This is a genomic window from Roseicyclus salinarum, from assembly GCF_029624655.1.
GTDB lineage: Bacteria > Pseudomonadota > Alphaproteobacteria > Rhodobacterales > Rhodobacteraceae > Roseibacterium > Roseibacterium salinarum.
Window position 1 is genome coordinate 55,515 of sequence record NZ_JARRSA010000009.1, and the last position, 54,940, is coordinate 110,454.

The 54,940-nt window shown below is 69.2% G+C and carries 56 protein-coding genes and 1 tRNA gene (1 of these 57 running past the window's edge); 21 read left to right on the top strand and 36 right to left on the bottom strand.

The features are described 5' to 3' along the window. Window positions 1-181: 181 nt before the first annotated feature. The 4 genes from P6F26_RS08060 to pdxH form a co-directional block, all read right to left on the bottom strand. A tRNA-Pro gene (locus P6F26_RS08060) sits at window positions 182-258 on the bottom strand. 69 nt (window positions 259-327) lie between these two features. Next, complete coding sequence (locus tag P6F26_RS08065) at window positions 328-846, bottom strand: DUF192 domain-containing protein (RefSeq protein WP_278028155.1); 519 nt, start codon at window positions 844-846, stop codon at window positions 328-330. Continuing rightward, entirely contained in the window at window positions 828-1,346 is a 519-nt protein-coding gene (locus P6F26_RS08070; RefSeq protein ID WP_278028156.1) for a cold-shock protein, read from the bottom strand. Before P6F26_RS08070 ends, P6F26_RS08065 begins: the two co-directional genes overlap by 19 nt. Window positions 1,347-1,515: 169 nt before the next feature. Continuing rightward, entirely contained in the window at window positions 1,516-2,136 is a 621-nt protein-coding gene (gene pdxH / locus P6F26_RS08075; RefSeq protein WP_278028157.1) for a pyridoxamine 5'-phosphate oxidase, read from the bottom strand. Window positions 2,137-2,281: 145 nt separating this feature from the next. Between pdxH and fabI the strand changes: the two genes are divergently transcribed. Beyond that, window positions 2,282-3,094, top strand: a complete 813-nt coding sequence (gene fabI / locus P6F26_RS08080; protein WP_278028158.1) for an enoyl-ACP reductase FabI — start codon at window positions 2,282-2,284, stop codon at window positions 3,092-3,094. Between the two features lie 4 nt (window positions 3,095-3,098). Then, a complete protein-coding gene (gene gpt / locus P6F26_RS08085; protein WP_278028159.1) occupies window positions 3,099-3,605 on the top strand; it encodes a xanthine phosphoribosyltransferase in 507 nt (168 codons plus the stop codon). Here the strand turns inward: gpt and aroB are convergent, their stop codons facing one another. Then, window positions 3,606-4,736 (bottom strand): 3-dehydroquinate synthase, encoded by a 1,131-nt coding sequence (gene aroB, locus P6F26_RS08090; RefSeq protein WP_278028160.1) that lies wholly within the window; start codon window positions 4,734-4,736, stop codon window positions 3,606-3,608. Then, the gene (locus tag P6F26_RS08095; RefSeq protein ID WP_278028161.1) at window positions 4,729-5,304 is read right to left on the bottom strand and encodes a shikimate kinase; all 576 of its coding nucleotides are present in this window, start codon (window positions 5,302-5,304) and stop codon (window positions 4,729-4,731) included. Before P6F26_RS08095 ends, aroB begins: the two co-directional genes overlap by 8 nt. Window positions 5,305-5,512: 208 nt before the next feature. Here P6F26_RS08095 and P6F26_RS08100 point away from each other — a divergent pair, with 208 nt between their 5' ends. The 6 genes from P6F26_RS08100 to P6F26_RS08125 all read left to right on the top strand — a co-directional run bounded on the left by P6F26_RS08100 (window position 5,513) and on the right by P6F26_RS08125 (window position 12,670). After that, window positions 5,513-5,647 carry a hypothetical protein gene (locus P6F26_RS08100; RefSeq protein ID WP_278028162.1) on the top strand — a complete coding sequence of 45 codons (135 nt, stop codon included), beginning with the start codon at window positions 5,513-5,515 and terminating at the stop codon, window positions 5,645-5,647. Next, window positions 5,640-7,196 (top strand): hypothetical protein, encoded by a 1,557-nt coding sequence (locus P6F26_RS08105; protein WP_278028163.1) that lies wholly within the window; start codon window positions 5,640-5,642, stop codon window positions 7,194-7,196. The genes P6F26_RS08100 and P6F26_RS08105 overlap by 8 nt, the downstream gene beginning before the upstream one ends. Before the next feature lie 2 nt (window positions 7,197-7,198). Continuing rightward, window positions 7,199-8,143 (top strand): site-specific tyrosine recombinase XerD, encoded by a 945-nt coding sequence (locus P6F26_RS08110; RefSeq protein ID WP_278028164.1) that lies wholly within the window; start codon window positions 7,199-7,201, stop codon window positions 8,141-8,143. Window positions 8,144-8,204: 61 nt separating this feature from the next. Then, window positions 8,205-9,536, top strand: coding sequence for an HlyC/CorC family transporter (locus P6F26_RS08115; protein WP_278028165.1), 1,332 nt, complete (start codon window positions 8,205-8,207; stop codon window positions 9,534-9,536). Between the two features lie 123 nt (window positions 9,537-9,659). After that, complete coding sequence (locus P6F26_RS08120; protein ID WP_278028166.1) at window positions 9,660-12,074, top strand: GcvT family protein; 2,415 nt, start codon at window positions 9,660-9,662, stop codon at window positions 12,072-12,074. After that, entirely contained in the window at window positions 12,074-12,670 is a 597-nt protein-coding gene (locus P6F26_RS08125) for a nucleotidyltransferase family protein (protein WP_278028167.1), read from the top strand. Before P6F26_RS08120 ends, P6F26_RS08125 begins: the two co-directional genes overlap by 1 nt. Before the next feature lie 74 nt (window positions 12,671-12,744). On the opposite strand, the gene P6F26_RS08130 is transcribed toward P6F26_RS08125, so the two are convergent. From P6F26_RS08130 to P6F26_RS08145, 4 genes are all read right to left on the bottom strand, one after another. Then, window positions 12,745-15,906 carry a Hint domain-containing protein gene (locus P6F26_RS08130; protein ID WP_278028168.1) on the bottom strand — a complete coding sequence of 1,054 codons (3,162 nt, stop codon included), beginning with the start codon at window positions 15,904-15,906 and terminating at the stop codon, window positions 12,745-12,747. Between the two features lie 596 nt (window positions 15,907-16,502). Next, complete coding sequence (locus P6F26_RS08135) at window positions 16,503-18,218, bottom strand: sensor domain-containing diguanylate cyclase (protein WP_278028169.1); 1,716 nt, start codon at window positions 18,216-18,218, stop codon at window positions 16,503-16,505. A gap of 111 nt (window positions 18,219-18,329) precedes the next feature. Beyond that, on the bottom strand, window positions 18,330-19,853 hold the full coding sequence (locus P6F26_RS08140) for a chemotaxis protein CheW (RefSeq protein WP_278028170.1): 1,524 nt from the start codon (window positions 19,851-19,853) through the stop codon (window positions 18,330-18,332). After that, window positions 19,850-22,657: a methyl-accepting chemotaxis protein gene (locus P6F26_RS08145; protein WP_278028171.1), complete on the bottom strand. Its 2,808-nt coding sequence runs from the start codon at window positions 22,655-22,657 to the stop codon at window positions 19,850-19,852. The genes P6F26_RS08140 and P6F26_RS08145 overlap by 4 nt, the downstream gene beginning before the upstream one ends. 173 nt (window positions 22,658-22,830) lie before the next feature. Here P6F26_RS08145 and P6F26_RS08150 point away from each other — a divergent pair, with 173 nt between their 5' ends. Together P6F26_RS08150 and gvpA are read left to right on the top strand one after the other, a co-directional pair. After that, entirely contained in the window at window positions 22,831-24,051 is a 1,221-nt protein-coding gene (locus tag P6F26_RS08150) for a hypothetical protein (RefSeq protein WP_278028172.1), read from the top strand. A 146-nt stretch (window positions 24,052-24,197) separates the two neighbouring features. Continuing rightward, window positions 24,198-24,410 (top strand): gas vesicle structural protein GvpA, encoded by a 213-nt coding sequence (gene gvpA / locus P6F26_RS08155; RefSeq protein WP_278028173.1) that lies wholly within the window; start codon window positions 24,198-24,200, stop codon window positions 24,408-24,410. An 11-nt stretch (window positions 24,411-24,421) separates the two neighbouring features. Here the strand turns inward: gvpA and P6F26_RS08160 are convergent, their stop codons facing one another. The 18 genes from P6F26_RS08160 to P6F26_RS08245 all read right to left on the bottom strand — a co-directional run bounded on the left by P6F26_RS08160 (window position 24,422) and on the right by P6F26_RS08245 (window position 37,571). Next, window positions 24,422-25,999 carry an HAL/PAL/TAL family ammonia-lyase gene (locus P6F26_RS08160; protein ID WP_278028174.1) on the bottom strand — a complete coding sequence of 526 codons (1,578 nt, stop codon included), beginning with the start codon at window positions 25,997-25,999 and terminating at the stop codon, window positions 24,422-24,424. A gap of 58 nt (window positions 26,000-26,057) precedes the next feature. Beyond that, the gene (locus P6F26_RS08165; RefSeq protein WP_278028175.1) at window positions 26,058-26,396 is read right to left on the bottom strand and encodes a gas vesicle protein K; all 339 of its coding nucleotides are present in this window, start codon (window positions 26,394-26,396) and stop codon (window positions 26,058-26,060) included. After that, window positions 26,393-26,986, bottom strand: a complete 594-nt coding sequence (locus P6F26_RS08170; RefSeq protein ID WP_278028176.1) for a hypothetical protein — start codon at window positions 26,984-26,986, stop codon at window positions 26,393-26,395. Before P6F26_RS08170 ends, P6F26_RS08165 begins: the two co-directional genes overlap by 4 nt. Continuing rightward, a complete protein-coding gene (locus tag P6F26_RS08175) occupies window positions 26,983-27,204 on the bottom strand; it encodes a gas vesicle protein (RefSeq protein WP_278028177.1) in 222 nt (73 codons plus the stop codon). Before P6F26_RS08175 ends, P6F26_RS08170 begins: the two co-directional genes overlap by 4 nt. Continuing rightward, window positions 27,197-28,807 (bottom strand): GvpL/GvpF family gas vesicle protein, encoded by a 1,611-nt coding sequence (locus tag P6F26_RS08180; RefSeq protein WP_278028178.1) that lies wholly within the window; start codon window positions 28,805-28,807, stop codon window positions 27,197-27,199. Before P6F26_RS08180 ends, P6F26_RS08175 begins: the two co-directional genes overlap by 8 nt. After that, window positions 28,804-30,891, bottom strand: coding sequence for an AAA family ATPase (locus tag P6F26_RS08185; RefSeq protein ID WP_278028179.1), 2,088 nt, complete (start codon window positions 30,889-30,891; stop codon window positions 28,804-28,806). The genes P6F26_RS08180 and P6F26_RS08185 overlap by 4 nt, the downstream gene beginning before the upstream one ends. Then, window positions 30,888-31,121: a gas vesicle protein GvpG gene (locus tag P6F26_RS08190; protein WP_278028180.1), complete on the bottom strand. Its 234-nt coding sequence runs from the start codon at window positions 31,119-31,121 to the stop codon at window positions 30,888-30,890. The genes P6F26_RS08185 and P6F26_RS08190 overlap by 4 nt, the downstream gene beginning before the upstream one ends. Further along, window positions 31,121-31,888: a GvpL/GvpF family gas vesicle protein gene (locus P6F26_RS08195; protein ID WP_278028181.1), complete on the bottom strand. Its 768-nt coding sequence runs from the start codon at window positions 31,886-31,888 to the stop codon at window positions 31,121-31,123. Before P6F26_RS08195 ends, P6F26_RS08190 begins: the two co-directional genes overlap by 1 nt. After that, window positions 31,885-32,517, bottom strand: a complete 633-nt coding sequence (locus P6F26_RS08200; protein WP_278028182.1) for an Hsp20/alpha crystallin family protein — start codon at window positions 32,515-32,517, stop codon at window positions 31,885-31,887. The genes P6F26_RS08195 and P6F26_RS08200 overlap by 4 nt, the downstream gene beginning before the upstream one ends. Then, on the bottom strand, window positions 32,514-32,834 hold the full coding sequence (locus P6F26_RS19675) for a gas vesicle protein (protein ID WP_278028183.1): 321 nt from the start codon (window positions 32,832-32,834) through the stop codon (window positions 32,514-32,516). The genes P6F26_RS08200 and P6F26_RS19675 overlap by 4 nt, the downstream gene beginning before the upstream one ends. After that, window positions 32,831-33,136: a gas vesicle protein GvpO gene (gene gvpO, locus P6F26_RS08210; RefSeq protein ID WP_278028184.1), complete on the bottom strand. Its 306-nt coding sequence runs from the start codon at window positions 33,134-33,136 to the stop codon at window positions 32,831-32,833. Before gvpO ends, P6F26_RS19675 begins: the two co-directional genes overlap by 4 nt. Window positions 33,137-33,146: 10 nt before the next feature. Next, a complete protein-coding gene (locus tag P6F26_RS08215; protein WP_278028185.1) occupies window positions 33,147-33,371 on the bottom strand; it encodes a hypothetical protein in 225 nt (74 codons plus the stop codon). Next, a complete protein-coding gene (locus P6F26_RS08220; RefSeq protein WP_278028265.1) occupies window positions 33,368-34,306 on the bottom strand; it encodes an AAA family ATPase in 939 nt (312 codons plus the stop codon). The genes P6F26_RS08215 and P6F26_RS08220 overlap by 4 nt, the downstream gene beginning before the upstream one ends. A 101-nt stretch (window positions 34,307-34,407) precedes the next feature. Next, a complete protein-coding gene (gene pcl / locus P6F26_RS08225) occupies window positions 34,408-35,655 on the bottom strand; it encodes a 4-coumarate--CoA ligase (protein WP_278028186.1) in 1,248 nt (415 codons plus the stop codon). Further along, window positions 35,652-36,131, bottom strand: coding sequence for a hypothetical protein (locus tag P6F26_RS08230; protein WP_278028187.1), 480 nt, complete (start codon window positions 36,129-36,131; stop codon window positions 35,652-35,654). The genes pcl and P6F26_RS08230 overlap by 4 nt, the downstream gene beginning before the upstream one ends. Then, window positions 36,128-36,727: a hypothetical protein gene (locus P6F26_RS08235; protein WP_278028188.1), complete on the bottom strand. Its 600-nt coding sequence runs from the start codon at window positions 36,725-36,727 to the stop codon at window positions 36,128-36,130. The genes P6F26_RS08230 and P6F26_RS08235 overlap by 4 nt, the downstream gene beginning before the upstream one ends. Before the next feature lie 16 nt (window positions 36,728-36,743). Next, on the bottom strand, window positions 36,744-37,118 hold the full coding sequence (gene pyp, locus P6F26_RS08240) for a photoactive yellow protein (RefSeq protein WP_278028189.1): 375 nt from the start codon (window positions 37,116-37,118) through the stop codon (window positions 36,744-36,746). Window positions 37,119-37,142: 24 nt separating this feature from the next. Further along, window positions 37,143-37,571 carry a hypothetical protein gene (locus tag P6F26_RS08245; RefSeq protein WP_278028190.1) on the bottom strand — a complete coding sequence of 143 codons (429 nt, stop codon included), beginning with the start codon at window positions 37,569-37,571 and terminating at the stop codon, window positions 37,143-37,145. A 165-nt stretch (window positions 37,572-37,736) separates the two neighbouring features. Between P6F26_RS08245 and P6F26_RS08250 the strand changes: the two genes are divergently transcribed. The 6 genes from P6F26_RS08250 to P6F26_RS08275 all read left to right on the top strand — a co-directional run bounded on the left by P6F26_RS08250 (window position 37,737) and on the right by P6F26_RS08275 (window position 43,020). Further along, window positions 37,737-37,889 carry a hypothetical protein gene (locus tag P6F26_RS08250; RefSeq protein WP_278028191.1) on the top strand — a complete coding sequence of 51 codons (153 nt, stop codon included), beginning with the start codon at window positions 37,737-37,739 and terminating at the stop codon, window positions 37,887-37,889. A 124-nt stretch (window positions 37,890-38,013) separates the two neighbouring features. Beyond that, window positions 38,014-38,451 carry a hypothetical protein gene (locus P6F26_RS08255; RefSeq protein ID WP_278028192.1) on the top strand — a complete coding sequence of 146 codons (438 nt, stop codon included), beginning with the start codon at window positions 38,014-38,016 and terminating at the stop codon, window positions 38,449-38,451. 838 nt (window positions 38,452-39,289) lie between these two features. Beyond that, window positions 39,290-39,490 (top strand): hypothetical protein, encoded by a 201-nt coding sequence (locus P6F26_RS08260; RefSeq protein WP_278028193.1) that lies wholly within the window; start codon window positions 39,290-39,292, stop codon window positions 39,488-39,490. Window positions 39,491-40,409: 919 nt separating this feature from the next. Further along, complete coding sequence (locus tag P6F26_RS08265) at window positions 40,410-40,556, top strand: hypothetical protein (RefSeq protein ID WP_278028194.1); 147 nt, start codon at window positions 40,410-40,412, stop codon at window positions 40,554-40,556. Then, window positions 40,553-42,028, top strand: a complete 1,476-nt coding sequence (locus tag P6F26_RS08270) for a sodium:solute symporter family protein (protein ID WP_278028195.1) — start codon at window positions 40,553-40,555, stop codon at window positions 42,026-42,028. The genes P6F26_RS08265 and P6F26_RS08270 overlap by 4 nt, the downstream gene beginning before the upstream one ends. Before the next feature lie 107 nt (window positions 42,029-42,135). Continuing rightward, a complete protein-coding gene (locus tag P6F26_RS08275; protein WP_278028196.1) occupies window positions 42,136-43,020 on the top strand; it encodes a c-type cytochrome in 885 nt (294 codons plus the stop codon). Window positions 43,021-43,113: 93 nt separating this feature from the next. On the opposite strand, the gene P6F26_RS08280 is transcribed toward P6F26_RS08275, so the two are convergent. The 4 genes from P6F26_RS08280 to P6F26_RS08295 are packed head-to-tail and all read right to left on the bottom strand — an operon-like array spanning window position 43,114 to window position 47,681. Continuing rightward, window positions 43,114-44,709, bottom strand: coding sequence for a gamma-glutamyltransferase family protein (locus P6F26_RS08280; RefSeq protein WP_278028197.1), 1,596 nt, complete (start codon window positions 44,707-44,709; stop codon window positions 43,114-43,116). Continuing rightward, a complete protein-coding gene (locus P6F26_RS08285; protein ID WP_278028198.1) occupies window positions 44,709-46,220 on the bottom strand; it encodes a tripartite tricarboxylate transporter permease in 1,512 nt (503 codons plus the stop codon). Before P6F26_RS08285 ends, P6F26_RS08280 begins: the two co-directional genes overlap by 1 nt. A gap of 4 nt (window positions 46,221-46,224) precedes the next feature. After that, window positions 46,225-46,734 carry a tripartite tricarboxylate transporter TctB family protein gene (locus P6F26_RS08290; protein WP_278028199.1) on the bottom strand — a complete coding sequence of 170 codons (510 nt, stop codon included), beginning with the start codon at window positions 46,732-46,734 and terminating at the stop codon, window positions 46,225-46,227. Further along, on the bottom strand, window positions 46,731-47,681 hold the full coding sequence (locus P6F26_RS08295; RefSeq protein WP_278028200.1) for a Bug family tripartite tricarboxylate transporter substrate binding protein: 951 nt from the start codon (window positions 47,679-47,681) through the stop codon (window positions 46,731-46,733). Before P6F26_RS08295 ends, P6F26_RS08290 begins: the two co-directional genes overlap by 4 nt. Window positions 47,682-47,809: 128 nt before the next feature. Between P6F26_RS08295 and P6F26_RS08300 the strand changes: the two genes are divergently transcribed. Then, the gene (locus P6F26_RS08300) at window positions 47,810-48,700 is read left to right on the top strand and encodes a LysR family transcriptional regulator (protein ID WP_278028201.1); all 891 of its coding nucleotides are present in this window, start codon (window positions 47,810-47,812) and stop codon (window positions 48,698-48,700) included. 3 nt (window positions 48,701-48,703) lie between these two features. Here the strand turns inward: P6F26_RS08300 and P6F26_RS08305 are convergent, their stop codons facing one another. From P6F26_RS08305 to P6F26_RS08315, 3 genes are all read right to left on the bottom strand, one after another. Next, window positions 48,704-50,233, bottom strand: coding sequence for a bifunctional aminoglycoside phosphotransferase/ATP-binding protein (locus tag P6F26_RS08305; RefSeq protein ID WP_278028202.1), 1,530 nt, complete (start codon window positions 50,231-50,233; stop codon window positions 48,704-48,706). Between the two features lie 134 nt (window positions 50,234-50,367). Beyond that, entirely contained in the window at window positions 50,368-51,426 is a 1,059-nt protein-coding gene (locus tag P6F26_RS08310; RefSeq protein WP_278028203.1) for a hypothetical protein, read from the bottom strand. 10 nt (window positions 51,427-51,436) lie between these two features. Continuing rightward, on the bottom strand, window positions 51,437-51,955 hold the full coding sequence (locus tag P6F26_RS08315; RefSeq protein WP_278028204.1) for a DUF2267 domain-containing protein: 519 nt from the start codon (window positions 51,953-51,955) through the stop codon (window positions 51,437-51,439). A gap of 16 nt (window positions 51,956-51,971) precedes the next feature. Here P6F26_RS08315 and P6F26_RS08320 point away from each other — a divergent pair, with 16 nt between their 5' ends. The 4 genes from P6F26_RS08320 (at window position 51,972) to P6F26_RS08335 (ending at window position 54,343) form a co-directional block, all read left to right on the top strand. Next, a complete protein-coding gene (locus tag P6F26_RS08320) occupies window positions 51,972-52,967 on the top strand; it encodes a ribose-phosphate diphosphokinase (RefSeq protein ID WP_278028205.1) in 996 nt (331 codons plus the stop codon). Window positions 52,968-53,040: 73 nt separating this feature from the next. Beyond that, window positions 53,041-53,460 (top strand): CBS domain-containing protein, encoded by a 420-nt coding sequence (locus P6F26_RS08325; RefSeq protein ID WP_278028206.1) that lies wholly within the window; start codon window positions 53,041-53,043, stop codon window positions 53,458-53,460. 33 nt (window positions 53,461-53,493) lie between these two features. Beyond that, window positions 53,494-53,769, top strand: coding sequence for a YMGG-like glycine zipper-containing protein (locus P6F26_RS08330; RefSeq protein ID WP_278028207.1), 276 nt, complete (start codon window positions 53,494-53,496; stop codon window positions 53,767-53,769). A 22-nt stretch (window positions 53,770-53,791) separates the two neighbouring features. Next, window positions 53,792-54,343, top strand: coding sequence for an HPF/RaiA family ribosome-associated protein (locus P6F26_RS08335; protein ID WP_278028208.1), 552 nt, complete (start codon window positions 53,792-53,794; stop codon window positions 54,341-54,343). A gap of 8 nt (window positions 54,344-54,351) precedes the next feature. Here the strand turns inward: P6F26_RS08335 and P6F26_RS08340 are convergent, their stop codons facing one another. Then, on the bottom strand, window positions 54,352-54,940 hold the 3' portion of the coding sequence (locus P6F26_RS08340; RefSeq protein WP_278028209.1) for a Crp/Fnr family transcriptional regulator. Its footprint extends 185 nt past the window's final position; 589 of the gene's 774 nt are visible here — the last part of the coding sequence; its start codon lies off the right edge, out of view; the stop codon is at window positions 54,352-54,354.

Genomic DNA, 54,940 nt, shown 5'->3' on the forward strand with positions numbered 1-54,940 from the left:
GGTCTCTCGCGCCCCGGTTCCGGCAAGACCGAGCTCCCCGCGCCGGATGCGGAGGAAACCGCCGGATGCGGCGCCGCGGAACCACTAGATGTTGCGCGAGGGCCACGACAGGCACCCGCACAGGCTGCCCCGCACGCAGGGACAGCAGCCGCGACACACAAGATGTAGGTGGAGAGGGAGATGGTCGGGGCGGCGAGATTCGAACTCACGACCTTCTGTACCCAAAACAGACGCGCTACCAAGCTGCGCCACGCCCCGACGCGCCCTGTTACCTCGCGCGCGAGGCTGCGCGCAAGGGGCTGCCTTGCGCCCACGCGCGTGGGCCGGTCACTCGGCGCAGGGCCAGGCGGCGATCTCCTGGTTCAGGGCGGGATGGCGCAGCTCGGTGCCGGGCCCCATGCCGAAGGCTTCGGCAAGGCCCGCGTTCACCTCGAGCACGTATTGCGCCGGCGCGTCGCTCGGCAGGCTGGTCTCGTCGAATGGCACCGCGTCCGCCTGCACGCTGACCCACGCGCCGCTGGCGTCGAAGTAGATGATGTCGAGCGGGATGTAGGTGTTGCGCATCCAGAACGTGCGCACCCGCTCCTCGGGAAAGACGAACAGCATCCCCGACGACTGAGGCATCTCCTCCACGAACATCAGGCCGCGCGCGCGCGTCTCGGGCGTGTCGGCGATGTCCACGCGGAACCGCGCGGTGCCCCAGTCGCCCCGCAGCTCGACGCGGCCCTCCGAGCAGGCCGCGACAGCCGCCCCCGCCGAGAGCGCGGCAGCCCCGGCGACGGACGCCGCAAGCGCGAGGCGAGCGATGATCGACGGGCCCGAAGCCCCTACTGGACGTAATCCCAACTGCGCACCTCGGCGGCAAGCTTTCCCCTCGGTCCGTCCACCACCTTCATGGCGACCGCCTCGCCCGCCTGCAGATCGGACAGACCGAACCGGCGCAGCACCTCGACATGAACGAACACGTCCTCAGCATGGCCGAAAACGTTCGCGAACCCAAAGCCTTTCGCCTTGTCGAACCATTTGACGCGGGCGGCGAGAAACGGGGCGTCCGGCGGCGCATCGGGGATGACGACGCTGGCCGAGCGTTCGGTCATCACCTCGGGGTCGGGCGGAACGATCTCGACGACCTCGCTCGCCTGCAGCCCACGCGGCGTCTCGTGGACGAGGACCGTGATGCCCGAACCCTCGGCGACCGAACCCTGGCCATAGTTCCTCAGCACGTTCGCATGGAGAAGGATATCGGGTCCGCCATCGTCGGCGACGATGAAGCCGAACCCCTTCCCAGCATCAAACCACTTCACGCGGCCGCGCACGACCTGCTCTGAAGCCTCATTCTCGGCCATTCCGCCTAAGTCCCAATCTTGTGGCCGCGAGGCCCCTGCATGTCCCGACGCAACATATCGCAGGGTCAACTAACTCTCGGCAACACGAAAATAATGTTGTTTTCCATTGATCTGGAAAATTCGCGCTTCGCGAATGGGTGCGATATGGGCCCCTGGGCGAGAAATCGAGCTACGGATTCAGCCGCGTGACGGACCATTCCGGGGCGCCCTCGGCGCGCACCCAACGGAAGCGGTCATGGAGCCGGAAGGCGCCGTCGGCCCAGAATTCGATCTCCACCGGCCGGATGCGGAACCCGCCCCAATGCGGCGGCCGCGGCGGCGCGGGCCCCTTCTCGGCGGTGACGCGCGCGACGTCGGCCATCAGCGCGGCGCGGCTCTGAAGCGGGCGCGACTGCTTCGAGGCCCAGGCGCCCAGCCGGCTCTTGAGCGAGCGGCTCGCGAAATAGGCGTCCGCCGCGGGTCCGTCCTCGCGTTCGACCGGGCCGCGCACGCGGATCTGCCGCCGCAGGCTCTTCCAGTGCATGGTAAAGGCCGCCCGCGGCGTCGCGGCAAGCTCCTGCCCCTTGGCGCTTTCGTAATTCGTGTAGAAGACGAAGGCGCCCTGCCCCCGCCCCTCTGCCTCGATCTCCTTAAGAAGGACCATGCGCACGTTGGGCATCCCCGCCGGGTCCACGGTGGCGAGCGCAATGGCGTTGGGGTCCTCGGGCTCGGTCCTGCCGGCTTCCGCAAGCCACGCCTTCGCGATCTCGAACGGGTCGTCTCCCGCGAAAATTCCGGTCCGGTCGCTCATCGTGTTCTCCTGCGCAGAAGGCCTGCACCATATCGGCAACCCAAGCCGCCGCAAGCCCCGCCTCGGGCCGCGCGCAATCTTGCGGCTCACGGGTCGATGGCCTACAGGGGTTGCACCTGCGAGTTGGAAAAAAGCGGAGACGGCCATGGGCTTGATGACAGGCAAACGCGGACTGATCATGGGTCTGGCCAACGACAAGTCCATCGCCTGGGGCATCGCGCGCACCGTCGCGGCCGAGGGCGCGGAACTGGCCTTCTCCTATCAGGGCGAGCAGCTTCTCAAGCGGGTCGGACCGCTGGCCGAGTCGCTCGGCTCGGACATCGTCCTGCCCTGCGACGTGGGCGACGAGGACAGCCTCGATGCGCTCTTCGCCGCGCTCGCCGAGCGTTGGGACAGCATCGATTTCGTGGTCCACGCCATCGGCTTCTCCGACAAGAACGAGCTGCGCGGCCGCTACGTCGAGACGAGCCCCGCGAACTTCGCGCAGACGATGCACATCTCGGTCTATTCCTTCACCGCCGTGTGCCAGCGCGCCGAGAAGATGATGCCGAACGGCGGCTCGCTTCTGACGCTGACGTATTTCGGCGCCGAGAAGGTCATGCCGCATTACAACGTCATGGGTGTGGCCAAGGCCGCGCTCGAGGCGTCGGTGATGTATCTCGCCGAGGATCTCGGCCGCGACGGCATCCGCGTGAACGCGATCAGCGCGGGTACGATCAAGACGCTTGCGGCCTCCGGGATCGGCGACTTCCGCTACATCCTGAAATGGAACGAGAACAACGCGCCCCTGCGCCGGACGGTCACTCAGGAGGAGGTCGGCAAGTCCGCGCTCTATCTCCTGTCGGACCTCTCCAGCGCGGTGACGGGCGAGGTCCACCACGTCGATTCGGGCTACAACGTCATCGGGATGAAGAACCCCGAGGCGCCCGACATGACGCTCGAACGCAAGGGGGAGTGAGGCGATGATCAATCCGCTTCCGCACGAGAAGGGCTTTCACGTCTCGTGGGACCAGATTCACCGCGACGCGCGCGCTCTGGCCTGGCGGCTGGACAAGCGCGGCCCGGGCGAGGACGGAGCGTGGCGCGCGGTCGTGGCGATCACCCGCGGCGGCATGGCGCCCGCCATGATCGTGGCGCGCGAGCTCGACATCCGCATGGTCGATACGATCAGCGTGAAAAGCTACAATCACCAGAACCAGACCGCGCCCGTCGTGCTGAACCGGCCCGACGATGCGATGATGGGCGACGGCGACGGCGTTCTGGTCGTCGACGACCTCGTGGACACGGGCAAGACGCTCGAGGTGGTGCGCGCTCTCTATCCGAGGGCCCATTTCGCCACCGTCTACGCCAAGCCCAAGGGCGAGCCGATGGTCGACACCTTCATCACGGGCGTGAGCCAGGACACCTGGATCTTCTTTCCGTGGGACATGGCGCTGCAATACGTCGAGCCCTACCGCGGCGCGGACTGATCAGCGCGCGGCGAGCGCCTCGGCCAGGACGTCGCGCACGGCTTCGGGCGGCACGTCGCCGCTGACGAAGGCCTCGCCGATGCCGCGCGCGAGGATGAAACGCAGCTTGCCGTCCATCACCTTCTTGTCCTGAGCCATCAGGTCCAGCAGACCGTCCGCATCGGGCAGGTCGCCGGGGATGTCGGCAAGGTCGCGCTTCATGCCCATCTCGGCGAGGTGCGCGCGCACGCGGCTGGGGTCCTCCTGGCTGCACAGGCCAAGTCTTGCGGACAGCCCGAAAGCGAGCGCGCAGCCGATCGCCACGCCTTCGCCATGCAGCAGCCTGTCCGAATAGCCCGTCGCGGCCTCCAGCGCGTGGCCGAACGTGTGCCCGAGGTTCAGAAGCGCGCGGTCGCCCTGCTCGGTCTCGTCGCGCACCACGATGTCGGCCTTCATCGCGACCGAGCGCCGGATGGCCTCGGCGCGCAAGCCGGCGTCGCCGGCGGCAAGAGCGGGCCCGTTGCGTTCGAGCCACGCGAAGAAGCCCGCGTCGCCCAGAAGGCCGTACTTCGCGACCTCGCCGTATCCCGCAAGGAAATCGCGGGGCGCGAGCGTGCCGAGGACGTCGATGTCTGCCAGCACGCGCGACGGCTGGTGGAACGCCCCCACGAGGTTCTTGCCGTGGACCGTGTTGATCCCGGTCTTGCCGCCGACGGAGGAATCCACCTGCGCCAGAAGCGTCGTGGGCACCTGCACGAAGCGCACGCCGCGGCGCAGGATCGCGGCCGCGAAGCCCACGAGGTCGCCGATCACGCCGCCGCCGAACGCGATGACGACATCGCGCCGTTCGACCTTCTCCGACAGCAGCCACTCGACCGTGCGCGTGAGGTGCGGCCAGCTCTTGGTGGCCTCTCCGGGCGGCAGGCTCAGGGCCTCGCTGCCGATGCCGCCGGCCTCGAGCCCCGCCTGAAGCGCGCCGAGGTGATGCGCCGCGACCGTGCTTTCGGTGACGATCCAGGTCCGACCGCGCGGCAGCAGGTCCGCGATCTCGGCGCCCGCGCGCGCCAGCAAGCCCGGCGCGATACGCACGTCATAGGCGCGCGTCCCAAGCGGAACGTGAACATCGTGCGACAAACTACTGATATCATTCATTCGATCGAAGCTCCTCGACCGCGCCCGCCTCGACGAGGCGGCGCAGAACATGACCCGCGGTCTCGGTGATGGACCATTCCGGCTGCACATGCACCTTCAGCGGCGCGAGCCTGTAGACGGGGCTGCGCGCCTCAAGGATCTCCGACAGGCTGCGCCTGGGGTTGTCCGTGCGCAGGAGGGGCCGCGTCGTCTTGTGGCGGACGCGGCTCCACAACAGCTCGAGGTCCGCCTCGAGCCAGAGCACCGCCGCCTTCGCCGTCATCAGCTGGCGGTTACGCTCCGACATCCACGCCCCGCCCCCCGTCGAAAGCACGCAAGGCGCGTCCTCCAGCAGGCGGGCGATCACCTGCGTCTCCTTCTCGCGGAAGAATGCCTCGCCGTAGCGCTCGAAGATCTCGGCGATCGATAGCCGGGCGCGGTCCACGATCTCGGCATCCGAGTCGCGCATCGGCACGCCGAGCCGCGTGGCCAGAGCCCGGCCCACGGCCGTCTTCCCGGCGCCCATCATTCCGATGAGAACCACGGTCTTCCGCAAGCGGACGTCGACCTCTGGCGCGCTTTCGCCCATGTCAGAAAAATTCTTTTCCCCGGCTGGCATTATTCCACCCGAGATGGCTTATATTGAAAAGCGTGGCGCGGCAAACGCGGCGGTTGACCTGTGCGGCGCGCAGGGGCCTCGGCGGCGCAGCCACGGAAACCGGACCGGGACACGCCCGGCCAGAGCAGTGCAGAACGGCCCGCACCGACACGCCGGGCCGCATGAACGGACCGATCTCATGGGGCGTCTGATCCGCTTTCTCCTGATCCTGATCCTGCTGGCGGCGATCGGCATCGTGGCGTTTTCCTATTCGGGCTTCATGCAGCCCGACCGGCAGTCCGTGACCGAGCCCGTGGACCTTGGCGGTGACTAGACGCATCGCGCGGGCCGCCTCGCTCGCCGTCCTCTTGGGAATGTCGGGCGCGGGCGCGCAGGCGCAGGACGGCGTCGAGGAGATCCTGCCCCCCACGTTCCAGAACCTGCCCGAAACGCTCGAGCCCCCGTGGCTGTCCGACACGGTGACACGGCCTCACGCCAACGTGGCCACGTCCGTGGAGCGAGCCGAGATCACGGTGCTTCCGCTCGACGCCGTGGAACTGGACGCGGTGGGGCTTCTTCCGCGCTCCATCACGGGCCTGCCCAGCGACCTCTGGGGGGACTCCGACACCGCGACGCTGGTGCGCCTGTTCCGCGCGCAGCCGAGCGGCGGGCTTCCTGCGGTGCTGTCCTTCACGCAGACGCTCGCGCTGGCGGAACTGGCGCCGCCGGCGGCCACGGGCGATGCACGGGGCGAGCTGTTCCTCGCCCGCCTCGACATGCTTCTGGCGCGCGGCGCGCTCGATCCCGCGCTTGCCCTGATGGAGCGCGCGGGCCCCACCGAGCCGCAGGTCTTCCGCCGCTTCTTCGACGTGAGCCTGCTGACCGGCCAGGGCGACCGCGCCTGCGCGGCGATGGAGGCCAATCCCGACATCGCCCCCACCTTCCCCGCGCGCATCTTCTGTCTCGCGCGGACCGGCGACTGGTCGGCGGCGGCACTGTCGCTGGGCACCGGTGAGGCGCTTGGCCGGATCACGCCCGAGGAGGGCAACCTGATCGCCCGGTTCCTCGACCCCGAACTGTTCCAGGGCGAGCCGCGCCTGCCGCCCGATCCCAACCTGACGCCGCTCGCCTTCCAGATGCGCATGGCCGTGGCCGAACGTCCCGACCTCACGGGCGCGCCGCTCGCCTTCGTTCATGCCGACCTTTCGCTGCTGGCGGGCTGGCGCGCGCAGCTCGACGCCGCCGAGCGGCTGACCCGCTCGGGCGCGATCGAGCCGCAGCAATGGTTCGCCATCTACACCGCGCGCGTGCCCTCGGCCTCGGGCGGCGTGTGGGACCGCGTCGCGGCGGTCCAGGCGCTGGACGCGGCCCTTCTGGCCGGCGACGCGCGCGAGGTGGACGCGCGTCTCGCGCCCGCCTTCGCCCACATGCGCGACGCGGGGCTGTCGGTCGCCTTCGCCACCATCTTCGCCGAGCGCCTGCAGCGCGTCGCGCTCGGCGGCGAGGCGGCGCGTCTGGCCCGGCGCATCGGGCTTCTGTCGCCGATCTACGAGCGCGTGGCGCAAGCCGCCACGCCGGGTGACGCGGCCGAGGCCTTCGCCTTCGATGTCGCGCGCGGCCGGCCCGCCGCCCCCGCGCCCTCCGACGACCCGATGGCCGTCGCCGTCGCGAACGCGTTCTCCGACCCGCTTCCGGCGCATCGCTACACATGGTTCGTCGAGAACGACCGCATGGGCGAGGCGTTCCTGCGCGCAGCCCTCGTCCTCGGCAACCGCGAGTCCGACTACGCCGACATCTCCGACGCCCTCGCGCTGTTCCGCGGCGTGGGCCTCGAGGACCTCGCCCGCCGCGCAAGCCTGCAGCTCCTTCTCGCGGAGGGCTGAGGATGGCGCCCCGCGACGATACCGACTGGATCGCGGCCTTCCTCGACGCCCACGCCGCCGAGCAGGGCGCCGCGCGCAACACGCTGCTCGCCTATGGGCGCGACCTGAAGGACGCGATGGGCTGGCTCGCGCGGCGCGGCGCGTCCTTCGCCACCGCCGGGCGCGCGGCGCTCGAGGATTACGTGACCGCCCTGGAGGCCGAGGGGCTTTCGGCCGCGACGCGTGCGCGCAGGCTGTCCTCGCTGCGGCAGCTCTACCGCTTCGCGCATGACGAGGGGTGGCGCGCGGACAATCCCTGCCTGCAGATCAGGGGGCCCGCGAAGGCGCGCACCCTGCCCTCCGTCCTTGGCGTGGACGAGGTCGACCGCCTGCTCGAGGCCGCTCGGCGCAGCGGCCGGGGCGAGGCCGAGCGCCTGCGCAACGCCTGCCTCTTCGAGGTTCTCTACGCGACGGGGCTCAGGGTCAGCGAACTCGTGGCGCTTCCGGCCGCGGCCCTTCGCGGTGATCCGCGGATGCTGCTGGTGCGGGGCAAGGGCGGCAAGGAGCGCATGGTGCCCCTGTCGCCGCCCGCGCGGGACGCCGCGCGCGTATGGCTCGAACGGCGCGACGCCGAGGAGGACCTCGCGCGCCGCGAGAAGGGCGCCACCGCCTCGCCGTATCTGTTTCCTTCGCGCGGGCGCGCGGGCCACATGACGCGCGTGCGCTTCTTCACGCTCGTCAAGGAGGTTTCGGCCGCCGCCGGCATCGATCCCGCCCGCGTCACGCCGCACACCCTGCGCCACGCCTTCGCGACGCACCTGCTGCAGAACGGCGCCGACCTGCGCGCGATCCAGACGCTTCTCGGCCATGCCGACATCGCCACGACCGAGATCTACACCCACATCCTCGACGCGCGGTTGCGCGACCTCGTTCTGGACAACCACCCCCTCGCGCGCAATCCCGGCTGAGCGGCCGCGCGACGCCACGCGGGGCTTGCCCGGCCCTTTTCTCACCCCCATAACGCTGCCCATGGAAATCATTCCCGAAACGTCCGGCCTCGTCGCCGGACTATCCGAACCGACGACATGGATCACCGCCGCGGTGATCCTGTTCCTGCTGCTGTGCTCGGGCTTCTTCTCTGGCTCGGAGACGGCGCTGACCGCGGCCTCTCGCGGCAAGCTGCGCTCCATCGCGGACCGGGCCGAGGCGGGCTCGAAGGGCGCCGAACGCGCCTTGCGCCTGAAGGAGGACAACGAACGTCTGATCGGCGGCATCCTTCTTGGCAACAACCTCGTCAATATCCTCGCGACCTCGCTCGCCACGGCGCTCTTCACCACGCTCCTGGGCGAAAGCGGCGTGGCCGTCGCGACGCTGGTGATGACCGCGCTCGTCCTGATCTTCTCGGAGGTGCTGCCCAAGACCTACGCGATCAACGACCCCGAGAAGACCGCGTCGCGCGCCGCCGGTCCGGTCGGCGCCGTGATCTCGGTGCTCGCCCCCGTCGTCACCGTCGTGCGCATCATCGTTCGCGCCGTCCTGCGCCTGTTCGGGGTGCGGATCGAGGCTGGCGCCAACATGCTGTCGGTCCAGGAGGAGATCATCGGCGCCCTGTCGCTCGGCCATTCCGAGGGCGTCGTCGAGAAGGAGCACCGCGACCGCCTTCTGGGCGCGCTCGACCTGCACGAACGCACCGTGGAGGAGATCATGCTGCACCGCTCGGGCATCGAGATGATCGACGCCGACGCGCCCACCGAGGAGATCCTGAGCCAGGCCCTGCAAAGCCCGCACACGCGCCTGCCCGTCTTCCGAGGCGAGACCGAGAACATCGTCGGCGTCGTCCACGCCAAGGACCTGCTACGCGCCATCGACCGCATGACGCGCGGCGGAGATGCGCCGGGCCTGTCCGCCTTCCGCATCACCGACGTGGCGATGAAGCCCTACTTCGTGCCCGAGACGACGACGCTCGACGACCAGATGCGGCAGTTCCTGCGCCGCCACACGCATTTCGCCCTCGTCGTGGACGAATACGGCGCGCTGCGCGGCCTGATCACGCTCGAGGACATCCTCGAGGAGATCGTGGGCGAGATCACCGACGAATTCGACGTCGCCGACGCCCCCACCCTGACCCCGGACGCGCAGGGCAACTACGTGGTGGACGGCGCCATGACGATCCGCGACTTCAACCGCGCGACCGACTGGACGCTGCCCGACGAGGAGGCGAACACGCTGGCGGGCCTCGTCATCCACGAGGCGCAGACGATCCCGGTCGAGGGACAGACCTTCTCGTTCCACGGCGTCCGCTTCGAGGTGGCCGAGCGCGACAAGAACCGACTGACGCGACTGAAGATCCGCAAGCTCTGAGGCGCGCGGGGTCGCGGGCGCTTACCCCGCGCCGGGGCCCTGCCGCGTCACCCGATGTCGCTTTCTGACATGCCGCCCGGCTGCCCGGTCCGTTTCATGCCCGGGACACAAGGAGGCCCGTCCATGAAAACCAGCACCCGCGTCTGCATCATCGGAGGCGGCGTCGTCGGCTGCTCGGTGGCCTACCACCTCACGAAGCTCGGCTGGTCCGAAGTGATCCTGCTGGAACGCTCCGAGCTGACCTCGGGCTCCACCTGGCACGCCGCGGGCGGGTTCCACACGCTCAACGGCGACACCAACATGGCCGCGCTGCAAGGCTACACGATCCGCCTCTACCGCGAGCTCGAGGAGCTCACCGGCATGTCCTGCGGCCTGCACCACGTGGGCGGCGTGACGCTGGCCGATACGCCCGAGCGGCTCGACATGCTGAAGGCCGAGCGCGCGAAGCATCGGTTCATGGGTCTCGAGACCGAGATCATCGGCCCAGAGGAGATCGCGAAGGTCGCCCCCGTCACCAATGTCGAGGGCATCCTCGGCGGCCTCTACGATCCGCTCGACGGGCATCTCGACCCCTCGGGCACGACGCACGCCTACGCAAAAGCCGCGCGCATGGGCGGCGCGGAGATCGTGCTTCACACAAGGGTCCTCGAGACCAACCCCCGCCCTGACGGCACATGGGACGTCGTCACCGACAAGGGCACGATCCACGCAGAGCATGTCGTGAACGCCGCCGGCCTCTGGGCGCGCGAAGTCGGCCACATGGCCGGCCTCGCCCTGCCGCTTCACCCGATGGAGCACCAGTATGTCGTGACCGACGATATCCCCGAGATTTACGAGCGTGACCGCGAACACCCCCACGTCATGGATCCCGCCGGCGAAAGTTACCTGCGCCAGGAGGGACGCGGCCTGTGCATCGGCTTCTACGAGCAGACCTGCCGCCCCTGGGCCGTGGACGGCACGCCGTGGGATTTCGGGCACGAGCTTCTGCCCGACGACTTCGACAAGATCGAGGACAGCATCGCTTTCGCCTACCGCCGCTTTCCGGTGCTGGAGCGGGCGGGCGTCAAGTCCGTCATCCACGGCCCCTTCACCTTCGCCCCGGACGGCAATCCGCTGGTCGGCCCCGTGCCGGGCCTGCGCAACTACTGGTCCGCCTGCGGCGTGATGGCGGGCTTCAGCCAGGGCGGCGGCGTGGGCCTCAGCCTCGCGCAGTGGATGGTCGAGGGCGAGCCCGAGCGCGACGTCTTCGCGATGGACGTGGCCCGCTTCGGCCGTTTCCTCACGCCCGGCTACACGCTGCCAAAGGTGATCGAGAACTACCGGACGCGCTTTTCCGTCTCCTACCCCAACGAGGAATTGCCGGCCGCCCGCCCCTTCCGTACCTCGCCGATCCACGACGTGCTCGACGCCATGGGCGCGGTCTGGGGCCAGCAATACGGGCTGGAGGTGGCCAACTACTTCGCCGAACCAGGCGAGCCGCGCCACGAGACGCCCTCGTTCCGCCGGTCGAACGCCTTCGGGCCGACCGCGCGCGAGGTGCGGGCGGTTCGCGACGGCGTCGGCATCAACGAAGTCCAGAACTTCGGCAAATACGCCGTGCGGGGCGCGGGCGCGCGCGCGTGGCTCGACCGGATCATGGCCGGGCGCGTGCCCGAAGCAGGGCGCATCGCGCTGTCGCCGATGCTTGCGCCCTCGGGGCGGATCATGGGCGACTTCACCATCAGCTGCCTCGGGCCCGGGGACTTCCGCCTGACCGCGAGCTACGGCGCGCAGGATTTCCACATGCGCTGGTTCGAGCGGCACCTCGACGGCGACGTGACCGTCGAGAACCTGTCCGACCGCGTCACCGGCTTCCAGATCGCCGGACCGCGCGCGAGAGATCTTCTACAAGATGTGACCCGTACGGATGTCGGCCCCGCCGCCTTCCGCTTCCTCGACGCGAAGCGCATGACCATCGGCCTGTCCGGCGCGCTGGTGCAGCGCGTCAGCTATACCGGCGATCTCGGCTACGAGATCTACGTCGATGCGATGGAGCAACGCGCGCTCTGGTCGGTGCTGTGGGATGCCGGACAGGCTTACGGCCTTCGCCCCTTCGGCATGCGCGCCATGATGAGCCTGCGGCTCGACCGCTTTTTCGGTGCGTGGATGCGCGAGTATTCGCCCGATTACACCGTCGGAGAGACCGGTCTCGACCGCTTCGTGGACTGGCGCAAGTCCGCCCCCTTCATCGGGCGCGACGCCGCCGAGGCCGAGCGTGCAGTCGGCCCGTCGCGCCGCCTCTGCGCCTTCACCGTCGATGCCGACGATGCCGATGTCGTGGCCTACGAGCCAATCTGGCATTGCGGCGAGGTCGTGGGGTTTTGCACCTCGGGCGGCTACTCGCACCATGCCGGCGTCTCCGTGGCGCTCGGCTTCCTTCCCGTGGACTTGATCGAGGAGGGTCGCGAGGTGCAAATCGAGATCCTTGGCCGGATGCACCCCGCGCGGATGGTCGCCACGCCGCTCTTCGATCCCGACGGCGCGCGGATGCGGGGCTGATGGCCGATCCCTCATTCCTTCTGCTGGCGGCGGGACGCGCGACGCGGATGCGCGGCGCCGACAAACTGCTGGAGCCGGTCCCGGCGGCCTTCGGCGAGCGCCCGCTTCTGGAGGTCATGGCCCGCAGATGCCTGCGCGCCGGCGCCACGCGCGTCGTGCTGGGGCCTGGACAGGACGCGCGGCGCGCGCTTCTCGCCCCACTCGAGGTCGAGGTGGTGGATGCCCCCGAGGGGGCGGGCATGGCGGCGTCGATCGTCGCGGGCGTGACCGGCCTGACGGACGCGGTGCTCGTCGTCCTTGCCGACATGCCCGACGTGACCGCATCGGACCTGCACCTTCTGATCGCGCTGTCGCGGCAGGCCCCCCGCGCGATCCTGCGCGCCGCCGCGCAGGACGGCACGCCGGGCCACCCGGTTCTGTTCCCGGCCGACCTGCTGGGCGAGTTGCAGGCGCTGACCGGAGATACCGGCGCGCGCGACGTGCTGCGGCGTCATTCCGGCCGCGTCCACCTGGTGCCACTGAAGGGACGCCGCGCGCTGACCGACCTCGACACCCCCGAGGACTGGGCCGCATGGCGCGCGGGCACGCGCACCTGAAGAAGCCCCCCTGAAAGAGGACGGGCGGTCCCGACCGGAACCGCCCGCCACCCTGTCCTGACGCCTTGGGGGCATCAGAGCTGCAGAAGTCGTGCCTCATGCGACCGGAGCGCACGGCGCGCCGCGCCGTACCCGATCTGCCCCGCGCCCGTCCCCAGCTCCGGGAAGATCGAGAGGATCTCGTCGCGCTGCGCCTCTCCCATCGCGCCCAGCGTCATGTCACCCGGCTGGAAGCTTTCGGTCCAGCAGCCGTCGGACAGGACGACCTCGTGGCGGTCGAACATGAAGTGGACATAGGTGGCGCCGGACGGATCGGCACTTTCGACGCCGGGCTTGCCCACAAGGTGCTTGGCCGCGACGAGCACCTCGCTTTCCGCGAAATAGAGCTGCGTGGCCCCGCCGAAGACCAGCACCCGGTGCTGCGGGCTGACAAGCATGTCCCGCTCGGGCAGGCCGCCGCCAAGGCTTCCGGCCCGGATCAGCACCGGCTTGAGGTTCGGCGCGCGCTGCAACTCCTGACGGCTCAGCGTGCGCGAGCCGACCCAGCGGATTTCCTGAAAGCCGTTGTCGCGCGTCAGGATCCTGTCGCCCTCGCGCAGGGTCTCGACAGGCACCTTGCCGTTCGGCGTGGCGATCAGGGCGCCCGGCGTGAAGCATGGGATGACGTTCTCGATCTCCTTGAAGACAAGCTCGCCCACAGCCTCGGTCTTGGCGGCATCCTTGTAGAAGATCACCTTGCCGCTTTCCCCGGTCTCGCCGCCCGGGTCGATCGCGTCGTCGTAGATGATCTTCAGCGGGCCGGATCCGCTGAGGTCGAGCACGTCGATGTCCCCGTCGTCGGGATCCTCGCCGCCCGTCACGCTGTCGCCGATCCCCTCGACGTACTCGTCGCCAAAAATCGGGTCTGTGAAGGTGCCTGCCTCGAACGTGTCGTTGCCGAAGCCGCCCGTCAGCGTGTCCGCGCCCTGTCCGCCGATCAGAAGGTCGTTGCCGTCGCCACCCTCGATCAGGTCGTCGTCGATCCCGCCGTCGAGGGTATCGTCGCCCTCGCCGCCCAGGATCGTGTCCCTGTCGTCCTGCCCGAAGACCAGGTCGTTGCCCGCGCCCGCATCGATGAGATCACGGCCGTTGTCCGGGATCGGATCGTTCCGCGAGGGCGCGACATTCTCGTCGATCAGGTTGGCAAGGTCGCCCACGCCGGGACCGAGGCCGCCATAGACCGTGTCGTCGCCGTCGCCCGCAATGACCGTGTCCGAGCCTTCGCCCGACACGATCTGATCCGCGCCCTCGCCCGCGTCGATCACGTCGTCGTCGAAGCCGCCGTCGATCGTGTCGTCGCCAGCGCCCGACACGATCACGTCCGCGTCGTCGCCCGTCGAGATCAGGTCGTCGCCCGCGCCGGTCGTGACGGTGTCCCGGTCGTCGAACGGGTCCGGGTCGGCATTGCCGATGAAGGGAAATCCGCGGTCCGGCAGGCCCTCGAGGCCACCGTTCACGACGTTGTCGCCCTCGAGGTCGGTGATCAAGTCGTTGCCGATGCCACCGTCGAGCGTGTCGCGCCCCGCGCCGCCGTCCAGCGTGTCGTCGCCCTCGCCCCCGATGAGCGAATCGCGCCCGTCCTCGCCAAGGAGGAGGTCGTCGCCCGAGCCACCGTCGAGCGTGTCGTCACCCGCCGGCGACGGCACCGGCGCCTCGGTGACGACATCGAAATAGACGTCGGTGACGTTGACGCCCGAGGGCGTGAACCCGGTGCCCCCCGCGTCAGCGGAATGGGTGATGACGATGCTGGCCACGGGCCCCGCGACGGAGACGAGGACCGAATTCGCCGGGTCGTCGTCCGCGCCGGGCAGACCGGTGGAGCGGACCGTGTCGATCCCGGCCACGCCGTCGGTATCGAGCGCCTCGAGATTGGCGCCGGGCGACAGCACGACCTCTATCGGCTGGCCCTGCGCATCGAAGGCCTGGATGGACACGACGCTGTCGAGATCGATGTCGTTGATCCGGAACTGGACGTTCCGCACCGCCTCCGAGAACGCGAGCTGGTAGGCCTCGCCGTTGCCGTCCGCACGGATGTCCGAGGAAAGGCTCGAGTCCGGATCGATCGTCTCGCCGCCCGTGTTGATCCCGTCCGTGAGCTGTTCGGTCTCCTGGTATTCGTTGAGCACGGCGGTGTTCGGCGTCAGCACCGAAAAGGTCACGTCGACCGAGCCCGTGTTCTGCGTGAACCCCGTGATCGCGTCGCCGTCGTCGATCGCGCCGCCATCGTCCGGGTCGGGGGCGAGGTCCCATTCGAAGCTTTCGCGCAGGGTCGCGGTGCCGAGGCTCGCGTCGCCGTAAAGGACGTCGTCGCCCGCCTCGCCGCGCACCTCGTCGTTGCCCGCCCCGGCATAGACCGTATCGTCGCCCTCGCCCGCCGCGATCGTGTCGTCGCCCGCGCGGGCATCCACCACGTCCGCATCCGTGCCGGCCTCGTTGTCGCCGGCGTCGATCAGGTCGCCCTCGGGATCGCCGGTGTAGGCCGTGTCGATAAGATCCGGGCCGGACGTGCCCTCAACGACGAAATCGCCGTTCGAGATGTCCTTGTCGTAGATCGCGACGTAGTCGATCGAACCGTCGAAATGGTTCGAAAACTGGCCGTCGTCCTGCTCGCGGGCGCCGAAGGTGAAGCTTTCGGCGTCGCCGTCGCCGACCGCCAGCGTCAGGCCCGTCACCGCGGTTTCGAGCGTCTGCGTCGCGCCGGTCGTCTCGTTGTCGACGATGAGGCTGGCGCCCGTGGCCTCGTTCCACCCGTAGATCACCGTGACCGCGTCGCCCGACGCGATCAGCCCGGGCGCGCTGGTGAGGATCGACTGTGGGCCGCCTTGTATCGCGTGGCGCAGGACGACGGCGCCCTCGCGCGTCACCTCGATCGCGAAATGACCCTCGCTGGCGGCATCGTCGAATTCTCCACGGTTCAGGATCGTGTGGTTCAGGCCTTTTGCGGCTTCGTCCTGCACGAACCGCACCGCGATCGTGCCCTGGCGAAGATCGAAAGCCGTTCCCCCGCCCGCCACGTCGAACCGGTCCCCCTTGCCGTCGAGCAGGAGCGCGCCCCCCGCCGCCGTCGCGTCCGCGAAGAAGGTTCCGTCCTGCTCAACGCCGTCGGCCAGCCCGCCATCCGCCGCCGGCGCGCCGTCGCGGAAGTCCCAGAGGCCCACCAGATGCGCGGCATTCACCGGATCGTCGTAATCGGACATCGAAAATCTCCCTTCGCCGAGCGCAAAATTCGGGGCGCAGATGCGGCGCGCGTTCTAAAATGGATGTCCGGGCGCAGCCGCGCCGGGCAAAGGCGCGCAGTCGAGGGGATCGTGGACCGAAGCGACGCCGGGATGCAGCGGACCTTCGCGGCGTCTCTTCTCGAAGCTGCCCGGGTTCGGGCTGCCGCGATGCATGGCACTCGTCTCCCGCATCTGTCGATGCGCGTCCTGCGCAGCCTCCCCGCGGCCACTTGCAGACATCGCCCCCCAGTCTGGGCCGTTAACGAATAGCGGCAAAAAGTGGGCGTAAGAAAGGAATTTCTGCTCAAACATGGCAAAAGTGCGGCAGCTGGACGAGGCGATCGCGCCGGCAGCAGGGCGATCTGGCGGGGGATTGTTTCCATTTTCCGTGGGCTTGCCATGGGACGGTGCCCGAAGGGCGTGCGTCAGGACATATCGACGTGGAAAACATGGACAAGCGGGCGCCCGCCCCTAGCGGGCGTTTCTCGATTCGCTACAATCACCGATCGGTTCAGAGAAACACTTTGTGTCAGGATCGCGGACAACGGTCGAGCGGCAAGACCGCCGCCGCGCATTCAGCCCGCGCTGCGCAGCACCGCCGGCTCGGCAGGTCCGGTCACACGGTCCCCGCCGCCAGCGCTCATCAGCGTGGTCAGAACCGCCCGGTTGCGGCCATCCTCCTTGGCGGCATAAAGCGCGCCGTCGGCCGCTCTCATCAGGTCCTGCGGCATCGTTCCATCCGCCGGGGACAGGGCGATGCCGATCGAAACGGTGATGCTGGGAAGCGTCCTGTCGCCATAGCGGACGGAGAGTTGCTGGATGCGTTCGCGGATGCTTTCGGCGCGGTGTAGCGCCTCTGCGACGTCGCTCCGCGGGAGCACGACCATGAATTCCTCCCCGCCGGGCCTCGCGGCCAACTCGTCGCCATCCACGGCCCGATCGAGCACTGCGCCGACCGCGCGCAGGACCATGTCGCCCGCATCATGGCCATAATTGTCGTTGAACTTCTTGAAATGGTCGACGTCGATCGACAGGACCGCGACCGAGCCGCCCTCGCGCGCGGCGCGAGCCATGTGGCTGCGAAGGGCGTCGGTCAGGTGTCGGCGGTTGAACAGCCCCGTCAGCACGTCCCGGATCGACTGGTCCTGGAGTTCGTCCCGCATCCGCACGTTGGCGAGCGCCATCGAGATCTGTTCGGCGCAGAGTTGCGCAAGCCGCCGCGACGCGCGGAACTGTCCCGGCTCCGCGTCCTTTCGCCGCCTCAGGTGCAGCAGGCCGATCGTCTCGCCATGGGCAAGCAGGGGAAGGCAGTAGTAGGGGCGGACGTCCTCGTGCCGGACGTGGGCGCAGGGAAACGCGATCTCGTCATCGCCGAAGGCGTAGGTCCTGCCGCGCCGAAGGCTCCAGCAATCCTCGGGGTGAATGTGCCCGTGCGGTTCGCCGCCGGCCCAGCCCGCGCTGCCGTCCAGCACGTCGCGCGAATTGGCGTAGATGTAGATCTCGCCCTCGCAGGCAGGCAGAAGACCGGTCAGGAACCCGACGACCAGCTCGAAGAGCTCCGTCTGCGAGCGGCTCGATTGCAACCAGCCGTTCAACTCGCCCATCAGCCGCACCTCGCGCGAGAGCCGGGCCTCGGTCCTGGCCGTCTCCTCCAGGATCGCGTTCTTGCGGCCCGTCTCGCGCCACGCCAGGCACCAATGGAGAGTGGGGATGGCCAGAGCGACGAGCGCAAGGCCGCCGAACAGGATCGAGAACCTGGCGAAAGCCGCCTCCGTCACCGCGCGTGCTTCGTTCATGTCGACATAGACCTCGACGACGCCCGCCGGCCCGCCCGGGATGAGAACGGGCAGATAGACTTCCGCGTAGGTCGCGGGGCGGCCGGGCTCGGAGGAGCCGTCGAGGACGTTCACGAACGCCCTGCCCGCGCGAAGCACCGTCGCGGCCTCCGTGTTATGCTGGAACAGCTCCTCGCCTTCGTGGGCCACACCGTCGATCCGGTCTGACAGGAAGGTCAGCTCGCCCGCGCCATTGAACAGTTTGAAGCGGAATACGTCGAGCGCGGCCTTTGCAGCGCGCAACGCGCCGTGCTGCTCAGGCGTGACCTCGCCGGTCTGGAGGAGATGGTCTAAGTCGGGAACGATGGTCGAGAAATACTCCAGCCAAGCGGTGGCGTTCACTTCGGCCTTGCGCTCGATCGTCCAGGCGAGCTGTTTCTCGTAGAGAAGGAAGCCCACATAAGTGATTGCGCATAGCGCCAGGGCGGACGCGAGCCGCGCGTATCGTTCGATCATTTCTCACCAGTTCCAGCCCCCGCTGTCGCAGTCTCGCACGAATGTCTTAAGATTGGGTTCGCACGCCGGCCGCAGCCCATGTACGCAGTCCGCGCGACCCTCCCTTCATGGTCAGACAGGCTCCAAGCGCTCCGCGTCTGCCGTCTCGCGTTCGCCGGCCTCCGGGACCGCGCCAAGCCACGCAGCGCGGACGCCATCAGCCACTGCGTCGAGGTCGAGACGATCCAGCACCTCGACCTCGCCCCTGCGGCGCAGCTGCACCATGTCGTGGCCGCCCGGCATCCGCGCCTCCGGACGGGAGCGCCAGTCGCTGTCGGCGATGCCGTCGATGCCCTCAACGACGATCCCGATCCGCGCCTGCGGAGGCCCGATCAGCAGGACCCGGCGTTCTACCGGCCGGCGCGAGGGCGGTAGGCCGAGATGGCCCGCAAGATCGACCAGCGGCGCCGGCTGTCCCCCAACGAGAAACAGCCCCAGAAGCCCCGCAATATCGGTCTCGCACGACGTGAGGCGTTCGGGCATCTCGAGAATTCGGGCAACCTGCGTGATCGGGGCCGCAAACCTCTGCCCCGCCACGAAAACGAGACTTCGCACCCTTTCGCGTATGATCCCCTGCTCGGACGGCGCGACCGCCCCCGGGCCTGCGCCGCGCCCGAGGACCCCGTCATCGATCGGGACAGGCGAGCGATCGGACAACTCGGATATGTTCAGGAGCGTCGCGTTCGCGAGGATCCGCGCGGCGTCGAGAAGGAACACGACGCTCCCGCCGTCGTCATGTGTTCCCCGCAGAAGATCCGACCGCGTTCCCATTCCGCCTTCCCGGCCGGTCCTGGTCGCGCGGCCGACATGCTGAATGCTGCAGACCTCGTCGACGGCAAGCGCCAATACCCTTTCTCCCGGCATTCGGATCACCACGAACTCCGGTCTTTCGGCCGCCCGTGGAGTGCCCAGGCCGAAGAGTTCATGTGGCTCGATCACGGGAATGCGGCGTCCATGGAAGCGAATGCAGCCCGAGACGAGCCGCTCGCCGAGCCATCGCTCCTCGATGTCCTGGCGCGGCACGGTTCCGAAGATGTGCTCCGCCGAAAGCGCGTACAGGACGCCGCCCGACCGGAAGGTGAGGTGCTTCAGGCCATCGCCGTTGCCGGTCGATGCGACACGGCGAAGCTTCCTTTCGGCGCGTGGCAAGCGTGCGTTTGCAAAGATACGCTCGATGTCGAGGAGGTGAACGATCTGGCCATCCAGAATGGCCTGGCCATCGAGAACGCCTTGCATTTCCGCTCCGTGAAGCCGCTGGACGTTTCCCTCTTCGCAGCGGCGGAGGCCTGAAATCCCGTCCACACCGAGCGCGATCATGCCCTTCCCGTCGGTGACGATCGCGGCGATCGGCCTGCCTGCGCCTTGTGCTCCGAGCTCGCAGAGAACGAACGGGTCGCAGACCGGCACGAGGGTGCCGCGCAAGGTGAGGGCACCGATGACCGCCGGCTCGGGCGAGAGTATCCGGTCAAGCCGGCGGATCAGGGTGACCTCCAGAAGTGCATCGGAGGGCACGCCGACCAGATCGTCGCCGACCTGGAGCAGTCCGATCGTGCGGAACCGCGGGACCGCGTCCGGCCTCGACCCGGACCCCGTCAAGCGCTCGCGCCCTTCTTCAGTTCCGACAGGATGTCCGAGACGGAGGTGACCGTATCGCGTTGCGTCTCGGATCTCTCGAGCAGCTTTTCGATGTGCGGCGCGCTCTCGGACAGTCTCTCGGCGCTTTCCTTCATCCTGCGGATCGCGTCCTCGGTGGTGTCGCCCCCCGCCGCCATCCGCTCGGCCACGACCTGCACCTGCGTCGAGATTTCGCGCGCCGCGGCCGAGTTCCGCTCCGCGAGGCGGCGAACCTCGTCGGCTACGATGGAGAACCCCTCGCCATTCTCGCCAACGCGTGCGGCTTCGATGGCGGCGTTGAACGCGAGCAGGTTGGTCTGCGTCGCGATCTCGTTCACGGTGTTGATCGATTCCGAGATGACGTTCACGGCGTCCTTGACGCTGCGCAATTGCTCCAGACCGCCGCGCAGCGTCGCCTCGCTGGCGAGGATCGTGGTGCGGGAGCTTTCGATCTTGGAGGACACGTCGTCGATATCGGACCGGTTCGAACCCTGCGCGCTGACGATGGCCTGCATTTCGTCGAGAATGCTTTCGGCGCCGGCGTGAAGATCGGACCGGAGCTTGACGTAAGCGGTCTCGTCGATGCCGAACATGAGGACCTTGTCGATCTCTCCCAGCGCGTTTCTGCCGGGGATGTAGTGGACGTGAAGATGCATGTCCCGGTCGAAGCGGCCCTTGAAATGGTAGCAGCCCTGGCGCGTCTCGCCGCGTGCGAGCGACAGCCACAAGTCGCGATAGTCCTGAGACTGGACGACGTCGGTGCTGAAGAAGATGCTGTGATGCTGCTCGATCACCTCGCGCCGCGAATAGCCGGCGAGGCGCAGGAAGGCGTCGTTCGCGCCCGTGATCTTGCCGGTCGGGTCGAACTCGACGATGGCGAACGCGTCCTGTGCGCTTGCCCATCTTCCCTCCAGCGCGACGCGCTCGAGCTTTTCGGCGGTCGTGTCGCGTGCGAACTCCATCACGCGGACGCAGTCCCCCGAATGGTTCCGGATCGGCGCGTAGAACGACGCGTGCCAGACGTCGGAATTTCCGCCGCCCCTTCGGTGATGCTGCCGATCCAGCGACTGTCCCTCGCGAAGACGCTGCCACATCGTGCGGTAGGCGTCGCTGTCCTGCGCACTCTCTCCGCTCAGCATGGATTGCGGCTTGCCCTTCACGTCTTCCCACTTCAGGTGCAGCGATTTGAGGAAGCGCTGGTTGGCCTGCAGAAATTCGCCGTCAGGCGAGTATTCGGCAACACCGATCGCGGCCTCGATGGCCCCAACCTTGCCTTCGATCTCGGCGATGTGGGCCTTGTGCTGTGTCACGTTCCTGCCGAAACAGAGGATCGTTCGCGCCCGCTCGTCACCCGTGGACCTCAGCGGGGCATAGGTTGTCTGAAACCAGATTTCGCTCCCGTCGGCCGCCAGGCGCCGGTAGTCGCCTGACACGCGCTCGCCATCGCGGACGCGGTTCCAAAATTCGAGGTGCTCAGGCGATTTGAGGATGTCTTCTGGCACGAACATCTTGTAATCCTTGCCGATATAGTCGTTCTCGTAGCCTCCTGTCTCGATGCAGAAACGCTTGTTGGCGGCCTGGATCGTGCCCGCCGCGGACAGCTCGAACATGCACAGGACGTCGCTGATCACGGCATAGCGGCTTTCCAGGAAATCCAGCCGCTCTCTCATGGCCTGGATGTCCGATGCGATCTCGAGGAGGCGCGCGAGCTTCCCTGTCGCGTCGAGGATCGGAACCAGTACCGCCCGCATCCACGCGCCGTCGCCCGACGCGGTCCTGTGATGCAGGTCGATCTCGACCGCCCGCCCCTCTCCCGCCGCCGTCCAGGCAGCGCCGAACTCGGTCCCCCTGGCGAATTCCTTGTCGAGCAGTTTCTCAATCTGCTTGCCGATCAGCTTGCCCCGGTCATGCCCGAGCACCTTGCAGAACGAATCGCTGGCATCGGTGACATGCCCGTCCGGGTCGTACTGCACCATGACCGCGCCGCCGGCGATCGCCGCATGGAACCGCTCGGCCTCGATGGCGGCCTCTGTGGCCTCGTTCACGTCCATCAGGCATTGCACGACCGATCGCAGGATGCCCTCCCCATCCTTCACCGGCACGAAGGTCGATTGCAGCCAAAGGCCGTTGCCCTCGTTGGTGATGTGCAGGTGGCGCCCTTCCACGATTCTTCCCTGTCGTAGCTTTTCCCAGAATTCGACGTAGTCGGGCTTGGTCGTCTCGCTGTCCGGCCAGAGCGATTCGTGGCTGCGCCCGGCCATTTCCTCGCCGTAGAACTCCAACGCCATGTTCGCCCGGTCGTTGGACGACAGGATGTTTCCGTCCGGATCGTACTCGATCAGGCCAACGTAGTCGGCGAGCGCCGCGGCCGGGCCGGTCGCGGGCGCCGCCTCGGCTGCGGCGGTGTCGATCTGTCGGCCATGGACGGCGATGCGCGCCGCCCCGCCGTCCTCCATCACCACCCCGGCAAGGATGTCCACGGGAAAGCTCGATTGCGACAGCACGCCCACGGCCGCGCCGCGAAAGGACGACCGCGCGCCCGCCACCAGCTCCTGCCACAGCGCGCCGGCGTCGAGGCCGTCCCCGCTCAGAAGCGATTCGAACCCGTGATCCGACAATCCGTCCTGCGACAGCTCCAGCAGGAAAAGCGCCGCCTCGTTGGCGGACAGCAGGCACCCCGTCTCGGCCGAAAACTCCAGCAGCAGCCCGTTTTCCAGAAGCTTCCCGCCCAGAAGCGCGGCGAGGCCGGAAGCGTCAGGGGTCACGTTTGTCACTGCCTTGGCCATGGTTTCACCCTCGCTGTTCACCCCGGTTCCGCCGTCGCTGATATCGCTCGATGTCTGAAGATTTCATTGCGCCAGCCGAAGAACGCGGCGAACGCAGGGTATCGCGTGCGTGCAAGGGATCGTTAACGGGTATGGGTTAGGAAGGATCCGTCCGCCTATCTGGAGATCCGCCCGTGACCGCAGGAGAGATCAGCTCGACAAGGGGCGGAGCGGTGGCGGCCGACGGACCCCTTCCGGCGACCCTCAAGGCCGCGATTCTGGCGCGGTCGAGGGCACGGCGCGCGTCGGGATCTCTCCGCCCCCTGCACGGCGGCGCCGAGGATGCGCGGATCGAGGTTCTGGGCGACCGTATCGAGATGATCGAGTTCACCCTGAACGAATATGTCGAGCGGATCGACGCGCTGGCGGCCCATACGACGCGGCTTTCCATCGACCGCCTGGAGATCGTGGTCAAAGACCTCGCCACGTCCATAGCAGCCGCCGTTGGTCCGCCTGCCCCACCCGACGCAACTTCCCCGGACGGGGCGACGGGCGCCTCCGACGCGCAGGGCCGGGGCATGACGTCCGCGCCGCCGGGACCCCCGCCGGCCTCAACCTGCGTCGATGCAGTCGACCTGGCCGCCCGGATCGCGGCGCTCGAGGGTCGCATCGACGCGCTGTCCGACCGCATCAGGATCGCCGCCGCACCGCTAATCCTGCAGGAAAGCGCGGCGACCGGGGCCGCGGCACGCCTCTTCGCGGCCTTCACGACGCTCGCGCGGCGGCAGGACGAGGGGCTCGCCCACATCGACGCGAAGCTCTCGAGCATCGGCGACAGGCTGGCCGCGCAGGAGGCGCGCGTGGGACCGGACCAGGTGGAGGCGGCCTGCACGCACCTTACGTCGATCGCAGACGCCCTGAACGACGCCCGTACGCGGGTGGAAATCCGTCTTGCGGAGCGGCTTGAAGCAGTCGCGGCCTCGCGCGCCCACCCGCCTCCCGACGAGGCGCGAGCGAAGACTGCGGACATCCCCGGTCATCTGATCGATCGAATCGCCGATCGCGTCGCGGAGCGGCTGGACCGAAGCGACGCCGCCTTTCCGGGGTCCCGCGACCAGGCGCTTCCAAGGCTCGACCGCAAGATGACGGCGCACCTCGCCCGCGTGGAGCGCGCGCTGGCGACCGCGGCCGCTCGCGACGCGGCACTTGCAAAGCGGCTGGAGACGGTCTGGCCGCAAGCCCAGACCGCCATGCTGGCGCGTATCGAAGAGGCGATTGGCGCGCTCAGGGCCGAGATTGCGGCGAACGGGGTCGATGCACGGCGAGACCTGATGACCGGGACGGAACGTCAGTCGCGCCTCGCGTTGGCCGAGTTGCTCGCCGATGCCGCGCGCCGCGCCGGTCCGGCGGCTTGAAGCCTGACCTCACCAACTGGACAACACGGGAAAGTATCGAAAAAGCCCCACGTTCCGGATCCCTCAACCCGCCGTTAGCGGTTCTTCCGTTAAGTGGTGACGGCCGTCCTGGCGGCCCCTCTGTATGTCAAGACAAGGATTTGGACATGGCTATCGAAAAAAGTGTGGCATCCGCTTCGATCGCGGAAGTGATCGACCGGATTCTCGACAAGGGCGTCGTCGTCGATGCCTTCGTTCGCGTGTCGCTCGTCGGCATCGAACTGATCGCGATCGAGGTGCGCGCCGTCGTCGCCTCCATCGAAAGCTGGCTGAAATACGCCGAGGCCGTGGGCCTTACCGTGGACCCCGCAAGCGCCTGAACCCAAGACGCCTAGGCGGGAGGAGAGTGACGGCACAGCGCCCTGGCAAGTGTCGCGATCTCCTCCCCCAAGGGGCGGTCGGCCGCAAGTCGATCGGACCGGATGCGCACGAAGCCACGAACGGTCTGAGCGGACGGGGAAAACCCGCCTTCGGCGCGCTCGTCAAGGATGTCCATCGCCTGCGTGACCGTCAGCGCCAGGATTGCCAGGATCGTGGCGGCATCTTCGATGGAGGCGGCCGTGATGCGGGCGGCGACGGTGCCCATGGACACGACATCCTGGTTGGCCCCGTTCGTCGATATCGAATGCATGGATGCGGGTCCGCGGCTTCGCATTTCCGCAAGAATGGCGGTCGCCGTCACCTGGGCGCCCATGAACCCCGAATTCAGGCCGGCCCGGCCCATGTGAAGGAACGCAGGCAGGCCATTGTTGAGCCTCTCGTCGGTGAGGCGCGCGACCTGGCGCTCGGCAAGACCGGCCAGCACCGTCACGGCATTCGCCAGCGAATCGGATACCAGACCGACGTGCTGGCCCATGAAATTGCCGCCGTGCAGCGCCGGCACCTCGCGGTCCTCGGGAAAGATCGGGTTGTCGGTGACGGAACTAAGCTCCCGCAGAACGACGGCGTCATGCCAATCCAGCGTGTCGAGCACCGCGCCGATCACCTGGGGCGCGCAACGGATCGTATAGGCGTCCTGGCCGATCCGGGCCTCCTGCCCGTTCTCGTCAGGGCGCAGTTCACGCGCCGCGATGGGCGCGACCACCAGCCGAGACGCGCCCGCGACCCTCGCGAGAAGGGCGGACGTCGCAGCCCTTTGTCCCGGATGGGGCCTCGCGTCGGCGAAGGCCATGTCCCAGGCTTCCAACCGCGCGGCCATCGCCTCGGCAAGGCCGGCGGTCAGCGCGATCGACCATTCCGCGAGGCGCCGCGCGCGGACGGCGTTGCAGAGCGCGACGCCGGTCATTGCGGATGTGCCGTTCACGAGGGCCAGCCCGTCGCGCCGTTCGAGGTCGAGGGGCGCGAGCCCCAATGCCGTCAACGCAGCGGCGCCATCGATCCTTCGCCCGCACCTCGTGAGAAAGTCGGCCCGGCCCTGCAGGCAGAGCGCGAGATGCGACAGGGGCGTGAGGTCGCCCGAAGCGCCCACGGTGCCGCGGCTCGGAATCGCGGGGGCCAGGTCCGAGCGCAACAGGCTCACGAGCGCGTCGATGCTCGCTTCCGACGCGCCGGAAAGGCCCTGCAGGATCGACATCAGCCGCGCAAGCGCGATCGCCCGCGCCTCGTCCCACGCGAAATCGGGTCCCTGGCCGCTGGCGAGATGGTGGATCAGGTTCTGCTGCAGGAGAACACCGTCGCCCGGATCGACAAGGCGGTCGGCCAATGGGCCAAAACCCGTGGTCAGTCCATACACATGCCGGCGCGCGGCGATCGTGGCCCCGAGCCGCCGATGCGAGGCCCGGCAGCGGTCTCGCGCCTCGGGCGCAACCTGCGGCGACGCAGCACCGGTGGCGATCGCGTAGGCCTGCGCAAGGCCAATCTCGCGATCGATGGCGATCTCGTCGCGGCCGCGCCGCGTGTCGTCGGGCATCTCGTTCCCCCCCCTGTTCCACATGCGGCGCGCCCCGGCCGTGACCGGGCCCGCCCTGCTAGATGCTGCGCCCCAGCGGCCCGAGGCCGATCGAAAGATCGCCCGGCGCGAGGCCGAAGCGTGCAGCCATGTCATGGATCGCCGCCTCCGAGCGCATCAGCGTCCGGCCAAGCGCCTCCTCCTGGTCGGTGGACAGCGTGCCGTTCTCCATCCTGCGGATGGCCTGCGTTTCCATCAGTTGTCGCAGGAACTCCATGAGGGCGAGCACCAGCCGCGCGAGATCCTGTTCCACCGTTTCGGGCTCTATCCGGACGCGTCCCGCTGGATCTGTCAGGGCGCCAAGCGCCCGCGCGATGTCGTCGGGCCCAAGCTTCATCTCCGTGTCACCGATCATCATGATGTCGCTGCCTCCGTGACGAACGCGAAAACGGGCCACGGGCCGGTCACGGTGACCCCGAGGCGACCCGGGCCCTCCGGCGCCATGTCGGCGGAGCCCAGACCGCCGAGCATCTCGCCGAGGCGCGCCCGCGCGCAGAGAACGTCTAGACGGTTCGGCGAGGCCGCGACGGCCTCCGCGCCGAGCCTGCGGCAACATGCGGCCAGCATGTCGAGCGCGTTACGGTGCCGCGATCGCCACCTCGCACGCGCCTGCAACCATACATCGGCGCGATCCGCACGCGCAGGCGCGTCATCGTGGCACTGGATCGTCACCTGCACCTTGCCGCGCACGCGCTCGAGCTGGCGCGCGATCTCGTCCGCGCGCGCGTACAGGGATCGCTCCAGCGCGTCCGACGGAACGGGGCAAGCCGGGGCGATAGGCAGAAAACTCTCGAGGGCCTCGCTGCAGTGGACCTGAAGCGCAAGCCGCTCTCTCGCGCTTCGCCCGCCGCCGGACGGCACCACAAGCACCCCGACGCCGAACAGCTCCAGCACGGCGAAAGGTGCTGCCCGCGCGCCGGTATCGGTGAAGCCGAGGACATGGTTCATCCCGGACGCCCCGACCTGCCGATGGCGTCCGGGTTCGCAAGCACCAGGTCGACCCCGAGGAACACGAGGTCGACATCGGCAACCGTCAGCCAGACCTCGCCCCTGAGAACGACGCCCGCATCGAGCAATCGATCCACGACGTCGACGAGCCGCCCATCGGTCGCGGACAGCGCGTCCGATGGCGTGGCGAAGGAAAGATCGAAACCGCCCTCAGCCATCGGCCGCCTCCGGTCCGGCACCGAGAAAGCTGAACGCGGGCCATGGCCCGATGACGCGCAGCGCAAGGCCCATCGCGCGCGCCCTTCGATCCCAGGAGGCAAGTCCCGCGACGAGCCTCGCCTCGCCGCCGCGCTCCACCAGGACGGCCCAGTCGGCCACGGCGGCCTTTTGGCGGACGTCATTGCGCCGGATCCCTCGCCCGAGCGCGGGAAGCCCCTTGGCCAGATCTTCGACGAAGCTGCGTTGTCGCGCACCGTTCCGGGCGCGAAGGTCGCGCCGATCCCGTTGCAGGCGCAGGAAGGCCGATCCGTCGACGCCCTCCGGGCGCGGCGCCTCGACCGCGCTTTCCGCGCCGGGAACAGCCTGAACAGCGTATTCCACGCAGCCCGCCAGGCGTTCGGCCAGCCCGCCGAGATGAGGCGAGAGCGCATCGACATGGGCGCGCAGGGCACGCGATCCGGAAAAGACGGCGCCGATCTTCACGGGCAGGACATCCGCAGATGCCACATGGCTGGTGAGGACGGCGTTCTGCCTCGTCGCCCAGTCGACGATCCGCGCCTCCTCGTCCCGGGCGGGGCCATCCTCCACGCAAAACGCAAGCGCATCCCATTGCGCGCAAGGAATGCGGCGGTGCGGTGGCGCGCCCCGCGCCCGCGCCGCATCGCTTGGAAGCACCCCGATGAGCAGAAGCGCCATCACGCCACCTCGCCCAGTACGGGCCCGCCGCCTGCGGCCATCCCCTCCGACCAGAGACTGGCGCGGTGAACCGGTCCGAGCGCCTTGCCCGCCGCCCCCCCCCAGCGTGAGGATCTCGGCCGCGAGCCGGATGGCATCGGGGGCAAGCGCGCCAGACGCCCGAAGGCGGGTCGACCTCGCCCGTTCGATGTCGGCCTCGCTGGCGTCCGGCGGAACGTCCAGGAGCCGCCGGGCAGCCTTGAGGTCCTGCGTCCCGAACCGCTGAAGCGCGACGCTGGCGAAGGAAACGGCGGGCGACGGTCCGACGATGCGGAACCGCAGCCCCTCGGGCCACAGCGCGTCGATCGCCGCGATCGCATCCTCGACCCGACCCTCGGCCGACCGCGCAAGCAGCAGGACAAGATTGGCCACGAGGCCGGCATGGCGGGGCAAGGCGCGCACCTCCTCGCATTCGGCCTCGAGGGCGTCGACGAGGATCGACAGGAGCGCGGCCGAAATGCCATCCCTGTCGCGGGCGCGTCCCAAGGCTCCGGGATGTCCGGCGAAGCGACCCCCATCCGGCGCCTCGTCCATCGTAAGGGTCACCTGGAACTGGACCCTGCCCTCCAGCCGCGCCAGTTGCCGCCCGAGAAAGACACGGTTCGCGCGCAGCATGGCGGGCGCCTCGGCCAATTGCACGATGTGCCCGGGCAGGATCGGCAGAACCGTTCCGAAGCGCATCAGGCGTTCCAGCCATTCCTGGCGCTCCGCCGCCGAGCGCGCGATCCCGCGGCGCGTCGGAACCACCCTGCGCGCAAGCGGGGCGTAGATGGCCGCGAAGCCCGCCTGCGCCACGGCATCGAGGCCGGGCGGCAGGCCTCGCGCCTCTTCGTCCGACATGATCGCGATGATGGTGTCTACGCTCATGCGCCCTCGTCCTTGCCTGCGATGAAGTCGGTTCGGCGCAGCTTTCGCAGCACCTTCCACGAGGCGATCCGGTGTTCCAGATCCTCCCGCGAGATCGCGTCAGGGCGGCCGGTCGCGATCTGACGGATGGCCGCGTCTCGCGCGGCCGCCGCGGCGATCTCGGCCAGGTCGGCGCCCGAGGCGCCATCGGTCGCGCGGGCCAGGTCCGCAAGGTCGACGTTCGCGGCCAGCGGCCGCCGCGCAAGGTGCACGCCGAGGATCGCGCGGCGCGCCTCGGCGTCGGGCACCGGGAACTCGATCACTTCGTCGAAGCGGCCGGGACGCAGCAGGGCGGGGTCTATCGCGGCCGCGCGGTTCGTGGCCGCGAGCACCACCATGTCGTCGCGCCCCGCGATACCGTCAAGTTCGACGAGCATCTGCGCCACGATGCGGTTCAGGACGGCGTCCCTGTCGCCGCGGCGTGGGGCGATCGCGTCGAATTCGTCAAAGAAAAGGAGCGTCGGCGCCGTCTGCCGCGCGGTCGCAAACAGCCGCGCGATCGCGCGCTCCGCCTCCCCGAAATGCCGGGTCAGCAGGTCAGTCGCCCGCACGGGCACGAAGTTCAGGCCGACATCGGCGGCAAGGGCGCGCGCGATCAGCGTCTTGCCCGAGCCGGGCGGCCCCGTAAGCAGGATGCCACGCGCGGGCGCCACGCGGAACCGTTCGAGCGCGTCGGCCTGCATCCGCGGCCATTCCACGGCGCGGCGAAGGCGCAGCTTCACCTCGTCGAGGCCGCCGATATCCGCCATTCCCGTCGCCCCCACCTGCCCCGCCGATCCGCGCAACGCGCTTGGCGCCGTGACGGCAAGCCCGTGTTCGAGATCGCTCTGCTCGATATGGAGGCTGGAGGCGTCGACATGCTCCTCGCCACCGGCGTCCGCGATGGCGCGCGACAGCGCGGCCACGGCCGCCTCCCGCGCCAGCGCGGCGAGATCGGCGCCGACATAGCCATGTGCCGCCTGCGCGATGCGGTCCAGGTCGGCGTCGGCGGCGAGTGGCGCGAGGGACAGGTGCACGCGGAGGATCTCGGCGCGCTGGCTCGGCGCCGGCGGCGCGAAGGCGATCTCGCGGTCGAAGCGTCCGGGTCGCCGCAGGGCCGGATCCAGGGCATCCGGCAGGTTGGTCGCCGCCATCACGACGACCTGCCCGCGGGCGGACAGGCCGTCCATCAACGTCAGCAATTGCGCGACGATCCGGCGTTCGACCTGCCTGTCGCCCGAAAGGTCGTCGCGGCGGGGGGCGATGGCGTCGATCTCATCGATGAAGACGATGGCCGGCGCCTGCTTGGCCGCCGCCGCGAAGACGCGCCGGAGCGCGCTTTCGCTCTCGCCGTAGTGCTTCGAGACGATCTCGGGGCCCGAGATCTGAAAGAAGGTCGCCCGTGTCATGTTGGCGATCTCGCGGGCGAGCAGCGTCTTGCCCGAGCCCGGCGGACCTGGAAACAGGACCCCGCGCGGCGGCGAGATCCCGAGCCGGTCGAAGAGGTCGGGCCGCAGCAGGGGCGCGGCGATCACCTCGTGGACGCGGGCGATCTCCTCGGTCAGGCCACCGATGCCCTGGTAGCCCTGCGGCGCCCCGGGCGGCGTCTCAAGGGCCATGACGGTCCCCGCGGTCACGAGCCCCGCGCCCGACGGGCGCGCCGCGCGCACCTCGCCCGCGGTGGCACGGCCGCCCGGCATCGGGACATGCACCTTGTCGCCGACGCTCAGCGCCATGTCGAACAGCGCCTCCAACACGTCCTCGGGGCGCGACGACACGGGACCCTCCAGGCGGATTCGCACTTCCTCAAGCGGATCCAGAGGGGCCGCTGCGACCGTGACCTCGCCCTCCGGCGCGGCGCCGGCGTTGCAGCGGACGATGTGGTCGGCATGAAGATCCCCGTCCGGGACCGCCGCGGGGACCGCCCGCGCATGGGTGCGCCGCGCCGCCGTCAAGGACACCGTATCGCCCGGTGAAATTCCGAGCGCGGCCATCCGGCCCGGACTGAGCCGGACGAGACCGCGCGACGCCTTCCCCTCGGCGATGAACCTGAATGCCGCCGTCATTCCGGGATCGCCCTCAGGCGCAGCAGAAGATCGGTCTCGATCGCATCATACTCGTCCTCCCCGAGCTCCCCGGAAAGGAGCTTCGCCTCGGCGTCGACGAGCGCCTCGCGCAGGAGCGACGGATCGTTTCTCTCGGCCTCCGCCGCTTCGGCGATCCTTGCGGCAAGCCAGACCACGCCATCGGCGGGCGCGCTGACCGGAAGGGTCAGGATCTTTCGCAGCAATCCCATCAGGCCGCCACCGAGCGCGCCGTCTCAAGGGTCAACTGCACGAAGTTGAATGGCGGGACCGGTCCCACCAGCCGGATCTCGGGCTCGGCATCGGGGGCGAAGCCGGACATCGCGGCGGTCTCCTGGGCCAGCCGCGCGATGCCCTCCGCCCGCGCCGGGGGCACGAGCGCGTGCATGTGCAGGACCTGGACGTCGTCCTCGGGCGTCGCCAGCACATGGGCGCGGCAGAGCGGCGCCAGCCGAGCGGCGAGCGATTTCTGGACGGCCCCGCGCCGCCTGTCGAGCGCCTCGGCCAAGCGGCGGCCGAACTCGGCGGTCGCGAAATGCGGCGGCCGGGCGTGGGACAGGAGCCGCCGTCGATCGGCGGCCAGTGCGGGATCGGCGGCGAGCGTGGCCTCGAGCGCCGACTTTCGCGAGAAATTCACCCGCAGACCGAATTCGGCATGGCCCTCGACGAAGGCGAGGCGGGCGGTGAGCGCATCCGCGTTCCCCGCGAGCGTGCCGATGATTTCCTGGAGGTCCTCGACCACCATGCCGAAGCGCATCGGAAGAAGCGCGCCATGTTCCTGGCAGCGCTCCAGCACGCGCGCATGGGCGAGCAGGGCCCGCCGCTTGGGCAGGATGTCACGCGCCGGCGCATCGCCGAAGATCAGGTATCCGACAGGCGTTGCGGCGACCCGGACCGGCCCCGTGACCCCGTCCGCCTGGGCGAGCGCCGCCGCGTCGGGCGCCGCACCGGGCGCGAGGAGACCATAGAGGTATATCATGGCGCGCCGACCTTTCCACGCAGTTCAAGTATTCCGTTCACGAGGCTCACCGTCAGGTCCGCGGCGCGCAGCCCGGCGGGCAGGTCGAATTCCCCGCGGTATCGCCGCCCGCGGCCCTGTGCCTCCACCACGAGCGACGCGCCATCCTCGCCGTCCCGCAGCGCCACGTCGCCCTCCGCCACCCCGGGCAGGTCCGCCACGAGGGTCCAGCCGCCACCAGCCGCGAGGATTGTCGCCTCGACGGGACGGACGGGCTCGCGCCCTGGCGCCTCGGGTGCGGGTTGGCGTTCGTCCCCGCGCCCGTCGGGCCCGGGCGCCGCGCGTCCCGGTGCGGGGCGGATCCCGGCACCAGCACCCTTGCGCAGCGGGCGATCGACCGGGCGTTCCCCCGGTGCGTTCTGCCGCGAGGATGCGCCGGCTAGGCCGCCAACGCGCACCCGGATCCCTGCCCGAACCGCGCCCTGCGGCATCTCGAAGCTGCGCTCGCGCAGGATCTCCCCCTCGCCGAGGCGGTCGAGCCGGTCGAAGACCTCTCCCAGCGCGCTTCCGAGTTCGCCGAGGAGCCCCCCTAGCCTTTCGTCCAGGGCGTCGCCGACATCCCCCAGCGGGGACTTTCGTGACTTCGTCATCCAAGGTCCTCCCGCAAGTCGGTCATCTTGGTCATCGCCCGCTCGAGGCCGGCGATCCGTTCCAGAAGCTCCGCGTTCTCCGTCCCGGTCGCCCCGGCGCGCGAGGACAGGCGCGGATCGTTCTCCCACCAGTCGATGCCAAGCTCCTTCGCCTTGTCGACGGTGGCGATCAGCAGCCTCAACCTGATCGACAGAAGCTCGATCCCGACGAGCGACACCGATATGTCGCCCGCGATGACGATGCCCTTGTCAAGGATGCGCTCCAGCACGTCGGCCAGACTGTCGCCGTGGATCGGGCTCTGGACCTGGAGTGTCATCGCGCGCCCGCATCCTCGCGGTGATACCGTCCGAGCCGGTTGATCCCCGACATTTCCCCGAAAGAGTCGAAGTGGATCTCGTAGGCTGCAAGCAGGTCGTTGTCTCCCATGCGCGCCGCGCTCTCGAGGAGTTCGAGCTCCACCGTCCAGCCGCCATCGGTGCTGCGTCCCGAGCGGATCACGGAAAGCACGGGCAGATCGGTGATCGCGCCGATCTCCGCCTTGGCGCGCTCCATCATCTCCCCGATGGTGAACTGTGCCGGTTCACGGGTCCTGAACCGCTCCTGCATTGGCTGTTCCATCTGCATCTTCCTACTGGTTCAGGATCCGCATGAGGGACCGGCGCTGCCGGTCCTTTTCGTCATAGTCGCACCGATCCGCGGCCGAGCGCCGTTCGGCCGCCTCGATGGCACGGCGGAGACGGCTCATGTCGAATTCCAGCCTGACGAGCTGAATGGCCGCTTCTTTCCGGTTTCGCGCGACGCCGGCGCGCGCGGCGCGCGGTGACCGCGTCATGGCGATCTTGGGACGCTTCATCGGTCGTGCTCCGCGAAAAGGGAGAGGCTCGCCTCGAGTTCGCCGTCGCTGACGGCGACGCCGCGGCCGCGCAGCACGTCGCCCGCGATGGCCGCGAGATCCGCGTCCTCAAGGCCGCCCGCGATGACGCGCGCGGCCGCGATCCGTGCGGTGAGGACGACCGACCGCAACGAAGAGGCTTTTTCCGGATCGACCCCGGCGTGGTGTGCGGCGACGAGCCGGACGATCCGGGCGCAGGTGGCCGGGTCCAGGCCGCTGCGGCTCGAGGCTATTCCGGCGAGCGTATCGACCGATGGCTGCGGCAGGCGCAAGGTGACCATCCGGTCCACCAGCGCGTCCGGTGCGCCGTTCACGCCGACGTAGTCGCTGGAATTCGACGTCAGGATGATCCGGAAATCGGGGTGCGCGTGGATGTAGGTCTGCCGACTGGCCCGATCGGTCGAGACGAGCACGCCTTCCTCGATGACGGGAAGAAGGACCGAATTCGCTTGCGGCGAAGCGCGGGTGAACTCGTCGTAGACGAGCGTGTAGCCCTTGCGCATCGACACCGCGAGGATGGCGTCCTCCCAGTCTAGCCTTGTGGAGGTTTCCGTGCGGCGCACGCTCTGGACATACTTGTCCACCATGGTGCTTTCCGACCTGCCGATTTCACGGCCGATGAAGTCCTGGGCGGTCAGCCAGTCGTTGCCGGACATGAAGGACACCGGGCGCCCGAGTTCACCGGCGATACGCAGCGCGAAGGACGTCTTGCCCATGCCGGCCGGGCCCGTGAGGTGCAGCGGCACGCCTGCGGCCGCATAGACCGACGCCCGGTCGATGAAGACGCGGATGGCTGCATTCTCGAAGAAGCGGTCACTGCGCGAGAGGCCTTGCCACGGCGTGTCAACCACGTTCGCGGCGACGGAGGGCGTCCGGGATATGGCGTCTTTCGGCATGGTCACGGAATTCTTCCCGGTTCAGGATCTTCTCCAACGGACCTTGCGCCGATTCTGCTTGAGGAAGGCTTAATGCAGGAAGCGCCGGCATCTTGCAGACCTCACCAGTCGGACAGCTTGCCCGACGCGGTGCGTGGCACCTCGGAACCGAAACTGAACCTGTCGGGCCGTGCAGGAGCAGGCAGCGCAAGCATTGCTTGCCGAAGTCGGTTTTCCAGGTCCGCCCGCCCTCTGGGCGCGGTCGCGACGAAGGCCTTGAGCCTCTCGCCGTCCAGCCGCACTGCGGCCTCCCTCACGCCGGGCTGCGCCTCGATCAGGTCGCGCAGTGCGCGAAGATCGACATTGGTGCCGGCCACCTGCACGATCGCGTCGAGACGTCCGGCGACCGCAAATTCGGCGGGACCATGCCAGACGAGGCGGTCCTGCATCGCCAGAGGACCCGCCGCCGGACGCACGAGGTCGCCGGCCTGCCTGCAGATGTCGCCCATCAGCCTGAAGGGCGCTGTCCCGTCGTCCCGCCAGCCGATCCCGCCCGTCTCGCTCGAGCCATAGACCTCGACCATTCGCGTAAGACCGGTTTCACGGCATGCCTTCCAGGTGGAAGCCGTCGCCGGGCCGCCTGACGAGACACCGGTCACGCCCGGCAGGAAGGTCCGGTCCAAGGCCGCGATCCGGTCCCAGGTGAAGGGGGTCCCGAGAACCACGTCACCCGGTCGCGCGTTCCGAATTGCGGCGCCGGGCGCGCCGGGCGGCAAGTCCAGCGCGGGCCAGCCGGCCCGGAAGGGCAGAAGAATGCTCCACAGGAAACCGTAGATGTGGTGCACGGGCACGGCGGAGAGCACGCGCGCCCCTGTCGACATGCCTCGAAGCGCGCCCGCAAGCAGCGCGTCCACCTCGCTCTCGAGACTGGCGGCGGCATGGCTGACGCGTTTCGGCGCGCCGGTGCTGCCGGATGTCTCGAACGTGATGCGTGCCCCGTCGCCCACTCGGGACAAGTGCCAGACCAGCAGTGAGACCCATTCGCCGAGGCTGCGCTGAACCAAAAGAAAGTCCTCGATTCCGGTCTCTTGAAGGTCGAAGAAGATGTTGAGGCGGGTCACGAGGTCGATGACGGCGAGACTGTCGAGGCCCAGCCCGGCCTCGTCGATCGTCAGGGTGTCGAGCGCCTCCGGCGGGCGTCCGGCGGCGAGCGAGCCTATGAAGGCGCGCCTCGGCATCCTGCCCTGCCGGAGCTGCTCTTCCTGGAATGCCGCAGTCAGCGACACGATGACCCGGCGCACCTGGGGCGCGCCGAGCATCGAGGCCGTCGGGTCCGCTGCGGGCAGCAGGTGCGCGGCGGAGACGTTCAAGCGGCCTCTTCCAGGTCCTGGAAAAGTTCGCCCGCGAGCCCCGCGAAATGCGCGCGCGCGGCCTCCACTTCGGAGCGCAACGACATCGCGCGCGCAGCCAGTTCGGCGGCGGGCGCACGCGCGATGTCGTTCGGCTCGAAACGCACGTCGCGGCCGGCGTCGTAGGCCTCGATCGCGTCGAACGCGTCGGCAAGCGTCTCGAACTCCCATGCGTCGGAGGTGTCCGTTTCGTTCTCGGCCACGAAGAACTGCTTGATGCACAGGACGAATTTCTGCCTGTCGGTACGGTAGACGTTGATCTCGTACCAATAGGGCAGCTGCGGTGTGAAGCTCATCGCCATGGCGAGTTCGGTGCCCTTGAAGACGAGCGGACGCGCGCCGAGGCGGCGGATGCGGAAGGGTGTGGCGGCGCCGACGGACGCCATTTCGGACGGGCCGGCATGGTAGCCATGATCGACGGGAAGCGGGTGTGTCATGGTCGGGTTCCTTCGGATCGAGGTGAGGAATGGTCTTTCAGGACCGATTGGAGGGGACCGTTCTGGTCGCGGGCGCCGCCGAGCCGGCGAACCGGCGCGGTCGACACCGCAAAGCAGGCTTCGGGACCGGCCGAGGCCAGGAGGGCCGCGAGGTCGGCCGGGCGGTCGAGCATCGCCGCACGGTGCACTGCGTGCGCCGCGTGCCCATCGGGCGGCCGGCACACCACGTGGGCGACCGTGCCGCCCACATCCGTGGCATAGAGCGCCAGGGACCGGGTCACCGGGACTGTCCGGTCATCCACGGCCAATGTGACGACCTCGTCCTGGCAGGCCACGAGAAGGCCGGAGAAACGCATCGGACGCCGACCGTCCCGGCGCAGGCTGAAGCGCCGCCCGTGAGGAACGCTCCCATCTGCAAAATCAGCGCCTTGCAGCCCCTTCTTGACGTGCCCGGGGCTGTCCGTCCCGGGCACGCCGCATGTCTCCGCAAACCCGGGCGACGGCTTTTGCCGCCAGGTCGCGCCCTGCCGAAGGAGCGCGATCAGCTCCGCCGACAGGCGCACGTCGCAATCAGGGGCGGAGACGGTCGGCGTCATCCCGGGGCGATGCCGCTCAGGCGCGCTTGACGAAGAGCCAGCAATGCTGCCCGTCCGCCTGCGACTTGAGGTGGATCTTCACGCCCACATTCGCGCCCTTGTAGGCGAACTTGTAGTCGAAAAGGACGTTTATCTGCCCGGTCTGGTGGAACTTCAGGAATTCCCCGTGGAAGCGCTTGCCCTTGGCGCAGGGGGCGACCTCGTTGAAGAAATTCAGCCCGATCACCTCGTCGGGGTTGCGGTTGGCGATCGCGCTTTCGGCCTTGTTGTACTTCACGATGGTGCCCTGGCGGTCGAGCAGCACCGCGCCGAAGGGCAGATACTCGGCGCGCTGGGGCTCGCGGGCGAGAATGTTGTCGACGTCCTGGCTACCGAAGGGGATGATTTCCATGGCTCTGGTCCTTGATGAGTGCGCTTACTGTTCGGAGGTGTCGACGCCGTCGACGTTCTTGAGAAAACTGTCGTTGTAGGTCAGCGACATGTCCTGAACGCGCGCGACGGTGTGGCCGTCGAACCGCGCGCCCATGATCTCGCGCCCCTCGGGCGCGGCCCAGCGGTAGTCCAGCTTGCCCATGGTGACGACGCATTGCGGGATCGTCTCGAACCTTGTGCTGTGCTGGAACCTCGCGCTGTCGACGTCGAGATCGGATGCTTCCTCGAATTCGACGAGGGAACTCAGTTCGTCGATCCTGCTCTCCAGCTCCAGGCGACATGTCTGCGACATGACCTCCGCGGCGGCCTGCAAGACCCATTCGGGGTGGTCGCCGCGAACGACGAGCGCCATGTCGTGATGGCGGAACTCGTAGCGCCCATCGGCTTCGATGAGGTGCCCAATTTGCTTCATCCGGAGTGATCTCCTTTCGGCGGCAATGGCGGGTTAGGCGACAGATGTTTCTGCACGGACCCCGTTTGCGCGGAGAATCTCAAGAAAGCCTTTCCAGGGGGATCGACAGCCGCGCGGTAATGCCTAAGATTCGATGCGTTCAACACCGCAAGAGGGGTGAAAAGGATGACTGGATCGGTCGAGCTTCGCGTGCGCGACGGGGAGGCGGACATCCTCGTCTACACCTTCGACACCGCCTCGAAGGCCGCGGACATGATCCACTTCCTGTCGGACTTCTTCCCCGCCGCACAGTTCCTCGTGCAGCCGCTTCGGCACTGAACCAGGCCGCATCGCGTTCTCCGTTTACCGGGAAGTAACCGGTCCGATCCTATGGTGGGGGTCGGCGCGTCACGTTCTTGCGCCGTCCCGTTGCCCGCCCACGCCCGCCGAGGATCTCATACGCATGTGGAACGACGTGATGTGCCAGAGGGTCGGTGCGCCGCCACTTCGCTTCCTTGGAATGCGTCTCGACCACGTCGAGGCGCCGACGCCCGCGGGGACGCGGCTTTTCCTGACGCTCTGGGCGCGGCGCACCCGCGAGAAGCGGGATTTCGTCGTTGCCCTGAGCGAGCCGGACGCCATGTGGAAGCCCACCTCCCTGATCGTTCGCGACATCGAGGGGGCTCTCGCCGCCGTGGAGGACCGCTGCGCCCGGATGCGCGCGCAGGATCTCGACGCGCCGCCGGACGGCGCCGGCGGGCAAAGCCTGGCCGACATCATCGAGATGCAATGCCGCCTCGCCATCGACGAGCGCCGTTTCCGCGCCCTTGCAGCCAAGGCGCTCGACCGCTGGCTTGCCTTCGAAACGCTCCAGCCCGCGCTTGACCGTGCGGCGAATTGAAAGGTCCGACATGCCTGCCTTGCCAACCGACAGCCGCAGCCGCAGCCGGGACCTGCGTGGTTCCACGCGCGCACACCTTGCCCGTCTTCGCGAGGCGCGCCTGAAGAAACGCCACGCGAACGCCGTGCAGGCGCCAGGCGCCGCCACCCTGCCGTTCACCGTCGAAGAGCCGGAATGCCGCCTCGACGCCGGGCGCGTACGAGAGCTCGGCCCGCCGCCGCCGGAGGCGATGATCGCGATCGCGCGATCCCAAGGGGAGCGCGCGGCCACCGCCATTGCCACGGCGGGGCAAAGGCCCTCTCCTGCAGGGCCCGCGCCGGCACAAGACGGCGACGAGATCGTCGCACTTCACCCCACGATCCGGGCTCCCGCGGATGATGAGGCGGCTTCCCCGCCGTCTTCGCCGGCTTCGGAGACGCAGGATGAACCTGCTTCCACATCGCCTGCCTCCGGGCCGCTCGCGCCGGAACCCCCTGCTTCCCGGGCATGGGCATCAGCGCCGTCTTCCTGCGGTTCCGGGCCGCACGGGGCGCCGTCGCTCGCGTCCTCCGCGCCCGAATGCGCTACCGCGCCCGGCCCCTCAACCGATACGACGCCCGATACATCATCCCGACCCCTCGCCGGATCGACCGGCGCGACCCCCAACGCACTTTCCACGGAGGCGGCGGCCGTCACGCCCCAAGAGGCACCCGTTGCGAATTCAGCCCCCGATCCGCAACGGCAGCAATGGACGCCGCACGATGCGCCCGCGACGCACGACCGGGCTGGGAACGCCACCGCCGCGGATGCGCAGGGTGCGGATGCGCAAGGTAGTGACCGAACGGTCGCGACCGATGCCGTGGATCCGCCTGAAGGCAGCGATCTCGACAGTCTGCCGGGTGCGGGTCCGGGCCTGATCTGGCTTTTTGGCGAATGCGGGATCCGAACGCTGGCCGACCTCGCGAAGGCCGACCCGGCCTGGTTGCGGAAAAGGCTGGGACTGGTGGGCGAGCTTCTCGACCTCGACCACTGGATCGCCTTCGCGCGGGACAGGACCTGACGCTCTCCGCCACGTCGCGAGGCCGCAGGGACGGCGACGGCTGGCCGGACTGACAGAAGCCCCGTTCAAGATGAAGCAGTTCGTCCGTGCCAGGCGAGCCAAGTCCCGATCGTTTCGCGACGCAGGGCATCCGTGCGGGAGCGTCGCGCCCATGAGACACGCCGATCCGGCTGCGCGGCGGAAACCTGACGCTTGAGCTTCATGGCGCGTCTTTCCGGAGGCCTCCGCCAAAAGGAAAGGCAATGGCTGCCGAAGCGGCACCGGCAGTATCCGTCACCTGTCCCAGGACCCGTCCCCTTGCCCCGAGGCCTTGCGTTTCACCACGACCTATCTTCCGCGGAAGTCACTTGCGGCAGGCGCACAACGAGACGCGCCGTGTGCCGGCCAGCCCGGTCGAGGCGGAGCGGACCCATGACAAGGCAATTCCCAGCCACACCGCGCGGCATTGCAGCAGAAGAACCGTGCGCGCCGGGACCGCGCGGTATGTCTGCGCGGCTCGAGCGGAGGACCCGCCGGGCGATACGCCGCGCAAGACGCCCCCGCAGGCTTGCGGCGAGATGCGCTCACGAGGCCCCCATGCGACCCGGCGGGCGACGACGCCTTGGCATCCCTCGCCGCGCCGGTCGCGAAGGCACCGCGCAAGGGGGCGTCACGCCCCACCACCGTTCGCCGCGCCGGACGCCCCGGCCGGCCTCCCTCCACGCGCGCGCTGCAGACGGCTTCGTGACAGCCGCCGTCGGGGTGATCGTGCGAAACCCCGCCGCCTGTGGCCTCCCCATGTTGCGAAAACGGCGAAAGCTGCTAGATCGTCCGCCCCGGACGGACTTCGTCGGCCATTGAAGGGAGATGCGGCATCGCACCTGATCCTCGAGACGCGCGCCCCGCCGGACGCAGGCTCTGGCTTCTGACGGTCGCGGTCGTGGTACTGGCGGGCGTCGGCGTGCCCTACGGCCTTCTCGCGGGGCCGTCGCCGGGCCTCGGCGTTCTCGGCTTCTGGCTCGTCTTCGGCATCGTGGTGATCGGCCTCGTCGTCCTTGGCGCGCTGCGCTGGAGGGACAGGCCATGATCGCGCCTGCGCTCGTCTGGACGGTCATCGCTCTCTTCGCGGCGCTTGGCGTCGCGATCGCGATCCGCGCGGCGCGGGCGAACACGGGCACGGCGGGCGACTACTATGTCGGCGGGCGCAACATCGGCGGCATGGTCGCGGGCCTGTCCTACGCGGCCACGACCTACTCGGCCTTCATGCTTGTCGTGCTGACCGGCCTGACCTACCGGGGCGGGATCGGCGCGCTCGGGTTCGAGCTGATCTATTTCGCCGGCCTGTCGCTTCTGGTCGTGTTCGCGCCCCGGTTCTGGCTGGTCGGGCGGCGCTGGGGCTTCATCTCGCCGGCCGAGATGATCGGCGCGCGCTACGGCAGCCGCACGGTCGCGCGGGCCATGGCGATTGTCGGCATCGTCTTCCTCCTGCCCTACTGCACGACGCAGATGGCCGGCATCGGCCTGTTGCTGTCGGGCGTGACGGGGGGCGGCATCAGCCTGTTTCAGGCCGTCGCGACGGGGGCGGCGCTGGCCATGTTCTGGGCTCTGGTCGCCGGCCTGCGCTCGGTGGCGTGGACCGATGCGGCGCTGTCGGTCGTGATGTTCGTGTCGGGTCTTCTCGCGGTTGGCTTCGCGGTCTCGGCGCTGGGCGGGCCGGGGGCATTCCTCGGCACGCTTCAGGCCGAGAAACCCGAATGGCTGGGCGTGCCGGGACCGGGCTTGTGGAGCCTGCCGACCTTCGTCGCACTGTCCTTTCCGTGGTTCTTCTTCGCGCTCTCGAACCCGCAGGTCAGCCAGCGGCTTTTCATCCTGAAGGATTTCCGCGCGATGCGCCGGATGCTCCTGTGGGTGCTGGGCTTCGGTTTCCTGTTCACCCTGATCGCGGTCGTCTGGGGGCTTGCCGCGCTGCAGCTGGCGCCCGGTCTGGAGAACACGTCGATGGCGACGCCCGCGCTGCTTTCGTCGGGGGTCGTGCCGGTGTGGGTGGCGTTTCTGCTGATCCTGGGGATCCTCTCGGCGGCGATCTCGACGCTCGATTCCATCGCGCTGACCGTGGGCGCGATGGTCGCGCGCGACCTCGTGCGCCGCGAGACCGCCTCCAGCGACGCGCGCCAGATCCTCGCGGGACGGCTGATGATCGTGGCCGTCGTGCTGTTCGCGAGCTACTTCGCACTGCGGCAGACGTCGATCGTCGACCAGTTGGCGGCACTTTCGGCGGCGGGCCTGATCGTGTCGGTGCCCGCCATCGTCGGCGCCTTCTTCTGGCGCCGGGGCACGGCGGCGGGGGCACTGGCGTCGATCCTCGGGGGCGCGGGCGTGGCCGCGGTGCTTGCGATCTTCCTCGGCGTGAGCGTGTTCGATCCGACCCTGCCGTTTTCGGTGGCCGGAACAAGCGTCGCGCTGTTCGTGATCGTCAGCCTCGTCACCTCGCCCAGGCCCGGCGCCCTGGATTTCGAGGCCGAGATCGCGGCGGACCTGGCGCGGCATCGTGCGTGGTAAGACGTGCCCCTGCCGGCCGAGGGCTGTCGTTGTGTCGCGGTTTCAACGGCGGCGCATGAACCAGATCCCATCAGGGAGCAAATGCGAATGACTGGAGTGAACTCAAGATGAACTTCCAAATCGACGACGTGACGGGCCCGGCCCGCGCCATCACCTTCGGCGGTCTCGCGATCCTTCTGTTCCTCGCCGCGCAGGACGTCGCAACCCGCACGCCCGACGCCGCCCCCGAGGCGAGCGAGAGCGCCGAGGCGCAGGACGCGAGCGAAACGGCAGACCCCGCCGAGACGCAGATGGCGGAGGCGGAGGCAACCGGAGAAACCGACATGGCCGCCGCGGATGCGGCTGCCGAGCCCACTCCGGCGACCGAGGAAGCCCCCGCCGAGACGCAAACGGCGGAGGCGGAGACCACCGAGACGGACATGGCCGCCACGGATATGGCCGCCGAGCCCGCTCCGGCGACAGACGATGCTCCAGCCGAGACGCAAACGGCGGAGGCGGAGGCCAGCGGCGAGACGGACATGGCCGAGGCGGATATGGCGGAGCCCGCTCCGGCGACCGAGGAAGCTCCCGCCGAGACGCAGGGTGCGGAGACGGAGGGCGAAGCCGCCGCCGCGCCCGAAGCCGAGGCGTCCGGCGCTGATGGCGCTGGTGACTGGCCGGCAGAACAGATGGCCTATCTCGACGGCGACGCCGCCGCGGGTGAGCAGGTCTGGCGCCAATGCGCGGCCTGCCACGTCGCCGACCAGGAGCAGAACCGCGTCGGTCCACACCTCGTGGGCATCGTCGGACGTGACGTCGCCTCGATCGAGAGCTTCCGCTATTCGAACGCGCTGCAGGAGCTTCAGGGGCAGGTCTGGACGCCGGAGGAACTCGATGCGTGGATCGAGAACCCGCGCGGCTATGCGCGCGGCACCTCGATGGGCTACGGCGGTCTGCGCGACGAGGGGCAGCGCCGGGATCTTCTGGCCTATCTCGCCAGCCTCCAGGACTGAGCGGGAGATGCGCGGCCCCTGCCCCGCCCGCGCGGGCCGGGGGCCGCGTCCGGTCCGGTCCGGCCTGTGGGCCGCGCCGCGGCGCGCGGCCCTTCAGAAGCCCACGGCCTGCCCGTCCTTGCGCGGGTCGGATCCCGCCGAATAGCCGCCCGAAGGCAGCCGCTCCACCAGTTGCGCGCCGCCGAAGCCGAAGGCGCTGTCGGGGGCTTCGACAGAGATCTCGTGGCCGAGCCCCGCAAGGCGGGCGAGCGTGTCGGCCGGCAGCGACGTCTCGCAGGCCACCGCGTTGCCCTCCACGAAGCGCCAGCGCGGCGCGTCGGCGGCCGTTTGCACGTCCTGCCCCCAGAGCTGGGTGCGCAGCACCATCTGCACATGGCCCTGCGCCTGCATCGGGCCGCCCATGACGCCAAAGCTCATCCTCGGGGCGCCGTCGCGCATCAGGAAGCCCGGAATGATGGTGTGGAACGGCCGCTTGCCCGATCCCACCTCGTTGGGATGCCCGGGTTCGAGCTTGAAGCCCGCGCCGCGGTTCTGCAGGCTGATGCCGGTGCCCGGCACGACCACCCCGGACCCGAAGCCCGCGTAGTTCGACTGGATGAAGGACACCATCATCCCCGAGGCGTCGGCCGCCGTCAGGTAGACGGTGCCGCCCGCGCGCGGTGCGCCCGGCCCGTGCCGCTGCGCCCTGTCCCGGGACACGAGGCGGGCGCGCGCCTTCAGGTAGTCGGGATCGATCAGGTGGGCCGGCGTCACCTCGGTCATGTGACTGCTGTCGGCGACGTAGGCCTCGAGATCCGCGAAGGCGAGCTTGATGGCCTCGATCTGGAGGTGCAGCGCCAGCGGATCGTCGGCCTCGAGATCCTGAAGGCCGAGGTGGTCCAGCATCCCCAGCGCCATCAGCGCGGCGATGCCCTGGCCGTTGGGCGGGATCTCGTGCAGGACGCTGTCCCCGAACCCCGTGGAGAGCGTGCCGCACCACTCGGGGCGGTTGGCGGCGAGGTCCGCCTCGGTCAGGGCGGCGCCGTTCTCGCGGGCATGGGCGGCGATACGCTCGGCCAGTTCGCCCTCGTAGAAGGCGCGCCCCGAGGTCTCGGCGATCAGCTGAAGGCTGCGGGCCTGGTCGGGGTTGCGGAAACGCTCGCCCGCGCGCGGCGCTCGCCCGCCCGGCATGAACGCCTCCGCGAATCCCGGCTGCTCCGACAGGGTCTCGGCGCCGCGCTGCCAGAGCGCGCCGATCACCGGCGTGACGGTGAAGCCCGCCTCGGCGTAGGAGATCGCCGGCGCAAGCAGGATCGGCAGGTCGAGGGTGCCGAACCGCTCGGCCAGCGCGACCCAGGCCCCGATCGCGCCCGGCACGGTCACGCTGTCCCATCCGCGGAACGGCATCGCATCGCGGCCGCGGAACCGGTCGGGGCCCCAGGCCGCTGGCGACGCGCCCGACGCATTGAGGCCGTGCAGGGAGGTCCCGTCCCAAAGGATGCAGAAGGCGTCCGAGCCAAGGCCGTTGCCCGTCGGCTCGACCACCGTGAGCGCCGCCGCCGCAGCGATGGCCGCGTCCACGGCATTGCCGCCGCGCGCAAGCATCGACAGCCCCGCCTGCGCGGCGAGCGGATGCGAGGTTGCGACGACATTGTCGGCGAGGACGGGCGAGCGGCGGGACGCGTAAAGAGCATCATGGCGAAATGACATTAGGCGGGATCCTTGAATTCCTGGGTCTGTCTTCTGGATCGGAGGATGCCCCGCACCGCCCAGGCCACGGACAGAGCCGCCGCGGCGAGGAACAGCAGGCTGACCGGCCGGGTGACGAACAGCGTCCAGTCGTTGTCCGTCATCAGCGCCCGGCGCAGGTTGGTCTCGGCGATCGGCCCGAGGATCACCCCGAGGACCAGCGGCGCCAGCGGATAGTCGAGCGACTTGAGCGCATAGCCCAGCATGCCCACGGCCGCGAGCAGGTAGAGGTCCGTCACGCGGTTGTTCAGCGAGAAGGAGCCGACGACGCAGCACGTCAGGACCACGGGCACGACGACCCACTTGGGCACCTCGGCCACCCGCAGGAACAGGCGCATCGACAGCACGCAGACCACCAGCATCATCAGGCTCGAGACGGCCATGGCAAGGAACATGCCGTAGACGAGATCGGCATTGTCCATGATCAGGCGCGGGCCGACCGAGATCCCGTGCACCATCAGCGACGCCATCAGGATCGCGTCCACGGCCGATCCCGGAATGCCGAGCGCGATCAGAGGGATCAGGCCCCCGCCCGCAGTGGCCGAGTTCCCGGCCTCGGAGGCGACGACGCCGTCCGGCGTTCCGGTGCCGAATTTCTCGGGCGTCCTCGAGCTGCGCTTGGCCTGGTCGTAGGCGACGAGGTTCGCGATCGACCCCCCCGCCCCCGGCAGCGCGCCGATGCCCACGCCGATCAGCGAAGACCGGATCAGGTTGACCGGGCGCATCAGCACCTCGCGCATCACGCTCCAGGTGCGGAACTCGATGTTTCCGGTGATCAGGCGTTCGCCCTTCTTGATCGCCGATGCGTCCTCGACCTCCGAGGCGAGCTGCGAGATCGCGAAGATCCCGATCAGCACCACGAGGAACGGCAGACCCGCCGCCAGAAGCTCCAACCCCATGTCGAAGCGCGGACGGCCCATCATCGGGTCGGCCCCGATGGTGGCGATCGCAAGACCGATCAGCGCCGCGATCAGCCCGCGCTGAAGCGAATGCCCAACGAGGCTCGCCACGATGGTCAGCGCGAAGACGATGAGCGAGAAGTATTCCCACGGGCCAAGGCGCACCGCGAAGATCGCGAGCGGCGGGGCGGCCACGATCAGCACGGCCGTCGAGATGATCGTGCCGAAGAACGACGCCCAGACGCCGAGCGACAGCGCCCGCCCCGCCTCGCCGTTGCGCGACATGGGGAAAGCGTCGAAGGTCGTGGCGACGGAGGACGGCGTGCCCGGAATTCCCAGAAGCGCCGCCGAGATCAGGCCGCCGGTATAGCCGCCCACATAGACCGACAGCATCACCGCGATGCCCTGCAGCGGGTCCATCGTGAAGGTCAGCGGCAGCGTGAGCACGATGGCCATGGTCACGGTGAAGCCGGGGATGGCCGCGGCGATGATCCCCGCGATGGTGCCGATCACCATCATCAGGAGCGTCGCGGGCGACAGGACCTCGGCGGCGCCGAGCATGAAGGCGTCCATGCTCCTATCTCCCCCTGGGCAAGAATACGTTGAAGACTTCGGCGAACACCCAGTTCAGGCCGAACGAGAAGATCAGCGCGAGCGCGAGCGCGATGGCGAAGGCCGCGCGGGTCTTGGGCGCCAGCGTGACCTGCAGGACGATGAGAAACAGGAAGGTTGCGACCGGGTAGCCGATCACCGGCATCGTCGCGACGTAAAGGCCGAGCGCGCCGAAGACCGCGAAGACGAGGCGCTTGGCCCGCGCCCATTCCGCGACCTCGACGGCGAAGCGCGCGTAGGCGCTGGCCGGGATCTTGCGCAGCGACCCCGCGATCGACCCGATCAGCAGGACGATCAGCGCGCCGTGCACCAGCATCGGGAAGGCCCCCGCGCCTAGCACCTCGAAGCGCGAGGTCGGGATCGTGCGGGCCTCTAGAAAGAGGCCCGCCGATGCCGCGAGGAGCGCGACGTAGGAAAGGAGCCGGGCGATTTCGCCCGATCCTTCCGTCCGCGTGCGCCCGGGTGTCGCGCTCAAGGCGCGATGACCTGTGCGAGGCGCTCGACCGTCGCGCCCAGGTTGGACAGGTAGGTGGTGTAGGCCTCGCGTCCCCGGAACGCGACATCCGCGCCCGCATTGTTGATCTGCTCCACGTAGGTCGGATCCGCGGACAGTTCGGCCAGCGCCGCCTCGAGCGTCGCCTGCGCCTCCTCGGGGGCGCCCTTGGGCATCACGATGCCGCGCGTGATCGACAGGTCGAGATCCGCGCCCAGTTCCATGAAGGTCGGAACGTCGGGCGTCTGGGGCAGGCGCTCGGTCGCGCCGGTGGCGAGAAACACGAGGTCGCCGTTCTCGACGAACTGCAGCGAGGACGAGATGTCGCCGATGGCGAGGTCGAGGTTTCCGCCGACGAGGGCGCGGATACGCTCGCCCGTGCCTTCATAGCCGACGTAGCGCCACTCGATGTCATAGGCCTCGGCGATCATGGCGGCATGAAGATGCGGCACGCCGCCCAGCGTCACGCCGATGGTCAGCTCGCCCGGATTTGCCTGCGCGTATTCAACGAGGCCCTCCATCGTGTCGAAGGGCTGGTCGGCGGAGGCGACGAGATACTGCGGCGAGGCGGTCAGAAGGGCGATCGGCTCGAAGTCGTCCCACGCAAGCTCGGTCAGGCCGGTCGCGGTCGCCGCGAGGAGACCCTCGTGCACCTGGCTGATCGTGTAGCCGTCCGCGGCGCGGCGCGAGGCCTCGGTCAGGCCGACGGTGCCGCCCACGCCGGGGATGTTGATGACGGGCATCTCGGCGCCGAGGTAGGGGGTGACGTTGTTCGCGACGATCCGCATAAGCGTGTCGCTGCCGCCGCCGGGGCCCCACGGCACGATGAACTCGACAGGCTGGCTGGGGTATTCCTGAGCTGCGGCCGGCTGGACGAGGGTGGCGACTGCCAGCCCCAGTCCAGCGAGGCTCCGCGAGAATACGGTCATGAGAGAGTCTCCTTTCTGAGGGTGCCCACTCGATCCGGGCTGTCGAATGGTTAAGCGCGGAGAGACTCTTTCGAAAGCGAATGTTCTTTGCCTTTTGCTGAAGCAAATCTTAACAAAGACCGATGGACATGCGTCAGCTTCAAACCATTGTCGCCGTCGCGGACACCGGCAGCTTTGCCGCCGCGGCCAATCTCGTGAACCTCACGCCGTCCGCGGTAAGCCAACAGATTCAGGCGCTTGAGAACCACCTCGGGGTCGAGTTGTTCGACCGCAGGAAACGACCCCGCCAGCTCAATGCGAAGGGCGAGGAACTGGTCCGCGCGGCGCGCGAGGTCGTGCGGACGATGGCCGAGACCCGCATGGTGATTTCCGGGGGCAGGACGGCCGGCGTGCTCAGATTCGGGGCAATTCGCACAGTTTCCATGCAGCTTGTGCCCCGCGCCTTCGCCGAAATGCGGTCGATCTACCCCGATCTCTCCTTCGAACTGACCGTCGGCGTGTCGCAGGCGCTGATGTCGGACGTCGCCGCGGGACGCCTCGACGCCGCCATGGTCGCCGAGCATGTCGGCGTTCCCACCGGTCTTTCGTGGAGCACCGTGCTGACCGAGCCGCTGGTCCTGATCGCCCCCCCACGGGAGGGGCGGCGCAGCGACATCTCGCTCCTGCGCGATCTGCCCTTCGTCCGCTACGCCACCGACGTGCCGCTCGCGCGGCAGATCGACACCGAGCTGTCGCGCCTGTCGATCACGCCGAGACAGGTCGTCCTGACCAACACGATGCCCTCGGTCGTGGGCATGGTTCAGGCCGGCCTCGGGGTCGCCATCGTGCCCCAGATCGCCACCATCGATGCGGCGCCGGGCTCGCTGAACAGCAGGCCCTTCGGCAATGGCGCCATCGTCCGCCGCATCGGACTGGTGCAGCGGCAGGTCTCGTCGCGCTCGAAGGTGCTCGCGGGACTGCGCGAGGTGCTTGTCCGGCGCGCGATCGACATCGGGCTCGATCCCGGCGAGACACCCTGAGCGTCAGCCGGCATTCGCCCCGCGATCCGCGCCGAGACGCGCCGCCGCATCCGCGAAGACGTCCCCAGACGCACGCCCCGCATCGAGGCGGCACCACGCCACCTGCCCCGCGCCCGCCGCGATCTGCCGCTCCAGGACGGCGACGTCCGCGTCCGAGGCATCGCCGCGGCGCGCGCGAAGGCGCGCCCGCAGCACGGCGTCGGGCGCTTCCAGCCAGAACCCCACGAATGGCCGCCCGGCCCGCTTCGCCACGTCTTCGGCCCGCGCGCGCATCGCCGGGTCCAGGAACGTCGCGTCGAGGATGACCGAATGGCCCGCCGCAAGCAGCGTGGCGGCGCGCCCGAGCATCGCGAGGTAGACGGCCTCGCGCCGCTCGCGGGCGTAGGCGGCGCTGTCGAGGCGCGTCCCGGCGGGCCGTCCGGCCTTGCGTTCCAGGTCCGAGCCGAGAAGCACCGCCCCCGGCAGCGGGCCCGCCAGGGGGGCGAGCGCGCGCGCAAGCACGCTCTTGCCGCTGCCCGACAGGCCCCCGACCGCGACAAGCCGCGCGGGCACGGGATCTAGCGCGGCGCAGGCGAGATCCAGGTAGTCCGCGACCTCGGGCGCCGACGTGCCGGGGCATCCGCGCGCGGCGTCCGTCTGCAAGAGCACCATCGCCCGGATCGCGGCGCGCACCGACAGGAACAGGGGCAGCGCGGCAAGGCCCCCGTCCTCGGTGCCGCGCGCCGCGCGAAGCCACGCATCGAGCACCCTGCAGGCCTGCCGACGCAGGCCGCGATGGCACAGGTCCATGACGAGGAATGCGATGTCGTAGAGCACGTCGCAGGTGCCCAGCGTCTCGTCGAATTCGAGCGCGTCATAAAGAACCGGCCGCCCGTCGATCAGCACCAGGTTGCGCAGATGCAGATCCCCATGGGCGCGGCGCAGGTGCCCGTCACGGGCGCGGGCGTCCAGAAGCGCGCCGTTGGCCCGCAGCCGCGCGGCGACGGCCCCCTGCCATGCCGCAAGCCGCCCGGTCCCGGCGGCCCCCTCGAACCCGGCGAAAACGCGCCCAAGTTCCGCGAGGATGTCGGCCAGAAGCGCCCTGCCGCCGCGCAGGACCGCCGGGGCCTTGGCATGATAGGCCGCGACGGCCTCGCCGATGGAGGTCGCGAGCCGGTCGTCGAGCTCTCCGCGGGCCACGACGCGCTCCAGCTCGTTCTCCGCGGGGAAGCGCCACATCCGCAGGACCCAGTCGACGACCGCCCCCGCGCCGCCCAGCTCCAGCCCCGCCTCGCCGCGCGTGACCGGCAGCATGTCGCGATAGATCTCGGGCGCGGCGGGGCGGTTGAGCTCCAGTTCGCGCGCCACGAGCTTCCTGCGCAGCGCGACCGTGCTCAGGTCCATGTAGTCGTATTTCACCTCGCGCTTCAGCTTGAGCGCCGTGTCCCCGCACAGGAAAACGTAGGCGCCGTGGGTCTCGATGACCTCAACGGGCCCGCCGCCGGGAAAGGCCCGGCCGGAGGCAAGGAAGGCGACGGTTTTGGCTTGCGTCATGTGCTGTTCCGGGGCTGTGGCCTCAGGGTCCCGCCACCGACCGGCCGGTGGCAATGATCTCGGTCAATCCTGCCGCCGGGCGGGGACCCGGCGCCGGGTCGGCCCAACCGAAGCCGCACCCCTGCCAGCGCGCCTCAGCGCGCGCCAAGCTCCCCCTTGCGCATCGCTTCCGGCTCCAGAAGCCGCGTCGCCATCACGACGTGGTCCCGCGTCGTCTTGCGCCACTTGAGGGGCGTCGGCACGACCGCGTCCCGGAAATGGTCGGCGGCGATGCGCGCGCGCGTCAGGCAAGACACCGCGCCGTAGGCCGTCAAGAGACGGGGCGAGGGCCGCGCGACCTGCTGCGACAGCGCGGCAAGCAGGCGCTCGCGGATCCACCCTGCCCCCAGAAGCGCACATTCCAGCCCGAGCGCGTTCACCTCGTGGAACGGGTTCATGACCCGGAGCCCGTGGTCGATCTCGAGGCGGTCGAACACGACGGGCGGATCGCCAAGGCAGACGTGCTCGGCCCGAAGATCGCCGTGCCCCTCCACGATCAGCCCGGTTTCGCCCCGCTCGAGGATCTCGTCACGGCAGAGCCGGATCGCGCGCTCGGCCGCATCGAGGACCCGCGCGGGCGCATCCATGCCGATGGCCGGCGCCATGTCGCGCAGGTGCCGCCGCGCGATCCGGATGTCACCCCGAAGCCGGTCGTGGAAGATGCGCGCGCCGTCGGCTTCGGGGGGACGTTCGCGGTAGAACCGCACGAGGAGGTCGCAGGCGCGGCCGATCTCCTCGCCGCTCGGCGGGGGCCCGCGCAGCAGGCGGCGATCAAGCATGTCCCCGGCCGGCAGGCGCACCGTCTCCACCAGCCAGTCGACCACGCGCCCCTGGCCGCCAACCGCGAGACCGCCACCGTCGCGCTGCACCAGGGGCGTCATGCCGCGGTAGACGTGGCCCGGCATCTCGCTGTTCACGCGCAACTCCGCACGGCAGAGCCGCTCGCGCGCCTGAAGCCTGCGCTGGTCGACATGGACGAGCCGCACGGGCTTGCGCAGCTTCCATGCCCGGTCACGGGTCAGGAAAACGAGCGAGGCGTGGGTTTCGACGCAGTCGGGGCGGGGCTCGCCCGGCCAGGCCGCGCCGCTTTCCAGGAACGCGCGCTTCTCGGCAAGCGTGGGCCGGCCGCCGCCGTCCCCGTCGCCCTCCGCCACGGCCAGGGGCCTATTCCCAGAGCTCCCGGATCGGTTTGCGCATGGCGTTCTTCACCTGCTCGAACTCGCCCCACGAGACGTGCCGGCGCAGCAGGTCGAACACCGCCGACACCGCGCGTTCGGGATCCTCCAGCGGCTCCTTGCGAAAGCGCGCCTCGACGCGGGCGAGGAAATCGGCCTTGTTGCGGGGCCTTGCAGGCGTGCGCGAGGGATCCCAGCCATCGAAGAACACGCCCCGCACCAGCAGCGGAAGCTGCGCCGAAAGGTCGGCAGCCTCATCGACGGACAGGAAGTCGCGCACCGCGTGCAGGGTCTCGCACAGCAGCAGGTAGGCGCGCGCCTTTTCCCAGCCGAGGTCCGCGCACAGCTCGTTGAGCCATTCGGCAAAGACCTGCGGAGCGTGGTCGATCGCGGAAATGCCAGTCGTGGCCATTGGATCACCTTCGTTGCGGACGAAAGACGCGCGCCAACCTTCCCGCAGAAGGGCGGCCTGCGCATTGACGGCAATCAATGCCGCGCCCGCGCGCATCGGGAACACCCGTGGCATGCTGGTCTTCGCGCTCAAGGGCTCTGCCGCGCTCGGCGACCGCGTCGCGGCCTGCGGCGGTCTGCAGCTCGCGCCGCACGAGGAACGCGAGTTCGACGGCGGCGAGCACAAGGCCCGGCCCCTCGTGGATGTGGCCGGGCAGGATGTCGTCGTGCTGCAGTCCCTGCACGGCTGCGACCGCGCCTCCGCGAACGACAAGCTCCTGCGGCTTCTGTTCTTCGTGGGGGCCTGCCGCGATCACGGCGCGCGGCGCGTCACCGCCGTCGCGCCCTACCTCGCCTATTCGCGCAAGGACCGGCGCACGAAGCCCCAGGACCCGGTGACCGCGCGCTACGTCGCGCAGCTTTTCGAGGCCGTGGGCGCTTCGGCGGTGGTGACGCTCGAGGTCCACAACCTCGCGGCCTTCGAGAACGCCTTTCGATGCCCGACGCTGCACCTGTCCACGGACGGGCTTTTCGCCGATCACATCGCCGCCGGGCTCGCGGGGCCCGGTGCGAAGCTGCCGCCGGCCGTGGTCTCGCCCGATCTTGGCGGCGTCAAGCGCGCCCAGCTTCTGCGCGAGGCGCTGGAGGCGCGGACGGGCGTCGCGGTACCCTTCGGCTTCATGGAGAAGCGGCGCAGCGCGGGCGTCGTGTCGGGAACGCTTTTCGCGGGCGAGGTGGCGGGCTGCGCCGTCTACATCGTGGACGACATGATCTGCGGCGGCGGCACGATCCTGCGGGCGGCGAAAGCCGCGCGCGCACATGGCGCGGCCGAGGTCCACGCTCTCGCCGCGCACGGGCTGATGACGGATGCGGCGCTCGAGGTCCTGTCGCGGAGCGCGCTCCTCGACAGCATCGCCATCAGCGACGGCGTGGAGCCGTGCCCCGCCTTCGGCGCGGCGCTTGGCGCGCGGCTGCGCATCGTGACCTGCGCGCCGCTGCTGGCAGAGGCCCTCGCGCGCCTGCACCCGCCCCCCGGCACCGGCCCCGCAGCGCGCGGGGGGTCCGCTTGACGGCCGTCAATGAACCCTCGGCCGGGATGACGCAGACTTCCGACCATCACCCCTGAAGCGAGGGAACCCCGACATGGACATCGCATCTGCAATGCACCGCAAGGCCGACTGGGCCGAGGCAGACACGCCCGTCAGCGAGATCGCGAAGATCATGGAGAAGGACGATATCGGCGCGATCCCGATCGGAAAGGACGACCGGCTGATCGGAATGGTCACGGATCGCGACATCGCACTGCGCGTCGTGGCCGCGGGGCGCGACCCCGAAAAGACCACCGCGCAAGAGATCATGACCGAGGGGATCGTCTACTGCCGCACGGCCGAGACGGTCGAGGACGCGATCCACCTCATGGACCAGCGCAAGATCCGGCGGCTTCCGGTCATCGACGACAACAAGCGGCTCGTGGGGATGCTCAGCCTCGGCGACATATCGCACGCCGTCAGCCGGGAACTGTCCGGCGAGCTTCTGCACGCGGTTGCCGACCACCATGGCTGAGGCCGCGCGCGAACCGCCAAGGTAGGAAAGACCATGACCAGACACGCTGTCGCGACGGTCCTGACGGCGCTGACGATCCTGTCGGGCTGCGAGGATCTCACACCCCAGCAGCGCACCGTGGTCGGCATCACGGCGGGCGCCGCCGTCGGCCTGATCACCGCCGAGGCGCTCGAGGCCGACGACGACTGGCGCCTGATCGCGGCCCTCGCGGGGGCGGCCGCAGGCACGATCGTCGCTCAGAACTCGGCCGACGACAGGTGCGCCTACTCGCGGGGCGACGCGACCTTCTACATCATGCCCTGCCCTTGATCGCCGCCACGCGGAGCCCGTCATGCAGACCGAACCGATCATCTCCTACCACAACATCGACCACTCGCCGGCCGTCGACGAGCTGGTGCAGCGGCGCATCGCGCTGCTGGAACGCCGCGACGAGCGCATCACCGGCTGCGAGGTCACGATGGAGGCGCCGCAGAAGCGCAAGCGCCATGGCCGGGTCTTCAAGGTCCGGCTGAACGTCCACCTGCCGGGACCGGATGTCTCGGTCGCGCGCGAGGTGGCGCAGGGAAGCGCGCAGGAGGACCTGATCCTCGCCGTGAACCGTGCCTTCACAGCGGCAGAGAAGGCGTTGAAAAAACGCAAGAAAGTGATGGGCGGAGTCGAGGTGAAGCATCACGCGCCGATCCTGCACGGCGAGATCGCCGAACTGGAGCCCGAGCTTGGCTACGGCTGGGTCACGGCTGACGACGGGCGGCGCGTCTACTTCCAGCGCGACAGCCTGACCTCGGACCAGTGGGAGCTTCTCGAAAAGGGCACCCGCATCCGGTTCCGGGAGATGGAGGGCGAAAAGGGCCCCTACGCCACCGCCGTCACCATCGCCGGGTGACCCCGCGCTCAGCCGGCACGCAGGCCGCGCGACATTCCCCCCAGCGCGTCGGGAACGCACTCGCACTCCTCCTCGCCAGCCCGCTCCGCAAGCGCCTGCCGGTCGCGCACGAGGATGCGGCCGGGATCGAGGATCTCGATGTCGCCAAGGTCCTGCAACCGGTGCAACGCGCGCGAGATCGACTCGGGCCGCGTGCCCAGAAGGTGCGACAGGTCGGTGCGGCTGATCGGTATCCTGACCTCCACCCCTTCGCCCGCAGGCGCAAGCACGTCGCCGACCGCCGAGAACCGCGCGCACATCAGGTTGAGAAATCCCGCGACCCGGTTCGCGATCTTCTGGTTGGACAGGATCACCATCCACTCCCGCGCGCGGTCGAGCTCGTCGAGCACGTTCAACAGCACGGCCCGGTCGAGGTCGGGCGAGCGCATCAGGAGGGACTCGAACGGCGCGCGGGCGAACGAGCAGTACTCGGCATCGACCGCCGCCTCGACCGAGTAGCCGGTCGGCCCGCCGAAAACCCGGCCGAACACGTCTCCCTCCACGAGAAGCCCGACGATATGCTGCCGCCCGTCGGCAAGCGTCTTCTGCATCCTCAGA

Excerpts from the sequence above, each read along its gene's own strand:
- P6F26_RS08070 (WP_278028156.1), bottom strand. The coding sequence starts at position 1,346 with ATGGCCGAGAATGAGGCTTCAGAGCAGGTCGTGCGCGGCCGCGTGAAG.
- pdxH (WP_278028157.1), bottom strand. The coding sequence starts at position 2,136 with ATGAGCGACCGGACCGGAATTTTCGCGGGAGACGACCCGTTCGAGATC.
- fabI (WP_278028158.1), top strand. The coding sequence starts at position 2,282 with ATGGGCTTGATGACAGGCAAACGCGGACTGATCATGGGTCTGGCCAAC.
- gpt (WP_278028159.1), top strand. The coding sequence starts at position 3,099 with ATGATCAATCCGCTTCCGCACGAGAAGGGCTTTCACGTCTCGTGGGAC.
- aroB (WP_278028160.1), bottom strand. The coding sequence starts at position 4,736 with ATGAATGATATCAGTAGTTTGTCGCACGATGTTCACGTTCCGCTTGGG.
- P6F26_RS08095 (WP_278028161.1), bottom strand. The coding sequence starts at position 5,304 with ATGGGCGAAAGCGCGCCAGAGGTCGACGTCCGCTTGCGGAAGACCGTG.
- P6F26_RS08100 (WP_278028162.1), top strand. The coding sequence starts at position 5,513 with ATGGGGCGTCTGATCCGCTTTCTCCTGATCCTGATCCTGCTGGCGGCG.
- P6F26_RS08110 (WP_278028164.1), top strand. The coding sequence starts at position 7,199 with ATGGCGCCCCGCGACGATACCGACTGGATCGCGGCCTTCCTCGACGCC.
- P6F26_RS08115 (WP_278028165.1), top strand. The coding sequence starts at position 8,205 with ATGGAAATCATTCCCGAAACGTCCGGCCTCGTCGCCGGACTATCCGAA.
- P6F26_RS08120 (WP_278028166.1), top strand. The coding sequence starts at position 9,660 with ATGAAAACCAGCACCCGCGTCTGCATCATCGGAGGCGGCGTCGTCGGC.
- P6F26_RS08125 (WP_278028167.1), top strand. The coding sequence starts at position 12,074 with ATGGCCGATCCCTCATTCCTTCTGCTGGCGGCGGGACGCGCGACGCGG.
- P6F26_RS08130 (WP_278028168.1), bottom strand. The coding sequence starts at position 15,906 with ATGTCCGATTACGACGATCCGGTGAATGCCGCGCATCTGGTGGGCCTC.
- P6F26_RS08135 (WP_278028169.1), bottom strand. The coding sequence starts at position 18,218 with ATGATCGAACGATACGCGCGGCTCGCGTCCGCCCTGGCGCTATGCGCA.
- P6F26_RS08145 (WP_278028171.1), bottom strand. The coding sequence starts at position 22,657 with ATGGCCAAGGCAGTGACAAACGTGACCCCTGACGCTTCCGGCCTCGCC.
- gvpA (WP_278028173.1), top strand. The coding sequence starts at position 24,198 with ATGGCTATCGAAAAAAGTGTGGCATCCGCTTCGATCGCGGAAGTGATC.
- P6F26_RS08160 (WP_278028174.1), bottom strand. The coding sequence starts at position 25,999 with ATGCCCGACGACACGCGGCGCGGCCGCGACGAGATCGCCATCGATCGC.
- P6F26_RS08165 (WP_278028175.1), bottom strand. The coding sequence starts at position 26,396 with ATGATGATCGGTGACACGGAGATGAAGCTTGGGCCCGACGACATCGCG.
- P6F26_RS08170 (WP_278028176.1), bottom strand. The coding sequence starts at position 26,986 with ATGAACCATGTCCTCGGCTTCACCGATACCGGCGCGCGGGCAGCACCT.
- P6F26_RS08175 (WP_278028177.1), bottom strand. The coding sequence starts at position 27,204 with ATGGCTGAGGGCGGTTTCGATCTTTCCTTCGCCACGCCATCGGACGCG.
- P6F26_RS08180 (WP_278028178.1), bottom strand. The coding sequence starts at position 28,807 with ATGAGCGTAGACACCATCATCGCGATCATGTCGGACGAAGAGGCGCGA.
- P6F26_RS08185 (WP_278028179.1), bottom strand. The coding sequence starts at position 30,891 with ATGACGGCGGCATTCAGGTTCATCGCCGAGGGGAAGGCGTCGCGCGGT.
- P6F26_RS08190 (WP_278028180.1), bottom strand. The coding sequence starts at position 31,121 with ATGGGATTGCTGCGAAAGATCCTGACCCTTCCGGTCAGCGCGCCCGCC.
- P6F26_RS08195 (WP_278028181.1), bottom strand. The coding sequence starts at position 31,888 with ATGATATACCTCTATGGTCTCCTCGCGCCCGGTGCGGCGCCCGACGCG.
- P6F26_RS08200 (WP_278028182.1), bottom strand. The coding sequence starts at position 32,517 with ATGACGAAGTCACGAAAGTCCCCGCTGGGGGATGTCGGCGACGCCCTG.
- P6F26_RS19675 (WP_278028183.1), bottom strand. The coding sequence starts at position 32,834 with ATGACACTCCAGGTCCAGAGCCCGATCCACGGCGACAGTCTGGCCGAC.
- gvpO (WP_278028184.1), bottom strand. The coding sequence starts at position 33,136 with ATGGAACAGCCAATGCAGGAGCGGTTCAGGACCCGTGAACCGGCACAG.
- P6F26_RS08215 (WP_278028185.1), bottom strand. The coding sequence starts at position 33,371 with ATGAAGCGTCCCAAGATCGCCATGACGCGGTCACCGCGCGCCGCGCGC.
- P6F26_RS08220 (WP_278028265.1), bottom strand. The coding sequence starts at position 34,306 with ATGCCGAAAGACGCCATATCCCGGACGCCCTCCGTCGCCGCGAACGTG.
- P6F26_RS08230 (WP_278028187.1), bottom strand. The coding sequence starts at position 36,131 with ATGACACACCCGCTTCCCGTCGATCATGGCTACCATGCCGGCCCGTCC.
- P6F26_RS08235 (WP_278028188.1), bottom strand. The coding sequence starts at position 36,727 with ATGACGCCGACCGTCTCCGCCCCTGATTGCGACGTGCGCCTGTCGGCG.
- pyp (WP_278028189.1), bottom strand. The coding sequence starts at position 37,118 with ATGGAAATCATCCCCTTCGGTAGCCAGGACGTCGACAACATTCTCGCC.
- P6F26_RS08245 (WP_278028190.1), bottom strand. The coding sequence starts at position 37,571 with ATGAAGCAAATTGGGCACCTCATCGAAGCCGATGGGCGCTACGAGTTC.
- P6F26_RS08250 (WP_278028191.1), top strand. The coding sequence starts at position 37,737 with ATGACTGGATCGGTCGAGCTTCGCGTGCGCGACGGGGAGGCGGACATC.
- P6F26_RS08255 (WP_278028192.1), top strand. The coding sequence starts at position 38,014 with ATGTGGAACGACGTGATGTGCCAGAGGGTCGGTGCGCCGCCACTTCGC.
- P6F26_RS08270 (WP_278028195.1), top strand. The coding sequence starts at position 40,553 with ATGATCGCGCCTGCGCTCGTCTGGACGGTCATCGCTCTCTTCGCGGCG.
- P6F26_RS08275 (WP_278028196.1), top strand. The coding sequence starts at position 42,136 with ATGAACTTCCAAATCGACGACGTGACGGGCCCGGCCCGCGCCATCACC.
- P6F26_RS08280 (WP_278028197.1), bottom strand. The coding sequence starts at position 44,709 with ATGTCATTTCGCCATGATGCTCTTTACGCGTCCCGCCGCTCGCCCGTC.
- P6F26_RS08285 (WP_278028198.1), bottom strand. The coding sequence starts at position 46,220 with ATGGACGCCTTCATGCTCGGCGCCGCCGAGGTCCTGTCGCCCGCGACG.
- P6F26_RS08295 (WP_278028200.1), bottom strand. The coding sequence starts at position 47,681 with ATGACCGTATTCTCGCGGAGCCTCGCTGGACTGGGGCTGGCAGTCGCC.
- P6F26_RS08300 (WP_278028201.1), top strand. The coding sequence starts at position 47,810 with ATGCGTCAGCTTCAAACCATTGTCGCCGTCGCGGACACCGGCAGCTTT.
- P6F26_RS08305 (WP_278028202.1), bottom strand. The coding sequence starts at position 50,233 with ATGACGCAAGCCAAAACCGTCGCCTTCCTTGCCTCCGGCCGGGCCTTT.
- P6F26_RS08315 (WP_278028204.1), bottom strand. The coding sequence starts at position 51,955 with ATGCGCGCGGGCGCGGCATTGATTGCCGTCAATGCGCAGGCCGCCCTT.
- P6F26_RS08320 (WP_278028205.1), top strand. The coding sequence starts at position 51,972 with ATGCTGGTCTTCGCGCTCAAGGGCTCTGCCGCGCTCGGCGACCGCGTC.
- P6F26_RS08325 (WP_278028206.1), top strand. The coding sequence starts at position 53,041 with ATGGACATCGCATCTGCAATGCACCGCAAGGCCGACTGGGCCGAGGCA.
- P6F26_RS08330 (WP_278028207.1), top strand. The coding sequence starts at position 53,494 with ATGACCAGACACGCTGTCGCGACGGTCCTGACGGCGCTGACGATCCTG.
- P6F26_RS08335 (WP_278028208.1), top strand. The coding sequence starts at position 53,792 with ATGCAGACCGAACCGATCATCTCCTACCACAACATCGACCACTCGCCG.